Origin of the sequence: Vibrio sp. SCSIO 43155 (assembly GCF_023716605.1) — a bacterium.
GTDB classification, from domain to species: domain Bacteria; phylum Pseudomonadota; class Gammaproteobacteria; order Enterobacterales; family Vibrionaceae; genus Vibrio; species Vibrio harveyi.
On sequence record NZ_CP071852.1, the window covers coordinates 1093063 to 1150733 of the forward strand.

50 protein-coding genes and 1 riboswitch (2 of these 51 only partly in view) are annotated in these 57671 nt (G+C 44.6%); of the genes, 25 read left to right on the forward strand and 25 right to left on the reverse strand.

Annotated features, from left to right (window positions below):
• Positions 1-718, reverse strand: partial view of a DUF3360 family protein gene (locus tag J4N44_RS05045; protein ID WP_005446706.1) — the start only. Its footprint begins 830 nt before the window's first position; the window shows 718 of its 1548 coding nt (coding positions 1-718); it begins with the start codon at positions 716-718; its stop codon lies beyond the left edge, outside the window.
• Positions 719-1175: 457 nt separating this feature from the next.
• Here J4N44_RS05045 and J4N44_RS05050 point away from each other — a divergent pair, with 457 nt between their 5' ends.
• From J4N44_RS05050 to J4N44_RS05070, 5 genes are all read left to right on the forward strand, one after another.
• Positions 1176-2642, forward strand: coding sequence for a hypothetical protein (locus tag J4N44_RS05050; RefSeq protein ID WP_009698307.1), 1467 nt, complete (start codon positions 1176-1178; stop codon positions 2640-2642).
• 238 nt (positions 2643-2880) lie between these two features.
• Complete coding sequence (locus J4N44_RS05055; RefSeq protein WP_005446708.1) at positions 2881-3651, forward strand: ABC transporter ATP-binding protein; 771 nt, start codon at positions 2881-2883, stop codon at positions 3649-3651.
• Between the two features lie 79 nt (positions 3652-3730).
• Positions 3731-4501 carry an L-arginine-binding protein AotJ gene (gene aotJ, locus J4N44_RS05060; RefSeq protein WP_009698306.1) on the forward strand — a complete coding sequence of 257 codons (771 nt, stop codon included), beginning with the start codon at positions 3731-3733 and terminating at the stop codon, positions 4499-4501.
• Between the two features lie 81 nt (positions 4502-4582).
• Complete coding sequence (locus tag J4N44_RS05065) at positions 4583-5323, forward strand: ABC transporter permease (protein WP_017819029.1); 741 nt, start codon at positions 4583-4585, stop codon at positions 5321-5323.
• Positions 5324-5326: 3 nt separating this feature from the next.
• Entirely contained in the window at positions 5327-6004 is a 678-nt protein-coding gene (locus J4N44_RS05070; protein ID WP_005446711.1) for an ABC transporter permease, read from the forward strand.
• Positions 6005-6104: 100 nt separating this feature from the next.
• On the opposite strand, the gene xthA is transcribed toward J4N44_RS05070, so the two are convergent.
• Complete coding sequence (xthA, locus tag J4N44_RS05075; protein ID WP_009698305.1) at positions 6105-6911, reverse strand: exodeoxyribonuclease III; 807 nt, start codon at positions 6909-6911, stop codon at positions 6105-6107.
• Positions 6912-7088: 177 nt separating this feature from the next.
• On the opposite strand from xthA, the gene J4N44_RS05080 reads away from it, so the two are divergent.
• The gene (locus J4N44_RS05080; RefSeq protein WP_252044913.1) at positions 7089-9206 is read left to right on the forward strand and encodes a methyl-accepting chemotaxis protein; all 2118 of its coding nucleotides are present in this window, start codon (positions 7089-7091) and stop codon (positions 9204-9206) included.
• A 74-nt stretch (positions 9207-9280) separates the two neighbouring features.
• Here the strand turns inward: J4N44_RS05080 and rsmS are convergent, their stop codons facing one another.
• Genes rsmS through dinG form a run of 4 tightly spaced genes read right to left on the reverse strand, consistent with a single transcriptional unit; the run spans position 9281 to position 12862 of the window.
• Positions 9281-9445 carry a pleiotropic regulatory protein RsmS gene (gene rsmS / locus J4N44_RS05085; protein ID WP_005449861.1) on the reverse strand — a complete coding sequence of 55 codons (165 nt, stop codon included), beginning with the start codon at positions 9443-9445 and terminating at the stop codon, positions 9281-9283.
• 2 nt (positions 9446-9447) lie between these two features.
• Positions 9448-9990, reverse strand: coding sequence for a primosomal replication protein (locus J4N44_RS05090; RefSeq protein ID WP_047513192.1), 543 nt, complete (start codon positions 9988-9990; stop codon positions 9448-9450).
• On the reverse strand, positions 9987-10772 hold the full coding sequence (locus tag J4N44_RS05095; protein ID WP_005449856.1) for a sulfite exporter TauE/SafE family protein: 786 nt from the start codon (positions 10770-10772) through the stop codon (positions 9987-9989). The genes J4N44_RS05090 and J4N44_RS05095 overlap by 4 nt, the downstream gene beginning before the upstream one ends.
• 14 nt (positions 10773-10786) lie before the next feature.
• Positions 10787-12862: an ATP-dependent DNA helicase DinG gene (gene dinG, locus J4N44_RS05100; RefSeq protein ID WP_252044914.1), complete on the reverse strand. Its 2076-nt coding sequence runs from the start codon at positions 12860-12862 to the stop codon at positions 10787-10789.
• Between the two features lie 514 nt (positions 12863-13376).
• Here dinG and J4N44_RS05105 point away from each other — a divergent pair.
• Complete coding sequence (locus J4N44_RS05105; RefSeq protein WP_005449852.1) at positions 13377-14372, forward strand: porin; 996 nt, start codon at positions 13377-13379, stop codon at positions 14370-14372.
• A 261-nt stretch (positions 14373-14633) separates the two neighbouring features.
• Positions 14634-15299, forward strand: coding sequence for a DUF2057 family protein (locus J4N44_RS05110; RefSeq protein ID WP_252044915.1), 666 nt, complete (start codon positions 14634-14636; stop codon positions 15297-15299).
• A gap of 97 nt (positions 15300-15396) precedes the next feature.
• On the opposite strand, the gene J4N44_RS05115 is transcribed toward J4N44_RS05110, so the two are convergent.
• Complete coding sequence (locus tag J4N44_RS05115; protein WP_252044916.1) at positions 15397-16101, reverse strand: rRNA large subunit pseudouridine synthase E; 705 nt, start codon at positions 16099-16101, stop codon at positions 15397-15399.
• A 371-nt stretch (positions 16102-16472) separates the two neighbouring features.
• On the opposite strand from J4N44_RS05115, the gene J4N44_RS05120 reads away from it, so the two are divergent.
• The gene (locus J4N44_RS05120; RefSeq protein ID WP_005449846.1) at positions 16473-18698 is read left to right on the forward strand and encodes an NADP-dependent isocitrate dehydrogenase; all 2226 of its coding nucleotides are present in this window, start codon (positions 16473-16475) and stop codon (positions 18696-18698) included.
• Between the two features lie 127 nt (positions 18699-18825).
• Here J4N44_RS05120 and cspD read toward each other — a convergent pair whose 3' ends face one another.
• Positions 18826-19044, reverse strand: a complete 219-nt coding sequence (gene cspD, locus J4N44_RS05125; RefSeq protein WP_005427548.1) for a cold shock domain-containing protein CspD — start codon at positions 19042-19044, stop codon at positions 18826-18828.
• Between the two features lie 711 nt (positions 19045-19755).
• On the opposite strand from cspD, the gene clpS reads away from it, so the two are divergent.
• Complete coding sequence (gene clpS / locus J4N44_RS05130) at positions 19756-20076, forward strand: ATP-dependent Clp protease adapter ClpS (protein WP_005427554.1); 321 nt, start codon at positions 19756-19758, stop codon at positions 20074-20076.
• A 48-nt stretch (positions 20077-20124) separates the two neighbouring features.
• Positions 20125-22395, forward strand: a complete 2271-nt coding sequence (clpA, locus tag J4N44_RS05135) for an ATP-dependent Clp protease ATP-binding subunit ClpA (RefSeq protein ID WP_005449844.1) — start codon at positions 20125-20127, stop codon at positions 22393-22395.
• A 346-nt stretch (positions 22396-22741) separates the two neighbouring features.
• Here the strand turns inward: clpA and infA are convergent, their stop codons facing one another.
• The 3 genes from infA to aat form a co-directional block, all read right to left on the reverse strand.
• Positions 22742-22960: a translation initiation factor IF-1 gene (infA, locus tag J4N44_RS05140; RefSeq protein WP_001040192.1), complete on the reverse strand. Its 219-nt coding sequence runs from the start codon at positions 22958-22960 to the stop codon at positions 22742-22744.
• 80 nt (positions 22961-23040) lie between these two features.
• A complete protein-coding gene (locus tag J4N44_RS05145) occupies positions 23041-23742 on the reverse strand; it encodes an arginyltransferase (protein WP_009701172.1) in 702 nt (233 codons plus the stop codon).
• Positions 23739-24449 carry a leucyl/phenylalanyl-tRNA--protein transferase gene (gene aat / locus J4N44_RS05150; RefSeq protein ID WP_005450374.1) on the reverse strand — a complete coding sequence of 237 codons (711 nt, stop codon included), beginning with the start codon at positions 24447-24449 and terminating at the stop codon, positions 23739-23741. The genes J4N44_RS05145 and aat overlap by 4 nt, the downstream gene beginning before the upstream one ends.
• A 41-nt stretch (positions 24450-24490) precedes the next feature.
• Between aat and J4N44_RS05155 the strand changes: the two genes are divergently transcribed.
• Complete coding sequence (locus J4N44_RS05155) at positions 24491-24967, forward strand: outer membrane lipoprotein (RefSeq protein WP_005450372.1); 477 nt, start codon at positions 24491-24493, stop codon at positions 24965-24967.
• A gap of 339 nt (positions 24968-25306) precedes the next feature.
• Positions 25307-26587, forward strand: a complete 1281-nt coding sequence (gene aroA, locus J4N44_RS05160; RefSeq protein WP_005450370.1) for a 3-phosphoshikimate 1-carboxyvinyltransferase — start codon at positions 25307-25309, stop codon at positions 26585-26587.
• Positions 26588-26652: 65 nt separating this feature from the next.
• On the opposite strand, the gene J4N44_RS05165 is transcribed toward aroA, so the two are convergent.
• Positions 26653-26901 (reverse strand): YciN family protein, encoded by a 249-nt coding sequence (locus tag J4N44_RS05165; protein ID WP_005450369.1) that lies wholly within the window; start codon positions 26899-26901, stop codon positions 26653-26655.
• A gap of 479 nt (positions 26902-27380) precedes the next feature.
• Here J4N44_RS05165 and topA point away from each other — a divergent pair, with 479 nt between their 5' ends.
• From topA to J4N44_RS05185, 4 genes are all read left to right on the forward strand, one after another.
• Positions 27381-30011 (forward strand): type I DNA topoisomerase, encoded by a 2631-nt coding sequence (gene topA, locus J4N44_RS05170; RefSeq protein WP_029789004.1) that lies wholly within the window; start codon positions 27381-27383, stop codon positions 30009-30011.
• A 532-nt stretch (positions 30012-30543) separates the two neighbouring features.
• Complete coding sequence (gene glgC, locus J4N44_RS05175) at positions 30544-31761, forward strand: glucose-1-phosphate adenylyltransferase (RefSeq protein WP_005450367.1); 1218 nt, start codon at positions 30544-30546, stop codon at positions 31759-31761.
• Positions 31751-33208 (forward strand): glycogen synthase GlgA, encoded by a 1458-nt coding sequence (gene glgA / locus J4N44_RS05180; RefSeq protein ID WP_026000128.1) that lies wholly within the window; start codon positions 31751-31753, stop codon positions 33206-33208. The genes glgC and glgA overlap by 11 nt, the downstream gene beginning before the upstream one ends.
• A gap of 122 nt (positions 33209-33330) precedes the next feature.
• The gene (locus J4N44_RS05185) at positions 33331-34134 is read left to right on the forward strand and encodes an alpha/beta fold hydrolase (RefSeq protein ID WP_005450365.1); all 804 of its coding nucleotides are present in this window, start codon (positions 33331-33333) and stop codon (positions 34132-34134) included.
• Positions 34135-34166: 32 nt separating this feature from the next.
• Here the strand turns inward: J4N44_RS05185 and J4N44_RS05190 are convergent, their stop codons facing one another.
• The 5 genes from J4N44_RS05190 to torD form a co-directional block, all read right to left on the reverse strand.
• Positions 34167-34484 (reverse strand): putative signal transducing protein, encoded by a 318-nt coding sequence (locus J4N44_RS05190; protein WP_005450364.1) that lies wholly within the window; start codon positions 34482-34484, stop codon positions 34167-34169.
• Complete coding sequence (locus J4N44_RS05195; protein ID WP_005450359.1) at positions 34484-35173, reverse strand: TVP38/TMEM64 family protein; 690 nt, start codon at positions 35171-35173, stop codon at positions 34484-34486. The genes J4N44_RS05190 and J4N44_RS05195 overlap by 1 nt, the downstream gene beginning before the upstream one ends.
• Positions 35174-35294: 121 nt before the next feature.
• Positions 35295-35885 (reverse strand): TfoX/Sxy family DNA transformation protein, encoded by a 591-nt coding sequence (locus J4N44_RS05200; protein ID WP_005450356.1) that lies wholly within the window; start codon positions 35883-35885, stop codon positions 35295-35297.
• 116 nt (positions 35886-36001) lie between these two features.
• A riboswitch (cyclic di-GMP riboswitch) is annotated at positions 36002-36091 on the reverse strand.
• A 279-nt stretch (positions 36092-36370) separates the two neighbouring features.
• Positions 36371-37375 carry an HTH-type transcriptional repressor PurR gene (purR, locus tag J4N44_RS05205; protein ID WP_005450353.1) on the reverse strand — a complete coding sequence of 335 codons (1005 nt, stop codon included), beginning with the start codon at positions 37373-37375 and terminating at the stop codon, positions 36371-36373.
• Between the two features lie 446 nt (positions 37376-37821).
• On the reverse strand, positions 37822-38469 hold the full coding sequence (gene torD / locus J4N44_RS05210; RefSeq protein ID WP_009698288.1) for a molecular chaperone TorD: 648 nt from the start codon (positions 38467-38469) through the stop codon (positions 37822-37824).
• A 233-nt stretch (positions 38470-38702) separates the two neighbouring features.
• On the opposite strand from torD, the gene torR reads away from it, so the two are divergent.
• Positions 38703-39416, forward strand: coding sequence for a two-component system response regulator TorR (gene torR, locus J4N44_RS05215; RefSeq protein WP_005450350.1), 714 nt, complete (start codon positions 38703-38705; stop codon positions 39414-39416).
• An 80-nt stretch (positions 39417-39496) separates the two neighbouring features.
• Here the strand turns inward: torR and elyC are convergent, their stop codons facing one another.
• Positions 39497-40288, reverse strand: a complete 792-nt coding sequence (gene elyC, locus J4N44_RS05220; RefSeq protein ID WP_005450349.1) for an envelope biogenesis factor ElyC — start codon at positions 40286-40288, stop codon at positions 39497-39499.
• Positions 40289-40402: 114 nt separating this feature from the next.
• On the opposite strand from elyC, the gene cmoM reads away from it, so the two are divergent.
• From cmoM to mukB, 4 genes are read left to right on the forward strand one after another with little or no spacing between them, the layout of a single operon-like run.
• Entirely contained in the window at positions 40403-41194 is a 792-nt protein-coding gene (cmoM, locus tag J4N44_RS05225) for a tRNA uridine 5-oxyacetic acid(34) methyltransferase CmoM (RefSeq protein WP_009698287.1), read from the forward strand.
• 2 nt (positions 41195-41196) lie between these two features.
• A complete protein-coding gene (gene mukF / locus J4N44_RS05230; protein WP_252044917.1) occupies positions 41197-42534 on the forward strand; it encodes a chromosome partition protein MukF in 1338 nt (445 codons plus the stop codon).
• Positions 42515-43240, forward strand: a complete 726-nt coding sequence (mukE, locus tag J4N44_RS05235; protein ID WP_005450345.1) for a chromosome partition protein MukE — start codon at positions 42515-42517, stop codon at positions 43238-43240. The genes mukF and mukE overlap by 20 nt, the downstream gene beginning before the upstream one ends.
• Before the next feature lie 2 nt (positions 43241-43242).
• Positions 43243-47706 (forward strand): chromosome partition protein MukB, encoded by a 4464-nt coding sequence (gene mukB, locus J4N44_RS05240; protein ID WP_252045084.1) that lies wholly within the window; start codon positions 43243-43245, stop codon positions 47704-47706.
• A gap of 127 nt (positions 47707-47833) precedes the next feature.
• On the opposite strand, the gene J4N44_RS05245 is transcribed toward mukB, so the two are convergent.
• From J4N44_RS05245 to J4N44_RS05275, 7 genes are all read right to left on the reverse strand, one after another.
• Positions 47834-47986: a hypothetical protein gene (locus J4N44_RS05245; protein ID WP_005450343.1), complete on the reverse strand. Its 153-nt coding sequence runs from the start codon at positions 47984-47986 to the stop codon at positions 47834-47836.
• A gap of 199 nt (positions 47987-48185) precedes the next feature.
• Positions 48186-49154, reverse strand: a complete 969-nt coding sequence (locus tag J4N44_RS05250) for an alpha-L-glutamate ligase-like protein (RefSeq protein ID WP_005450342.1) — start codon at positions 49152-49154, stop codon at positions 48186-48188.
• A gap of 3 nt (positions 49155-49157) precedes the next feature.
• Positions 49158-50663 (reverse strand): inactive transglutaminase family protein, encoded by a 1506-nt coding sequence (locus J4N44_RS05255; RefSeq protein ID WP_005450341.1) that lies wholly within the window; start codon positions 50661-50663, stop codon positions 49158-49160.
• An 11-nt stretch (positions 50664-50674) separates the two neighbouring features.
• On the reverse strand, positions 50675-51421 hold the full coding sequence (locus tag J4N44_RS05260; RefSeq protein ID WP_005450340.1) for an ATP-dependent zinc protease family protein: 747 nt from the start codon (positions 51419-51421) through the stop codon (positions 50675-50677).
• Positions 51422-51642: 221 nt separating this feature from the next.
• A complete protein-coding gene (gene cmoB / locus J4N44_RS05265) occupies positions 51643-52614 on the reverse strand; it encodes a tRNA 5-methoxyuridine(34)/uridine 5-oxyacetic acid(34) synthase CmoB (protein ID WP_005450339.1) in 972 nt (323 codons plus the stop codon).
• A gap of 185 nt (positions 52615-52799) precedes the next feature.
• Positions 52800-53537 carry a carboxy-S-adenosyl-L-methionine synthase CmoA gene (cmoA, locus tag J4N44_RS05270; RefSeq protein WP_005426299.1) on the reverse strand — a complete coding sequence of 246 codons (738 nt, stop codon included), beginning with the start codon at positions 53535-53537 and terminating at the stop codon, positions 52800-52802.
• 104 nt (positions 53538-53641) lie between these two features.
• Positions 53642-54508: a DUF72 domain-containing protein gene (locus J4N44_RS05275; protein ID WP_252044918.1), complete on the reverse strand. Its 867-nt coding sequence runs from the start codon at positions 54506-54508 to the stop codon at positions 53642-53644.
• 272 nt (positions 54509-54780) lie between these two features.
• Here J4N44_RS05275 and aspS point away from each other — a divergent pair, with 272 nt between their 5' ends.
• From aspS to J4N44_RS05290, 3 genes are all read left to right on the forward strand, one after another.
• Complete coding sequence (gene aspS / locus J4N44_RS05280) at positions 54781-56559, forward strand: aspartate--tRNA ligase (RefSeq protein ID WP_252044919.1); 1779 nt, start codon at positions 54781-54783, stop codon at positions 56557-56559.
• Positions 56560-56659: 100 nt separating this feature from the next.
• Entirely contained in the window at positions 56660-57181 is a 522-nt protein-coding gene (ruvC, locus tag J4N44_RS05285; protein WP_005426231.1) for a crossover junction endodeoxyribonuclease RuvC, read from the forward strand.
• Positions 57182-57303: 122 nt separating this feature from the next.
• On the forward strand, positions 57304-57671 hold the start of the coding sequence (locus tag J4N44_RS05290) for a methyl-accepting chemotaxis protein (RefSeq protein WP_252044920.1). It continues 1084 nt past the right edge of the window; the window shows 368 of its 1452 coding nt (coding positions 1-368); its start codon is at positions 57304-57306; its stop codon lies beyond the right edge, outside the window.

Here is a 57671-nt window from a genome sequence, read left to right on the forward strand (position 1 = left end):
CAAGGAATGCGTATAGTGCGATAGTGACTGCCAGTACGATCAGACCAACATAGCCCATGCTACCAGCTTCAACAGTAGAAGATTGCAGACCAACTGCCCATTCTTGAATCGAAGTAATCTGGCTCATGGTACCAGTCAAACCCAAGAAGATAAGCAAGCCACCGGCTGTACCTTCCGAGGTGAGGTTCACCAGTTTGGAGCCGCCTTTTAGAAAACTCAGTAGAAGACCGAACACACCGATTAGAATTGCCAATGCAAGAGGGTGAGCACCAGCAAGAGCGATGGTACCAATAAGAGGGATCATTGGACCGTGGTTACCTGCAAGGTTGGCTTTAGGGTTAATAAAACCAGAAGCAAGTACACAGAAAAGAAGTGCAGGGATAAGCATTTCTACACGTGCAACTTCGATAGCAAAATCTTTGCCCAAGTTGACGTGGTCCCATGCTGCAGTAAGACCTTCAGCCCAAGACATCATTACCGCAGAGTACATTGCGATAATGCCGATAGTACCAGCAAGTGCTGGAACAAGGTCTTCAAGCTCAAAGCGGAAGTCACGACCTGGCAAGTTCAAGCCAAATCGACGTGGCTTCATAATTTGTAGTTCGTGGTCTAGGTAGTCTGAACGGCTTGCGAACTCAGATGATGGACGATGAAGCTCGCGGTAGCTTTTAGTCTCAATATCCGAATCAGAGTGCGCTTTATTAACTGCGTCTGACATAGATTCCTCATATATTTAAAAGTTATGAATTCTAAATTGAATTGTGTTTTTCCGCTTCCTGCGGCACGTCCTATGCTAGCTATTATTAGATTTTGTCACACGAATATTTCGTGCCTAAGCATAGCTAATAACTTGTTGTGTTGAGGCACAAAAAATTCCTCATCATTGGGGCGGAGTCTAACAAGATAGCCCTTTGGGGTGATTGATTTAGATCACTTTAAGAATAGATGTGAAAGAAAACTACAGAAAGTGTCTGGCATGCGAACAACTTGGTTATTTCGTGTGTAATTCGATTACACAAGTTGCATAAAATTAGATGTGGTTTTGCGGAAATAATACTCAACGATATTTATTGATATCATTCATGAGTGATATTAAAAGCTGGCTTTATTCTTGCTTAGTACCGAGCAAAGACGATTTTTTGGCTAACCATTGCCGCTCAGTTTAGGAAGAAGACATGAAACAGCTTAAAGTACTGCCGCTAGTGGCAATCATTTCGGGATTAATGGTCGGTTGCGGCGGCGGCGGCGGTGGCGGCGGTGGCAGTTCTACACCGAGAACTACATTCACTTTTACTTTTGCTGCCCCAAATGTCATCAGTGAAGCAAACGCACAAAAAGATAGTTGTACTGTTTACGAGCGTAGAGTAGATGGCAATGGCATCAATCAAGTATTAACTTATCAACCAGCTGTAAGTGCACAGTTAACAGGGGATAAGGTTGTTGGTTTCTATTCTGACAAGAATGGTGTCCGTCAAGGCGACTTTATCTACCCATCAGGCACTACTTTGAAATTTGTTCTAGAAGACATTCCTGAGGACGGCTACTTTACTTATCAGTTGCTTGATGCTTCTGGAACCGTATTTACGGCAAACAGCTTTAGTCGAGACTTTTTACAGGACAATAACCTCAGAAACTCAACGTTCTCGATGAATCGAGAGGCGGTGTCTGCTTGTAACAAAAATGGTAACTTTAATAAGACTACCCGAACCGATCTTAACTATGTGGCAACAGAAGCTGGTGGCTTAGAGTACAACTTTATATCTCAAGTTGCTAAAGAGTCTAAGCCTGCTTATTCCATTGACTCTTTGGATGTGAGAGCTATTGGTTCGAAGATGGAGTCGACAGTCGTGCTGCAATATGCGGACGCAGCGAAGACAGAACTGCACCAATATGGTATTCGCGATTGGTCAAGTGAATCACCATTGCCGTTGGTTGGCATGACTGGTTCTTCACCAATCTTGAACCCAACATCTTTTAAATATGACACTTTAGACATCAGTGTACTGGTTGGTGATTACAACTACGAAGTTGCAGAGTTACCTATGTCAACGACGAAGTTCTACCACCCGCTTGAACCTAAAACGGAAACTTGGACTTACAGTGTTGCAGCTGAAAAACCGATCAATGGTTGGACAGTTGCGCTGAACCAAAAGATGTACCAGGACGCAAAATGGGATATCTCAATTGATCCAAGCGCTTACTACAACCTAAATGCTCTGCCTGCAGCACATGTGGTGAGAGGTTCAACGATTGATACTGGTTTTGCTTTCAATGACCAAGATAAAGGCTTTAGCCGCCTCGCATATCGTGCAGAGTCTAACTCTGGAACACTACACCGAGTAACACACAAGATATTTACAACTTTAGAGAGTGATGTCGTTGTTCCGGAATTGTACTACTACACATTCGATGACAGTGTGAAGCAAGATTTGAAAGTTTCTTCTACCAGTGATTACTCACAATCTATTGTCGTGGAGTCTGCTGAAGCAAACCTAAATAGCTATGACTTTGTTTCTCTTTTCTCTCATGGTGATGTGACCGATCTTAAAGTGGATCACGATGGTCTTGTGATCAGTGAAGTTGATTCTGAGAAGGTCAATACGAATGCTCAGAAGTCTGACTTTATGGTGTTGATTAAGTAATAATTAACATTTTTACAAAAAAGAGCCCCTCCAGTGAGGGGCTTTTTTACGCCTGATATTCAGCATTAAAAGAATATATTGCTAAAAATTGCATATTCATTTAATTGTTGTATCTATCTATTCGAATTATTTAGGTTAATAATTTGTTGCAACTTGCGATGGGTGGTGATAGTTTGTTCCAATTCAAAGAGGGCGGAGTCCCTTAATTGCAGTGACAAAAACACAGGGAGTAAGGCGCATGAATGATGTACCAGCGCTAGATATAAAAGACCTGCACAAAACGTTTGGACAAAATGAAGTCTTGAAAGGCATTTCACTTGCCGCTCATAAAGGTGATGTTATCTCCATCATCGGCTCTTCCGGTTCAGGTAAGAGTACCTTCCTTAGATGTATTAACCTTCTTGAAACTCCGACCGCCGGTGAAATTTGGGTAAATGGTGAACTTATCCAGATGAAGAACAACCGAGCAGGAGAGTCAGTTCCAGCTAATGAGAAACAAGTTCAGCGCATTCGCTCTCGTTTAGCCATGGTGTTTCAAGGTTTTAATCTTTGGTCACATCTAACCGTTCTAGAAAATGTGATTGAAGCACCAGTTCATGTGCTTGGCGTACCGAAAGCTCAAGCCATCGAAAACGCTGAACTGCTTTTGAAAAAAGTGGGATTGTACGAACGTAAAGATTACTACCCTGGACATCTATCCGGAGGTCAACAACAGCGTGCTGCTATTGCTCGTGCTCTTGCTGTTGATCCAGAAGTGATGTTGTTCGATGAGCCGACCTCAGCACTCGATCCTGAGTTGGTTGGTGAGGTGTTAGGAGTAATGCGAGATTTGGCAGATGAAGGGCGAACGATGTTGGTCGTTACCCATGAAATGGCATTTGCGCGTGACGTATCTAACCATGTGATGTTTTTACATCAAGGCTTAGTGGAAGAACAGGGAGATCCAGCTAAGCTATTTACAAACCCAGATTCAGAACGATTACAGCAATTTATCTCATCTATCTACTAATATTTCTTGGGTGGCAGTCTTTTGCCACTCATAAGCACAACAATCAAAACCAAATAAAAGCAATCACAGGAGTATGGAAATGAAAAAGTGGTTATTAGCAGCAACGCTTGCTGCAACAGCAGTGTCTGGTGTCGCTCAAGCGAAAGAATGGAAAACCGTTCGCTTTGGTATTGAAGGCGCTTACCCTCCGTTTAGCTGGACAGAAACGGACGGCTCTCTAAAAGGCTTCGACGTGGATATGGCGAACGCACTTTGTGAAGAGATGAAAGTGAAGTGTCAGATCGTTGCTCAAGACTGGGATGGAATTATTCCTTCTCTACTTGCTCGTAAATACGATGCGATTATTGCTGCAATGTCGATCACTGAAGAACGTAAGAAGAAAGTCGACTTCACAGGAAAATACGCACTGATTCCAAACAAGTTCATCGCTAAGAAAGGCGCAAACCTCGATTTTGATAACCTTGATGGTCAAAAAATTGCCGTGCAGCGTGCAACGACTCACGACAAATACCTGACAGATAACTATGGCGACAAAGTTGAAATCGTGCGTTACGGATCATTTGACGAAGCGTACCTAGATCTTGCAAACGGTCGTGTTGCGGCAGTGCTTGGTGATGCGTCTGCACTAGAAGAAGGTGTTTTAAACAAAGCTGGTGGCGATGCTTATGAATTTGTTGGTCCTTCACTAACGGATCCTAAGTGGTTTGGTGATGGTTTTGGTATTGCAGTTCGTAAGCAAGACAAGGATCTAACGAAAAAGCTCGATGCAGCTATTTTGTCACTACGTGAAAAAGGTGTTTATCAAGAAATCGCAGGTAAATACTTTAACTACGACGTTTACGGCGAATAAGCTGTAATTAAGCGACCGTTGGCTTGTTCCTAGAAGTAACCAACGGTCGATCTTTTGAGTTTAGGGATTAGGAACTCACCTATGCTGGATCTACAAGGATATGAAGCCTCGATCTTAAAAGGGGCTCTAGTAACCATCGAAGTCGCAATACTTTCTTTACTTTTAGCGGTCATTCTCGGAATGCTGGGTGCATTGGCGAAGTTGGCACCGTACAAGTGGGCAAGAGCAGTTGCGACGCTTTACACCACCATCATTCGTGGCATCCCTGATTTAGTTCTGATGATGCTTATCTTCTTTGGTGGTCAAATTCTACTTAACAATAGCCTTTACTCGATCAATGAAACACTCAATGAATGGTTTACTGCAAGTGACCCAAATCATGAGTGGACTTCGTATTTGCCAGATTACATCGATGTCAGCCCCTTTATTGCTGGCGTTTTAACCATTGGGTTTATCTTCGGTGCATACATGGCAGAGACGTTTCGTGGCGCTATCATGGCGGTAGACAAGGGTGAACTAGAAGCCGCAAAAGCTTATGGCATGAGCCCGATAATGTCGTTCCGAAGAATTCTATTGCCTCAAATGATCCGACATGCTCTACCAGGCTTTGGTAACAACTGGTTGGTTCTACTGAAAACGACCGCGTTAGTATCCATCATTGGTCTGGAAGATATGGTGCGCATTAGCTCGTTGGCTGCGGGTACAACCAAAATGCCATTCACTTTTTACATGGCGGTTGCAATCATCTTCTTGTTCTTTACCAGTGTTTCAACAGGCTTACTTAAGTTGGTTGAACGCAAATTTAGTATTCACGCGAGGTAAACCATGGATTTTTCATTGATAATTGAAAGTTTCCCGGTCTACCTAGATGGATTGTGGACGACGGTATGGCTTGTTGCGTTAGCACTGGTGATTGGGTTAGCCGTATCGATTCCTCTTGCGATTGCACGTAATAGTGCAAACTACGCACTAAGCCTGCCTTCATGGGCGTTTATTTACTTTTTCCGAGGCACTCCTTTGTTGGTGCAGCTGTATCTGATCTACTACGGCATGGACCAGTTTTTTCCGGTAAAAGACACGCTTTGGGAAAACGCATGGTTTTGTGCTCTGGTGGCGTTTGTTCTCAACACGTCCGCTTATACTGCTGAAATTATTCGCGGGGCAATCAATGGCTTGCCGAAGGGAGAGGTAGAGGCAGCTAAGGCATACGGCATGAGTACGTTTATGACTTACCGTCGCATTATTCTTCCAAGTGCTTTGCGGCGCGCGTTACCTGCCTACTCGAATGAGGTTATCTTCATGCTTCATGGCAGTGCGGTCGCCGGCATCATCACCATTATGGATCTGACAGGTGCAGCCCGTTTGGTGAACTCAAGATACTACGCACCATTTGAGTCATTCTTGACAGCGGGACTCTTCTACATGGCGCTGACATTTATTATTTTGTGGTGCTTCAAAGTGGCAGAGAAGCGCTTCTTGGCGTACCTAAGACCATTGAGCTAACAAGATGGCTTGTTAATTCCACTTCATGTAGGACAATACAAACATCAAAAAAGAGCGCTTGTTGGCGCTCTTTTTTATTTTTAGTCGATGTTAGTAAGAACTACTTGAAGGTTGACCAGATTGGCGCGTGATCTGAAGGTTTTTCAATGCCTCGTAACTCATAGTCAATATCGGATTCTATGCATTTTTCTGCGAGTGATGGTGTTGCCAAAATAACATCAATACGAAGACCACGGTTATCATCGAAGCCACGCGAACGGTAATCAAACCACGAGAAGCGGTCATCGACTTCAGGGTGTAAGTTACGGAAAGTATCTTCAAAGCCCCAATCTAGAAGCGTTTGCAACCACTCACGCTCTTCTGGTTGGAAAGAACATTTACCCGTTTTCAGCCAACGTTTACGGTTTGGTTCGCCGATACCGATGTCTGCGTCGATTGGGCTGATATTGATGTCGCCCATGACAATCAGCTGCTCATCGTTAGTGTGGTGATCGTTGAGGTAAGTCATCAAGTCTTTGTAGAACTGACGTTTGTATGGATACTTAGTTTCGTGAGCAACGTTATCGCCTTGCGGGAAATAACCGTTAAGAACCGTCACTTTTTCACCGTTTTCATCTTCAAACGTCGCCATGATCATGCGCTTTTGGTGTTCTTCATTATCGGTTGGAAAACCTTTTTGAACGCTGATAGGCTCTTGTTTACATAGCATTGCCACACCGTAATGGGCTTTTTGACCGTGAAAGTAAACTTTGTATCCCATTGCTTCTACATCGTCGATAGGGAAGGCTTCGTCGTGAACTTTGATTTCCTGCAGACCAATCACGTCAGGTTGGTGCTTGTCGATGAGTGCTTGGAGTTGATGCAGACGCGCACGAAGTCCATTGATGTTAAAGCTAATTACTTTCATTTTTTATCCTTCTCAGAGGGCGTGTTTGAGCATGATGTTACCATTGCAAAGGCAAGCTGAAAATGGTTCTCATGTAAACGGAATAAGTTTAAAGAATTGTTAAATATGTAATTGCTATTGTGCCTGCGTATGGTTTAATGAGTCTCAAAAATGAGTTTGCTTGAATAAGGATGTTGTATGCGAACCATATCTGTGCAGTGGAAAATTACATTACTCTCCGGGCTTTGCCTGCTCGTCACTTCTTTATCTTTAATTGGTTTTTCGGTCTACAACGCGCTCGGTAACCAAAAGTTGTTGCAGCGAGAAACTAGCTCTTCTGTTATCGAAAAATCTGAACAACTCTTACAGACACGAGCGTTATTAAACGCGACGGAAGTGTCTGAGTATCTCAATGAAGCGACTTACCGCGCTGAAATGTTGGCAGCAAATGCGCTGTTTTTTAAAACCAACTCGGAAGAGAATTTTGGCAGTAGTGAAGATCTTCGCTCCGCTCTGAATGAAATGATTCGTCAGGCAGTGTTACGCTTTGACACGATGCAAGCGGCTTATCTGGTGTTTAATCCCGACATGCTCGACAGTGAAGATGCCAACTATCGAAGTGCCGATTACGTCGGTTCTAATGAAGTCGGTCGGTTTGCGACCTATTGGTCCAAAGCGAGCAATGGTGAAAACGTGTTAGCGAGTACGATAAGTGAGCAAGCCTTGAATGAGAACGACAATGCTGAGCGCTTTTACTGTCCGCTCTCGTCTGGTCAAACTTGCATTGCATCGCCGCGGGTTAACACCAACGATGCTGGTTCCTTCTTAACAACATCGATCTCCATTCCACTCATTGTCGAGAGTATGCCGATTGGCTTCTTGGGTATAGAGTTACGATTAGACCAGTTAGCGAGCATTGCGATTAATTCTGATCAAAGCTTGTTCGCTGGGGCTGGAAAGGTATCAATGATCAGTCTCGATGGAACTTTGTTAGCTTCAGATAGTAACACTGATTCCCCTGGACAGCCTTTTTCGAGTTCCACCATTTCTAATGACAATCTCACTGATTTATTGTTTGGCGGTGAAGCCAAGGTTGAATGGGGTGCCTCTGGTGAGTGGATGACGGTCTTTTCGCCTATCCAAATAGCGAATCAAACGTGGGGTGTGATCTTTGAAATGCCTCGTTCTGCAGTGCTTGCTGATGCGGATCAGTTAGACGCTTTGATTACCAATAAGATGCAAGACGGCGTTATTATTGAATTAAGTGTTGGTGTCGCACTTGTCGTTGTTGGACTGATTACAACCGGACTGCTGGCTAAGACCTTAGTGAAGCCGATTCGAGAAGTTGTCGCTCGTTTGGAAGATATTTCGACAGGGGAAGGAGACTTAACTCAGCGTTTGGAAGTTAAAACAGACGATGAAATTGGTCAACTTGCGAGGGCGTTCAATCGATTTCTTGAGCGTTTGCAATTAACGATTAAAGAAGTCGCAGAAACATCTCGACAAATTGCAGATAAGACCGAACATGCAAAACACGTTGTAGCCGTTACTCGAAATAGCAGTGATTCGCAGTTTAAAGAAGTTGATTTAGTCGCGACTGCTGCTGAAGAAATGACGCAAACAGCGGCGTTGGTGGTACAAAATGCCGAAGTTGCGGTAAAGGCGGCTGGTGAGGCGAGTGAATCTGCAGAAAACGGTCAGAAAGTGATCTTGGCGTCTGAAGCTCAGATGCAAAAACTATTATTGACCATGATGAATGCCGTCCCGGTTGTAGAAGAGCTAGCGAAGAACAACGCCAGCATTACCGAAATTCTTTCTATTATTGAAGGCATTTCTGAGCAAACCAACTTGTTAGCTCTCAATGCAGCAATAGAAGCCGCACGAGCTGGTGAACAAGGTCGTGGTTTCGCTGTGGTGGCTGATGAGGTAAGGAGCTTAGCAAGTCGAACTCAAAGTTCGGTGGGTGAAATTCGAGATGTCATTGCTAATGTTCAAAAGGGCACGCAAGCGGTTGTTGAGTCCATTACAGAAGGGAATCAAAGTGCGCAATCCTCTTCTCAACAGGTGAATATGGCGGTAGAGGAATTACAGAAAGTATTTGAGTCAATTGCTGCGATAAGTGATATGAATAATCAGATAGTAAAAGCGGCAGAAGAGCAGCAATCTGTCTCTAATGAGGTGAATCAAAGTGTGGCGAACATTCGCGATCTGAGCAGAGAAATCCTTAATCAAGCGCAAACGTCGGAAAATACAGGTATCGAGATGACCTCACTTTCTGATCAACAGCAAACCTTAATGTCTCAATTCAAAGTATAACGTGGTATCAACGCAAACTCAGCTTAAACAAAGAGGAGCGAAATCGCTCCTCTTTTTTGTCTATTTGTTGTCTATCAGTTTGCGTTGATCTTATTTTCAAGATCGCTTTGTACGATCTTAATCGCTTTTAGCGCTATTTTAGGATCGATTTCATTCGTTTCTAGCAAGTAAATTAAATCGACAGCTAGCTTGATCTCTTCTGGGGCATCATCCAGTGGTGATTTCGATTCTTCAGACATGCTCAATTGTTCTCTCTTTGGATTACTTGCTTTTCTAGCTCGTTTAATGCAGCTTCACAGCGAATCAGTCGTTGTTTTGCCGTTAATACAGCTTTCTGCGCTTCGGTGCGTAAATGAGCTGGAGCAATGGCAACTATTTGTTGTTTTTCTATAACCATCTCGCGCAAGCGACGAGCCCATTCTTTATGCTGCGCGACTTCTTGTTTTAGTGCATCAAGGGACTTGTCTTGTCGAGCGGATTTCTTAGGCTTTGCTTTAGGTATCTCGGCGATAGAAATTTCGCGTTGAATTGCCGTGATTTGGGCAACCAATCGGTCAGTCAGATATTCTGCTCGTTGCGCATTTAACTTACCTTCTTTTTGCTCCTTGATGATGTCGTTTAATGTCGCTCTTGCTTCATTGACACAAGGAACTAACAAACGAGAGCGGCAGCGAAATAGGCGTTCATCAAACAGCATTGCCTCATGGTGACCTCGCTGATGGTCAAGTGAAGCCGCTTTCTCAGACATTTGTTCTAGACCATTGGAAAGCTGTTTGATGTTCATGATAAGCCTACAAACCACGCATCATAAGCGAGTTTAATTGCTAATACGCTGACAACAGAAACAAACACAGGGCGAATAAATTTAGAACCAAAGCGGATTGCAGAGTGAGCACCAACAAATGCGCCTGCCATTAAACATACGCCCATTGTTAATCCTAGCACCCAATTTATATGACCCAAAACAGCAAAAGTGACAAGAGAAGTGAAGTTGCTAGTAAAGTTCATCGCCTTTGCTAAGCCGGAAGCGAGCAAGATGTTCAACCGATAAAGCGCCATTGAGCTTACAGTCCAAAATGCGCCAGTCCCTGGTCCGGCTAGACCATCGTAGAAGCCGATTGAGAATCCTTGCAGATACTGCTTTTTATTCAACATTGGGCATGGTTCGGGTGTCGGGCTCTGGTGAGTCGATTGTGGAGCTTTATGGAACACGGTATACATCGCGGCAGCAAGAATAATGAGAGGTAAAACCTTCTCTAGCCATTCAGTACTGATTGCGTCGACAAACAATGTGCCGAGCGTGGCACCAACAAGAGTCGCCACAAACGCTCGCCCCCAGCATTGTGGTTTAAACAAACGCTTCTTGTAGTATGTGAAAGCGGCAGTAGAAGAGGCAAACGATGCTGCCAGTTTATTTGTGCCCAATGCAATGTGCGGAGGGAGTCCCAACGACAATAAGGCAGGGACGGTGAGCATACCGCCACCGCCTGCAACTGCATCGATAAATCCAGCAACAAAAGCGACGAGCGCCAACACCAACAGCATGGTTGGCTCAATCATTTCCATAAATCGTTATTCTTCTAATATTCTATCTTGCGTTTAAATGGCGGCAACGAGTCAATTAAGGCTTGCCCGTAGCGTTTTGTTATCAAACGTCTATCAAGGATGGTCACTCTACCAGAATCGCGCTCTTTGCGCAGTAAACGACCGACACTTTGAATCAGTTTTTTGCTCGCATCAGGCACAGTAATTTGCATGAATGGGTTGCCCCCTTTCTTTTCTATGTACTCTGAGTGCGCTTGCTCTACGGGTGAGGTAGGGACACCAAAAGGAATCTTAGTAATGACCAAGTTTTCCAATAGCTCTCCTGGTAAATCAAGACCTTCCGAGAAGCTACCCGTGCCAAAGAGAATACTGGTTTTCTGTTGGTCGACGAGCTTTTTATGTTTTTTTAGAATTTCTGCACGTGAACTTTCGCCTTGTACTTGCAGTGCCCAGCCTCGTTTTACAAAATCAGCACTTAGAGCATCTGCGACTTGGTTCATCTGCCAATATGACGAGAATAATACCAAGTTCGCTTTGTTGTCTTCTAAATACTTAGGCAAAATTTCAATAAGATATTCGGTAAACTGTGGCGCTTGAGGTTCATACTTCATCGCAGGGATTAAAAGCTCCGCTTGGTTCTGATAATCAAAAGGTGACGCCAAGGCTAAAAACTGCGTACCTGACTCAGGTTTTGCGTCTACTCCCACTTGATGGCAAAAGTAATGGAATGAATTCAGTGCACGCATCGTAGCAGAGACTAATACCGCACCGATACAACGACTCCAGATTTGTTGATCAAGTTGCCAGCCAATTTCCAAAGGTGAAACGCTCACAATATAGTCACCTTCACGATCTGGGTGCTTCTCAAGCCACCTTGCTAACGGTGCCCCTTTTTCTCGTGTTGGCTCTGCCATCAAGTTCCAAACTTGAGCAAGATTTTCTAAGCGCTGAATGTAGAACCCCAATTCAGCCAGAGCTGGCTCTGCTAACCTTGAAGAAAGTTCCCCGTCTTTTACTCGCTCAGCAATCAAATCCGCAATTTTCGCGACACTTTGGTTTGCTTTTTTACTGAGCTGTTTTAAATCTTTAGATTGATTTTCTAACCAAGTTGGAAGTTCGCCATGTTCAAAGCGATAGATGTTTTCTTCAAATTGGTTTGGGTCAAATTGCTTTGTTAATTGGCTAAGCGTGGGAATGAGTTCTTGTACCGACTCCTGCAAGTCATTGCGAAAGCGTGCGACGCGTTTCTCGTCTGCCAATGATGAGAATTTGCTGGTGGACTGATTGAGTTTCTCTAACCAAGCTGCCGCTCCTTTTAAGCTTGCAGATGCGGAAGCGTGGTCTCGTGCAACGTGCGGAAGATGATGCGCCTCATCAAAGACATAAATAGTATTTTCCGGCTCGGGCAGAATTACGCCACCACCCAGATCGGCGTCTGCCATTACTAATGAATGGTTTGCGATGATGACATCATTTTTATCCAGTTCTGAACGTGCTTTTTGGAAAGGGCAGTTACGATGAGCTGGTAGGCTGTTATTACAGCTGTGCTTGTCACTGACAATCAATTGCCAGATATGGTCATCAATAGGTTTTGGCCAGGAGTCGCGGTCGCCATCCCATTTGCCTTGAGCAAGAGAACGGTACATGGTTTCCAACAAATCAATGTCTTTCTTTTTTGGCTTAGTCTCAAACATGGCAAGTTGTCCGCCATCGACACCACTTGCCGTTGCGAGTTTCTCCGCGCAGCAATAACGTTGTCGCCCTTTTGCCAGAATAAAAGAAAACTCTCGGTCGGTAATACGACGAAATAATGGGAGATCTTTATTCACCAACTGTTCTTGCAACGCGACTGTTGCAGTCGAAATCACGACTTTTCGGTTGTTGTAGACTGCCACGGGAATAACTGCCATCAGATATGACAATGACTTACCGATCCCTGTTCCTGCTTCTGCAACAAGCATTCTATTCGATTTGTGGTATTGCCCGCACAACGTCTTAGCAATCTCTGCGACTAGGTAATTTTGCGCTCTTCGAGGTACAAAGTTATCCAGTTGAGCTTGTAAGTTCTGGTAGCTGGTTCTGATCGATTTTTGGATGTTACTAGTTAGCATAAGTGCCTCAAACGCGTGGGGCGCGCATAGTAGCACACATCACTAGTTGTACTGTAGTTCACAAAACGGAATGCTTTTATGTGGAATGTAGATCTTGTTCACAAAAAAATATTGAACTCAATCTAAATGAAAATAATTTCATTAGGTGAAAAATATAAAGCTTCAAAAATACCATTTGACCAGAATTTTATTCTGAATTGATTCGGTTTTTTGTTGTTTTAAGGTTGTTTATCTCTTTTGTTTATCTTTTGCTAAATTAAGAAAAATCAAGTCGATTGTTTAGAACTTCATCGAATAATTGAAACTTAAATTTCTATGTTGCTGTAAAATAAAGATTTTTTTGTTTTTTGATGTTGTGATTTAGAAAATTTGACAGCCAGAATAATCTTTTGCACTCTAGTGCCCAGATTTTGCAGGTAAAGCATTGTTGCGATTTGATAACAAGCGACCTCAAAAATATAAAAAAGGGAATCGGAAAGGATATCCCAATCTAAGAAAAGGCAGTGGATTAATTATGAAAAAGACTCTAGTAGCTCTTGCAGTAGCAGGCATCTCTACGTCTGCACTAGCAGCAGGCAACATCTACGACAACGGTACAACTTCTTTCAACCTTAAGGGTGAGATCGATACTTACCTAAGTACAAGAGAAGCTAAGCTAGCAGGCAAGCAAATCAAGAAAAACGACCTTGACATTGACCTATGGGCAAAAGTTCAAGTTGATGCTACTCATAAAATCAACGATGACGTTAAAGTGTTTGGCTCATTTGAGCTAGAAAACGGTAACGGTTTCGGTTACGACGCAGACAACAACAAGGTTAGCACAGACGACCTTTACTTTGGTGCTTACTTCGGTGATAACTGGGGTGTTGCTGTTGGTGAAATTGGTGACTTCGGTGACTCTCTAGACGCGATCACAATCGACAACACTAACGAAGGTTACGGTTACGCTGATGACTTCCTAGGTTCTCTTGAAAGTGCTGGTCACGCAGTATCTGTTAAGGGCAGCTTTGACCAGCTTACTGTTATTGCAGATGCATACTTAAATCAAGACGAAAATGTTGATACTGCATTCGGTCTATCTGCACAATACGTAATCAACGACATGTTCACCGTAGGTGCTTCTTACCAAGATCAAGGTAAAGCAGAAGTTAAATTCGCTGATGTTAAAACGACTGTAGACCACAAAATTTTGGGTATCGCAGCTCGCTTCAACATGGATAACTTCTCTACAGCGGTTAACTACATTGCTGAAGAGTGGGACAACGTTGACGTAAACACTTGGTCTGCTGTTGCTGCATACCAAATGAATGAAGCTCGAGTTTACACTTCATTCGGTTTCACTGATATTGATGACTCAGACGCAGATGCTAACTACTACACGTTTGGTGCTGATTACGCAGTGACTAGCAACGTTCTTTCATTCCTAGAATACTCAGTAGCAGAAGCTGACAACGGCACTGCGAAACTTGAAGATACTCTAGTTCTTGCTGGTGTTTACTACACGTTCTAATTACTGAACTTAAGTAGATATAGTAAAAGGTCGCAGTTATTGCGACCTTTTTTCTATAGAGTATATAAGCAAATCCTTCTTGAACTCTGGTTAATGTGAAAGAGTGTGAAACGTCAAGGGTTGAGTGCGTTTACCAATTATCTACAGTCAATGATGTAGAAATGATTGGCTTTTCAGCAATGATTTCCTCAAACTGTGATGAACGGTAAACGAGATTTAACACTGTTGATGTAATTAATTGAATTTTAAGGTTATTAGGATATGAGACTAAAAGCTTGGACTGTAGCATTTGTGCTTGGGTTGTTTGGTACAACAGCGAACGCAGACACAACAAATAAAGCTGATACTTCAGCAACCTTAACTACCGCTCAAGGCGTTCAAGTGCTGTTTATAAATGGCGTTGATGCGGACGATTTGAGTGCACCGTTTCCCCTAGTTGAAGGCTCAAACCAAATTGTAGTTAAAGTTAATAAGGGGATTGGTCGTGGTGAAAAGCGTACCCAAGTTAAATCCTCACCATATATTATCGGCTTGAGTGTGGGTGCAGGAAAGCTATACATTGATGCGCCGTCTTTTAGAGAGCAACGTCAGGCTGAGAAGTTGTTCGAACAAGACAAAATGGACTGGAAAGTAAGTTTCAACGATAAGTCTATTGATTACTCTCAATATAAAATGCCAGGTGAGAAAGGTGCGTTCCCTTACTCAAACCTAGATGAGCAACTAGCGGAATACAATGAAGCTAATGGCGTTTTCTTTGCTAACGGTAAGAGAGTCGAATTGTCTGAGCTACAAGCAGCGACGGCTGTAACGGCAACTAGCAAAAGCGCGCAAAGAGTAAAATCACCGGTAACAAAAGCGAAGATTGCCTACCTAGAAATGACAGACGAAGAACGTCAGGCATTCATGAAGTGGGTTGCTCAACAATAAATATTATTGGTGACGACAAAAATATAAAAAGCAGGTCAAGACCTGCTTTTTATATTTTTTGATGCGAGTGTTTTTTGATGTGCGAGCTTAGACGAGCTTAGAGAGTGACTTCTCGCCATTCTCCCGGCTTCAAGTCGTCAAGCGCAATATCACCCATGGAGTAACGTACTAAACGCAGTGTCGGGAAGCCAATATGTGCTGTCATTCGTCGTACTTGGCGATTTCGACCTTCAATGATCGTAATTGCTAGCCAAGTTGTAGGAATATTAGCTCTAAACCGAACGGGCGGATTTCTATCCCAGATCTTTGGTTCAGGCATCACTTCTACTTTTGCTGGTAATGTCATGCCATCTTTCAATTCAACACCTTTACGAAGTTTTTCCAAGTCCTCTTCATCAGGTGCTCCATCTACTTGTACCCAGTAAGTTTTTGGCGACTTTGATTGAGGTTGTGTCAACTTTGCTTGCAAGATGCCATCATTTGTTAGCACCATCAGACCTTCGCTATCTCTATCTAACCGTCCTGCCGCGTATACATCTTTGACAGGGATGTAATCCGCTAACGTTTTACGACCATCTCCATCGGTAAATTGGCTCAACGTATCATAAGGTTTGTTGAAGATGATCACCTTACGGTCTTCTGGTGCAATGCGTGGTTTTGTTGACTTTGATGAACGGGTAGAGCGCCCTGGTCGATTTTTCGCCTGTCCATTTGAATGGTTTGACTTGCCTGAGCGTTTAAAATGGCTCGGTTTAGAGTGGTTACTACGGCGACCTTTTTCATGACCCGTGCGAGATGACATGTTAACTACCTTGCAAAAATGTAAATGAACTGTGTTTGAAAGTTTTAAGTTTTCTTCTTATCGGCTATCATTTGCGCGCCTAAAACTAACAAAAGCGCACAGAATAATAGACTATTTCGTGTTATTTGTTTAATGATATAGCCAAGTTGCTTTTAGAGAGGTGTTTTTGCAAAAGAACTTCATGAAAGCAAACTTGGCACAAAGTGCACTCATGGATAGAGAGCCATAGAGCTTCAAACTATAAGAAAGAGTGCAAACCGCATGTCACGTTGGTGAGGAGGAATGCACTACTAACGTTAAGCAATGCGTAAATTCAACGAACTCAGTTGCTGAGTTGTTCAGCTTAGTTGAGTAAAAAATAGGGAAATTTCATGCCTACAGAAAAACCTACAATTATCTACACAATCACTGATGAAGCCCCGGCGTTAGCAACCTATTCATTACTACCAATCATTCAATCGTTTACTGCATCGTCTGGCATTAATGTAGATACTCGTGATATTTCGTTAGCAGGTCGTATCATCGCTAACTTCCCAGAGCATTTAAAAGAAGAACAGCGCATCGGTGACGCGCTAGCAGAACTTGGCGAGTTGGCGAAAACGCCAGAAGCAAACATCATCAAACTTCCAAACATTTCTGCATCTATCCCGCAGTTAAAAGCTGCTATCAAAGAGCTGCAAGCAAAAGGCTATGAGCTACCAAACTACCCAGAAGAGCCGAGCACTTACGAAGAAGAAGCGATTAAAGCGACTTACGACAAAATCAAAGGTAGTGCGGTTAACCCGGTTCTACGCGAAGGTAACTCAGACCGTCGTGCGCCACTTTCAGTAAAGAATTACGCGAAGAAGAACCCGCACTCAATGGGTGCATGGTCAGCGGATTCTCAATCTCATGTTTCAAGCATGGCAGACAACGACTTCTTCGGTAGTGAAAAATCGGTAACCGTTTCTGGTGCTACTGACGTAAAAATTGAATTTGTCGCTGCAGATGGTTCGGTGAAAGAACTTAAATCGGCGTTCCCTTTACAAGACAAAGAAGTGATCGATTGTTCGGTAATGAACAAGAAAGCGCTTGTTGAGTTCTTTGAGAAGGAAATTGCAGAAGCAAAACAGCAAGACGTTCTGCTCTCTCTACACATGAAAGCGACCATGATGAAGGTATCGGATCCAGTTATCTTTGGTCATGCTGTTAAGGTTTACTACAAAGACGTGTTTGCGAAATACGGCAAGCTATTCGAAGAGCTAGGCGTTGATGTAAACAATGGTATCGGTGACGTATACGCGAAGATCGACGCGCTACCTGCTGAACAAAAAGCGGAAATCGAAGCGGCGATCCTTGCGGTATACGAAACACAACCAGCACTCGCGATGGTTGACTCAGATCGCGGTATTACCAACCTGCACGTACCAAGTGACATCATCGTTGATGCTTCTATGCCAGCAATGCTGCGTGCATCTGGTCAAATGTGGGGACCAGACGGCAAACAGAAAGATACTAAAGCAATGATTCCAGATCGTAGCTATGCAGGTATTTACCAAGCGGTTATCGATTTCTGTAAAGAACATGGTGCATTTGACCCAACAACTATGGGTAGCGTACCAAACGTAGGTCTAATGGCTCAGAAAGCTGAAGAATACGGTTCACACGATAAGACATTCATTTTAGATGCAGCAGGTACTGTACGTGTTGTAGATGCTTCTGGTGCGGTTCTTCTTGAGCAAGAAGTAGAAGAAGGTGACATCTTCCGTATGTGTCAGGTCAAAGATGCGCCAATCCAAGATTGGGTGAAACTTGCGGTAACTCGCGCTCGTGCTTCGGGTGCGCCGGCTGTGTTCTGGCTTGATGAAGCGCGTGCTCATGATGCAGAACTTATCAAAAAAGTGAATGCCTACCTTCCAGCACACGATACTTCAGGTCTAGAAATTAAGATCCTTGCGCCAATCGATGCATGTAAATTCTCTCTAGAGCGTATCAAAGAAGGTCTAGATACCATTTCTGTAACGGGTAACGTATTGCGTGATTACCTGACCGATTTGTTCCCAATTTTGGAGCTTGGTACTTCAGCGAAGATGCTATCTATCGTTCCGCTAATGAACGGTGGTGGTCTATTTGAAACGGGAGCAGGAGGTTCGGCACCTAAGCACGTTCAGCAAGTTGAAAAAGAAAACCACTTACGTTGGGATTCTCTAGGTGAGTTCCTTGCGCTGGCAGCTTCTCTAGAGCACCTAAGCTCTGTGGCGGGCAATGCGAAGGCTCAAGTTCTTGCTGACGCTCTTGATAAAGCAACAGGCGAGTTCTTAGACGAAAATAAATCACCTTCTCGTAAAGTAGGTGAGTTGGATAACCGTGGTAGCCATTACTACTTAGCATCGTACTGGGCGAAAGCATTGGCTGAGCAAACAGAAGACGCGGATCTTGCAGCAGAGTTTGCCCCTGTCGCAAAAGCGTTGGCAGAGCAAGAGGAAGCGATTGTGTCTGAGCTAAACAACGCGCAGGGTGTAAAAGGCGAGCTAGGTGGTTACTACTCTCTTGATGATTCTCTAGCGTCTACATTGATGCGTCCAAGCGCAACGCTGAACGCTATTATCAATAAATAATCTTGTACACGCTACTTCGGTAGACCTATAGAAACAATAAACCCGCTTTACGCGGGTTTATTTTTCTCTTCATAAAAGCGTGTGCTTCTACGAGAGCAAATGATTTGTCTTTCCGACAGCGCTCTATTTATTTGGCTTGGCCTTCTATTGGAACAACGCTGCTTGCGTGTGAACCTTTTGGACCTTTTTCAATCTCGTATGAGACTTGTTGGCCTGCTTTCAGTGTACGATAACCGTCCATTTGGATAGTTGAGTAGTGGGCGAAAATGTCTCCTTCCTCTTCGTCTGAACAAATAAACCCAAATCCTTTGGCGTTGTTAAACCACTTTACTGTACCTGTAGCCATGCTTTTACATCCCTCATGCATTTTTTACTGATGTTGTTACTTCACCCAAGCCATCCCTTCAGCTTGGTCTCATTGTTAGCCTTGCTATGCTAGTAATTGCTAACACACGTCGAGTGTGCACATCCACATTCATCAAATTGTTAGAAATCCAACAAATTCAGAATGAGGATTTATGCATCAACACTTTCCACTGTAGTCAATGAATCTCGTCAGTCAATAGTGAAAGACAACATTAAGAAACATATTTGAAAACAAATCACTTTTGAGATTAACAATTTTGCAAACTCAATCGAGGTGGTTCGCCGAAGTTTAGATAAAAGGTCTGCAAGGTATTGAAATAGAGCGAAGGCATTCTAAACCAAGTGTGTACATTAGAAGATTCTACTAAATGAATAAAAAGTGATGTTTTCGTGATATTTAGCGACTTTTCCGTTGTAAGTGTGATCTTGGCAGTTTAAGAATGTTTATCGGTTATATGGAAACAGAGCAAAAATTGATAGTTCTAACAGCAAAAAATAAGCGTTCTAAGAGATAAAAATCTTTTATTTGCGCGCCTGCCGGAGGTGCATTAGTCTCTATATGAGGACGCAAATTTTATCTATCAAAATCGAATTAGGTGTCATATCTCACTACACCGCACGGCATGCTTATGGTAGATTGTTTTTATAGGTCGAAAACATCAACCCTTTGATACGATATCTTTGAATTGCCATGAGTAAAAATTTTGAATGGGTGACTCCAGACTCAGATCTTCTGGAGCGAGAAAGTACAAAAGTTCAGCCGCCAAAGCTATACAACGTTGTACTCAATAATGATGACTATACACCTATGGATTTCGTCATAGAGGTGCTTGAGCGATTCTTTTCACATGATATTGATAAAGCAACGCAAATCATGCTCAAGATTCACTATGAAGGAAAGGCAATTTGTGGCACATACAGTGCAGAAATTGCCGAAACAAAAGTAGCGCAAGTGACGATGTACTCAAGGGAAAATGAGCATCCGCTACTATGTACTATGGAGCAAGCGTAATAAGAAGACTTGCTCGAGCAACCAAAGTTGTTCTTTCGGGAGGTACTTATGCTAAATAAAGAACTAGAGTCAAGCCTTAACGGTGCATTCGCTCGTGCACGTGACAAACGCCACGAGTTCATGACTGTCGAACACCTCCTACTTGCATTATTGGAGAATGATGCAGCTAAGGAAGCCCTTCTAGCCTGCAAAGCGGACCTTGATGCTTTGCGTAACGAACTCGATATTTTTATCGACCAAACAACGCCGCTCATCCCAGAAAGCGATGAGACGCGCGAAACCCAGCCGACATTGAGTTTCCAGCGTGTACTTCAACGCGCCGTCTTCCATGTTCAGTCGTCTGGTCGAAGCGAAGTGACCGGGGCAAACGTTCTTGTTGCTATTTTTAGTGAGCAAGAGTCTCACGCCGCTTATCTGCTGAAAAAGAATGATATCTCTCGTTTGGATATCGTTAACTTTATCTCTCATGGTATTACCAAAGCTTCTGGTTCAAGCGAAGACTCTTCTTCGTCCGACTCTTTTGGCTCGGAAGCGCCTGAAGAAACCAACCCAGAAGAACGTTTAGAAAGCTTTGCTACAAATCTAAACCAAGTTGCAAAAGCCGGTAATATCGACCCTCTTATTGGTCGTGATAAAGAGCTAGAGCGTACAATCCAAGTACTTTGTCGCCGCCGCAAAAATAACCCATTACTTGTGGGTGAAGCTGGCGTAGGTAAAACGGCGATTGCCGAAGGTCTCGCTTGGAGAATCGTTGAGGGGCAGGTTCCTGAAGTGATTCAAAACAGTGTGATTTACTCACTGGACATTGGCTCTTTACTCGCTGGTACTAAATACCGTGGTGATTTCGAGAAGCGCTTTAAGTCTGTGTTAAAGCAGCTAGAGAAAGAAGAAGACGCGATCCTGTTTATTGATGAAATTCATACCATCATCGGTGCGGGTGCCGCTTCTGGTGGCCAAGTCGATGCCGCTAACCTGATCAAGCCTCTACTAAGTAGTGGTAAGTTGCGTTGTATCGGTTCAACGACGTACCAAGAGTACAGCAACATCTTTGAGAAAGAGCGTGCATTGTCCCGTCGTTTCCAAAAGATCGATGTGGTAGAGCCTTCTCTGGATGATACAACCAAAATCCTAATTGGTTTGAAACCTAAGTATGAAGCCCACCACGAAGTACGTTATACCAATAAAGCGTTGCGTGCAGCGGTAGAGCTGTCAGCGAAGTACATCAACGAGCGTCACTTGCCAGACAAAGCGATCGACGTTATTGATGAAGCAGGCGCCCGCAGTCGTCTAGCGCCAGCAAGTCGTCGTAAAAAGACCGTTGGTGTTGCAGACATCGAAGCGATGGTCGCTAAGATGGCACGTATTCCAGAGAAATCAGTATCATCTTCAGATAAAGACATTCTGAAGAATCTGGATGACAAGATGAAGATGCTTGTGTTCGGTCAAGATACGGCAATCGATGCACTGTCAGAAGCAATCAAGCTATCTCGTGCTGGTCTTGGAGTGGATAACAAACCCGTTGGCTCATTCCTGTTTGCAGGTCCAACAGGCGTTGGTAAAACAGAAGTTACCGTTCAGCTTTCTAAACTGCTAGGCATTGAGCTACTGCGCTTTGATATGTCTGAATATGGTGAGCGTCACTCGGTCAGTCGCTTGATTGGTGCGCCTCCAGGTTATGTTGGCTACGACCAAGGTGGTCTATTGACGGATGCGGTGATTAAACATCCTCATTCGGTCGTGCTGCTTGATGAGATTGAAAAAGCACACCCGGATATCTTTAATTTGCTACTGCAAGTGATGGATAACGGTACGCTAACGGACAACAACGGTCGCAAAGCGGACTTCCGCAACGTGATCCTTGTAATGACCACGAACGCAGGTGTAGCTGAAACTGAGAAGAAATCGATCGGTCTTATCCAACAAGACAACAGTCATGATGCGATGGCGGAAATCAAAAAGGTATTTACCCCTGAGTTCCGTAACCGTCTAGACAATATCATTTGGTTCAATAGCCTAGATGAAACGGTTATCCATCAAGTGGTTGATAAGTTCATCGTGGAGCTACAAGTGCAACTGGACGCTCGTGGTGTGTCGATGGAAGTATCGCAAGATGCGCGTCATTGGTTGGCTCACAAAGGGTACGACAAAGCGATGGGAGCTCGCCCTATGGGACGTGTTATCCAAGAGCAGCTTAAGAAACCTTTGGCGAATGAACTTCTATTTGGATCACTGGTTGACGGTGGTACAGTGAAAGTTACGTTGGTGAAAGACGAGCTTAAGTTTGAGTACTTAAGTGAGAAAGAAGCTGCGCTTCACTAAGCTTAGGTCTTGTTGAGTTCTAAAAGCGTGCGCTTAGTCGTGCGCTTTTTTATGCCTGCTATATATTCTCAATTAACCTCAATGAGCTTGGTTCAGCGAGAATGACTTGATTTGAAGGCAGGCAACTATTTGAAACGCTGGCTATTTCGCTTCATTGTCTTCCTTGCTTACTTTCGGTAAACAGAGAATCAATGATAACGCTTTGAATCCTGTAACTTGAAGTCACTTGAGTATAGCTTGTAGCGTGAATTGAATTCCCAAAGCCAGACTGGTTTCTAAAACAAATGACAAGCAATAAAAAACGGAGCTACGAGCTCCGTTTTTTATTGTATTCGAAAATCAGAGATTAACGAGCACGGAAGACGATGCGGCCTTTAGATAGGTCGTATGGAGTCATCTCTACAGTTACTTTATCACCAGTAAGGATACGGATGTAGTTCTTACGCATCTTGCCAGAGATATGTGCAGTCACAACGTGACCGTTTTCAAGTTCAACGCGGAACATAGTGTTTGGTAGAGTGTCAAGCACAGTGCCTTGCATCTCAATTACGTCTTCTTTAGCCATTTAATCCTCTTTAGAAATTAGGCGGTATTAGCGGGCTAATTTTGCCGCTAAACAGTAATTATGTAAAGTTGGGGCGTATTCTACCCTTGCCAACGCTGATTTACTAGCCTTTGGTGTCTCTGAAAGCGAGTTTTGTAGTTCATCGCCGGACATTCATCGATTTGATACCCTAGATACAGCCAATGTTTGTTGTGCTGTCGGCAGTATTCTAGCTGGAAAAGCACGCCTAAGGTCCCGAGAGACAAAGGATAATCTGGGTCAAAGAAGGTGTAAAACGCACTCGCACAATGCTCCATAATATCAGTGACAGCAACGGCTACTAGGCGCGCTTCGTCATCATAAACATGAAGAAAGCCAGTCGTTAACCATGTTGTTTGAGCAAATCGCGCGAACTCGTCTTCCCGAGGTGGATACATAGTACCACTTTGGTGCCGTTCGCAAATATAACGGCTGTAGAGTTCAAACCAATTTGAATCGAGCTCAGGTTTCATCTCCCAATGCAGTGCCTTTCCTTTGTTTAGCAAACGTTTCTGGCTTTTGGATGCTACGAAATCCGGTACTGCGATTCGGATTGGTTGACAAGCACTACAGTGCTGACAATGCGGCTTGTAAATGGTGTCTCCACTGCGGCGGAAACCATTAGCCATCAATACTTGATAGCTTTGCTCTGTATGCAAATCAGCATCAAGAGCTACTGCCACACGCTCTTCACGCTCAGGTAAATAGCTGCATGGATGGTTGTTGGTTAACCCAATACGAATATGTTGGAGATCTGTGCTCATGATACCGCGCCCTGCAAAATCTGTGGCTCAAACGTGCCCAAATCGGTTTTCTTATCTCTTAAAGATAGTAGTTTTTGTATGAAATCGTCGCGTTGGAGTTCAAATGCACCAAGCGATGCTAGGTGTGGGTTCATCACCTGACAATCAATCAATTGACCTTGATTTGACGCCAAGTGTTCGCACAGATACCACAATGCGATTTTTGAAGCATTGTCTTTGAGGCTAAACATCGACTCACCACAAAAAAGTCGACCGACGCTAATACCATATAGACCGCCAATTAATTGATCGTCGTGCCATACTTCTACTGAGTGACAATGACCACGCTTTGCAAGCTCGATATAAGAAGCTTGCATCTCGTCATTGAGCCAAGTCTCTTCCGCAGGGCGGGTGGAAGAGCAAAACTGAATGACACGTTCGGTTGCGTTGTTTAACGTTACTTTATACTGTTGTTTACGCTGAAACTTTTTCAAACTCTTGGAAGGCGTAAAGGTCAAAGGATCGAAAACAGCTCGTGGTGATGGACTCCACCAGAGAATTGGCTCTCCGGGACCATACCAAGGGAAAATGCCTTGTTGATAGCCACATAGGATGCGATCGGGGTTAAGGTCGCCACCAAACGCCAATAAACCGTTTGGATCGCTCAGCGCATCATAGGGAGATGGAAAAGAGAGCGAATCATCAAGTTCAGTTAAATAGATAGCCATAAAGAGAAGTTTACCAACATCAGAGCCTATAGGAGCTTATTATGAGCAGAGAAAGACTTAATATAAAACGATGGGCATGGATCATACTGTTTTTGCCATTTTTCGCCAATGCAGCTTATGAAAGAAATGTAGCAAAACCAGTCAATCAAGTGGTGTATGGCAAAGTCGATTCTGTGCGATACATAACTCAACAAGAAGTAAAGCAATCACAAAGTAACGGTTGGGAAACGCTTCTTGGTGCCACAATTGGTGGTCTAGTTGGCAACCAATTTGGTGGTGGCACAGGTAGAGAAGTCGCAACTGCCGTGGGCGCACTCGCGGGGGCCGCAGTCGTTCGAAATCGAAATAACTACGAATACACGGTTGAGTATAAATTGGTTGAGCTGCTAATTAAGGTTGATGGCAACAAACTTATCAACGTCATTCAAGACGTTGATAATAGTATGCTGTTTAACCGTGGTGATGATGTACGCATTCTGTATTTTGATGATGGTGTCAGGGTTGATATTGCGTATTAGATATTTCTAAGTAACCTCGAGATGTTTGGGGTAGCGACAATGGCTTGGTTTGTTAGCGTGGTTAGGATTTGAAGGTTCAGTGGAGCCAAGCCAAAAGTTGGCAACCAATACACTGCGTTGTTTTCTTTGCTCTCGAGTCAATGACAACGGTCTGAACCATGCATCTTGATGTCACTTGGGTATATGTTTGTACTGCAAAAACGAAGTTGACTAATTATTCAAAAATTAGCGTAGATTTGCTCTGGTTTTGTGGTGGCTTTTTCGTTAGTCTGAATTCACGAAGAATTGTTTAGCTCTCAAAAATTGTGAAGTGAGAGCACAAAGGATTAACAACTTTTAATGGAAAGCCTAACGTTACAACCTATCAATAAAATTCAAGGGGAAGTGAATCTTCCTGGATCAAAAAGCGTTTCCAATCGAGCTTTGCTTCTTGCCGCTCTAGCAAAAGGCACGACTCGGTTGACCAACCTTCTCGACAGCGATGATATTCGCCACATGTTGAACGCTCTGACTAAGCTTGGTGTTCAGTATCAGTTGTCTGAAGACAAGACAGAATGTGTTGTAGAGGGGCTTGGTCGTCCATTTTCTGTTTCTGAACCTGTTGAGCTATTTTTGGGTAACGCAGGTACAGCAATGCGCCCATTGGCAGCAGCCTTGTGCTTAGGTGAAGGTGAATACGTTCTTACTGGCGAACCTCGCATGAAAGAACGCCCAATTGGTCACTTAGTGACAGCCTTAAAAGCAGCAGGCGCTGACGTCGAATATCTAGAGAACGAAAACTACCCACCGCTGAAAATCACTGGTACTGGACTTAAGTCTGGCTCTGTATCGATTGATGGTTCAATCTCTAGCCAATTTCTGACAGCGTTTTTAATGTCAGCACCGCTGGCTGATGGTGAGATTCGCATCAATATTGACGGTGAGTTGGTTTCTAAACCATACATCGACATTACACTCCATATTATGAAGCAGTTTGGTGTCAACGTAATCAACAATGATTACCAAGAGTTTGTGATTCCAGCTGGTCAGCAATATATCGCTCCGGGTGATTTTTTGGTGGAAGGTGATGCTTCTTCTGCTTCTTACTTTTTGGCCGCAGCTGCCATCAAGGGTGGTGAAGTAAAAGTAACCGGTATTGGTAAGAACAGCATTCAGGGAGATATCCAATTCGCTGATGCACTTGAAAAAATGGGTGCAGAAATCGAATGGGGTGATGATTACGTCATTTCTCGTGTTGGTCAGTTAAAAGGCATCGATATGGATTATAACCATATCCCTGATGCAGCAATGACTATTGCAACGACAGCGCTTTTTGCTGAAGGTACAACCGCAATTCGCAATGTATACAACTGGCGCGTAAAGGAAACGGATCGTCTTTCAGCGATGGCGACTGAGCTTCGTAAAGTCGGTGCTGAGGTGGAAGAAGGTGAGGACTACATCATCGTGAAGCCAGTCCCTAAGCTTACGCACGCAGCGATTGATACTTACGATGATCACCGCATGGCGATGTGTTTTTCATTAGTGGCACTGAGTGATACTCCAGTGACGATTAACGACCCTAAATGTACGTCAAAGACCTTCCCAGACTACTTCGATAAGTTAAAGGCACTAAGCTGCTAATTCGCCTTATTGAAAGTGAAAAGCCAGAGTAGAGACTCTGGCTTTTTTATTGGAATTTGAAGCGCTTACTTGTTCAATGTGAACTCTTTTGAAAGGTGGTGCGCTAGGTACTTAAACATATTGAAAACCGCAGTAGTGTTGGTTGTCGGCAGACCTTTTTCATCTAAGAAGTACTCACCTTTAAACACCAAAACACCGTCTTTTTCTTCTACACTTGTTGCGCGCATGCCTTCAATGTAGTCATCGTGCTCTTGGATGATTTGGTTCGCAATTAAAAGAAGGTCGAACTCTTCAATGTGTTTTCTATCAGACATACCATTCTCGTCATTCAATGAAACTTTAAGTGGGGGCAGTATACCCACAATTGTGAAGGGTTTGCATACTAAAAACAGTGATTGCGTGTTTTACGAACGTCACACCTTAATATAGAGGGAGTAGCGAAGCGATTCTCATCTGCAAATAGCCGATATTTCACTGGCATAACTTAAGCTTACGTTCTGATCGCGTAAGACAAATTATTTTGTGATGAGAGACAAAATTTATCGAATTCGACTAGCGAGAGGAAACTTTGCCTGCTTAGTATATGCCGCTCAAGACCTTTTGCAGTACCCTGCCTCGTCAAAGTACAAAGGCGATGAATTGTCAACCAATCGGATCTGAATTTCAAAAAAGCAGTTGATCTTCTTTTCATCTCGCACAATAGTAAAAAAAGAAGCAATGAAATAGAACATTATGCGGGTAGCTTCCTTTGGGCTAGTTACCCGCATTATTATGAAGGACGTTAGAGTCAGTTATGGGTAAATCGCTCGTTATAGTGGAGTCACCAGCCAAGGCTAAGACGATAAATAAATACCTTGGTAAAGACTTTATTGTTAAGTCTAGTGTTGGTCACGTGCGTGATCTGCCTACGGCCGGTCAAAGCACTGGTGAGAAAAAAGCCGCAGCCATTTCTACTAAAGGAATGAGCCCGGAAGAAAAAGCGCGTGTCAAAAAAGAAAAAGACCGTAAAGCTCTAATCAAAAAAATGGGGATTAACCCATATCATGACTGGGATGCGAATTACCAAATCCTTCCAGGCAAAGAAAAAGTCGTTAGCGAACTGCAAAAATTAGCCAAAGATGCTGATTACGTTTATCTCGCAACCGATTTAGACCGCGAGGGGGAAGCAATCGCATGGCACCTTCGTGAGATCATCGGTGGCGATGAAGAGCGATACAAACGCGTAGTGTTTAACGAGATCACGAAGAATGCAATCCAGCAAGCTTTCCAGACGCCTGGTGAGCTAAACATGGATGGTGTTAACGCACAGCAAGCACGTCGATTCATGGACCGTGTAGTAGGTTTCATGGTTTCTCCATTGCTATGGAAGAAAGTGGCGCGTGGTCTGTCTGCTGGTCGTGTACAGTCAGTAGCGGTTAAACTACTGGTTGAGCGTGAGCGTGAAATCAACGCTTTCATTCCAGAAGAATTCTGGGATATCAACGCAAATACGCACACAAAAGATAAGACGGCGTTCAAACTGCTTGTTGCGCAGAAAGATGGCGTTGCGTTTAAGCCAGTTAACGAGGCTGAAACCAAGGCGGCGATGTCGGTACTGGAAAACGCAAGCTACGAAGTATGTAAGCGTGAAGACCGCCCAACGAAAAGTAAGCCGTCTGCACCATACATTACGTCTACACTTCAGCAAGCAGCGAGTACTCGTTTAGGCTACGGCGTTAAGAAGACAATGATGCTGGCGCAGCGTCTATACGAAGCGGGTTACATCACCTATATGCGTACCGACTCAACCAACTTGAGCGCGGAAGCAGTAGATGCAGTTCGCGGTTTCATCGGTTCTGAGTTTGGTGACAAATACCTTCCAGCTAAACCGCTAACATACGGTAGCAAAGAAGGCGCACAAGAAGCGCACGAAGCAATTCGTCCTTCCGATGTTGCTGTGAAAGCTGAAGACCTACAAGGTGTTGATGCGGACGCACATAAGCTGTACGCGCTGATTTGGAATCAATTCGTTGCGTGTCAAATGACGCCTGCAGAATACGATTCAACCACCATCAGTGTGAAAGCGGCTGAGTACACGCTAAAAGCGAAAGGTCGTATTCTTAAGTTTGATGGTTGGACTCGCGTTCAACGCCCAATGGGTAAAAACGAAGATACGATTCTTCCTGCTGTTCAACTGGGCGATAAGCTAGATCTTGAATCACTAGATCCTAAACAGCACTTTACCAAGCCACCAGCACGTTTCACAGAAGCGGCACTGGTAAAAGAACTTGAGAAGCGCGGCATTGGTCGTCCTTCTACATACGCTTCAATCATCTCTACGATCCAAGATCGCGGCTACGTAAAAGTAGAACAGCGTCGTTTCTACGCAGAGAAGATGGGCGAGATTGTTACTGACCGTCTGGATGACAGTTTCAACGATCTAATGAACTACGACTTCACTGCGCGTATGGAGCAGAAGCTTGACCAAATCGCTGAAGGCGATGTGATGTGGAAAGATGTTCTAGATAACTTCTTCACAGACTTCACTGGCGATCTAGAGAAAGCGGAGCAAGACGAGAACGAAGGCGGCATGAAGTTGAATCACATTGTGATGACAGATATCGAGTGTCCGACTTGTAGCCGTCCTATGGGTATTCGTACCGCGTCAACAGGCGTATTCCTAGGCTGTTCTGGTTACGCATTGCCACCTAAAGAGCGTTGCAAGACAACCATCAACTTGGGTGACGAAGACGGTATCATCAACGTTCTAGAAGAAGATGTGGAAACAGCAGCTCTGCGTGCTAAGAAGCGTTGTCCTATCTGTGAAACGGCGATGGACGCATACTTGATCGATGATAAACGCAAGATGCACGTTTGTGGTAACAACCCGAACTGTGAAGGCTACATCGTCGAGCATGGCGAATTCAAAGTGAAAGGCTATGATGGTCCAGTTGTTGAGTGTGACAAGTGTGGTTCTGACATGGTGCTTAAGAACGGTCGCTTCGGTAAATACATGGATTGTACAAGTGAAACGTGTAAGAACACTCGTAAGATCCTTAAGAACGGTGAAGTAGCACCGCCGAAAGAAGATCCAGTTCATTTCCCTGAACTTCCATGTGAAAACTCAGATGCGTACTTTGTTTTACGTGATGGTGCTTCTGGTCTGTTTATGGCTGCGAGTAACTTCCCTAAATCACGTGAGACTCGTGCACCATTAGTTTCTGAACTTGCTCGCTTCGAAGAACGTCTTCCTGAGAAGTTTAAGTATCTGACTACCGCGCCAACTGCGGACCCTGATGGTCGCCCTGCTGTTGTTCGCTTTAGCCGCAAGAGCAAAGAGAACTACGTGCGCACTGAAGACAATGGCAAACCAAGTGGTTGGACGGCATTGTTTATCGATGGTAAGTGGGAAATCACGGACAAGCGCAAAAAAGCGAAAGCATAATCCTAGAGATTGAATCGATAAGGCAGCTCATACGCTGCCTTATTTTTTACCTGCTATTTTATAATTCATTCATTTCACCAATCATTTTTCTTCCATTTTTCACCATTCTTGTTTTCATCCAACGGTCATAGTTTCATCGTATCCTGTCGCAAAACTGCACTTGTGTAGTTAATCGGTTTGTAAATTGTTTTCACAATGTAATCGTTTGCGTCCCATTGTGTGATCAAGATACCGTATTGAGTAAGCAACATCTGTACACTACACGGAATGGCATATTTTAAATTGTAATTTAGTTCCAGTTCGATAACTTATTAGACAGATAATGCAACTGTATGCTGTTATTTAGCGCCGAAAATAAAGAATAACTAAGGCGTGTGCGTACGAGGATGTGCAATAGCTTTTTCAGTCCGTATTGTGAGGGTTCATAGAAACTCATCAGTATGGACGTATTAACGTATTCGCTTGACTCCCCGAGTTCTGCTCATATCAAGCGAGTACCAGTTCCAAGCTATAACTATATGGAGAACAACGAATGGCTGGTGTTTTGGGAATGATTCTTGCTGGCGGTGAAGGCTCTCGCTTGAGACCTTTAACGGAATCCCGCAGTAAACCTTCGGTCCCTTTCGGCGGAAGTTACCGACTTATTGATTTCGCTCTGAATAACTTTGTAAATGCGGATTTAATGCGCATTTACGTCCTTACTCAATTCAAATCTCAATCTCTATTCCACCACTTGAAGAAAGGGTGGAACATCAATGGCATCACCGACCGCTTTATCGACCCAATTCCTGCGCAGATGCGTACAGGCAAGCGTTGGTATGAAGGAACGGCAGATGCTATCTACCAAAACCTGCGTTTTATGGAGTTGGCAGAACCTGATCAAGTATGTATCTTTGGTTCCGATCATATCTATAAAATGGACATTAAACAGATGTTGGCTTTCCACCAAGAGAAAGAGGCTTCGCTAACGGTTTCAGCGCTAAGAATGCCGTTATCTGAAGCGTCTCAATTTGGTGTTATCGAAGTAGACAACGAAGGTCGCATGATTGGCTTTGAAGAAAAGCCAGCTAATCCGAAATCTATCCCAGGTGATCCAGAGCACGCACTCGTGTCTATGGGTAACTATATCTTCGAAGCTCAGACACTGTTTGCCGAGCTTATTGAAGATGCTGATAACGAAGCATCAACGCACGACTTTGGTAAAGACATTATTCCTAAAATGTTCCCGCGTGGTGATGTGTTTGTTTATGACTTCAGTACCAACCGCATCACGGGTGAGAAAGAAGAAGTATATTGGCGCGATGTAGGTACGATTGATGCGTACTGGCAAGCTCATATGGATCTTCTTGAGAAAGACGCACCGTTCTCTCTATACAACCGCAAATGGCCACTTCATACTTATTACCCACCATTGCCACCAGCGACATTTACTGACTCTGTTAATGGTCGAGTTCAGATCATCGATAGCTTGGTATGTAACGGTAGCTACGTGCGTGGTTCACGTATTGAAAAATCAGTATTAGGTTTCCGTAGCAACATTGCTTCGGCGTGTGACATCAGCCAGTGTATTTTGCTCGGTGATGTGAAAGTCGGGGAAGGTTGTGTGCTTCGTCGCGTGATTGTAGATAAAGACGCAGATATTGCGCCGGGTACGCAAATTGGTGTAAATCTACAAGAAGATAAGAAACACTACCATGTGTCAGATGATGGCATCGTTGTAATTCCAAAAGGAGCACGTGTTGGCTACTAACAATTTGTCTGTTCTGTTTGTAGCGTCTGAAGTCGAAGGACTAATTAAAAGTGGTGGCTTGGCTGATGTAGCCAAGGCACTGCCGGAAGCCCTTCAAAATCTTCAGCAAGATGTACGAATTTCTATTCCAGCCTATACTGGCATTGAGCAACTATCGGAAGCGGAAACGGTTCTAGAAACAGAGTTAACGAGTTGGCCACATACGGCGTACCGAGTGCTTAAGTTAACGCTTGGAGATAATCCAGTTTACTTAATTGATTGTCCGCCGTATTTCAATCGTCCTTCTATGTACGCCGAAAACAACCAAGCTTATACAGACAATGGTGAACGCTTTGCATTCTTTAGTGCAGCGTGTTTGGACATGTTACCTAAGCTTGGCTTCCAGCCGGACATTGTTCACGCTAATGACTGGCATACAGGATTAGTCCCATTCTTGCTCAAACATCGATACGGCAATGAAGCCTTCTTTGCAAACACTCGCAGCGTTATTTCAATTCACAACGCGGTGTTCAAAGGGGTATTTAGTTACGACGATGTTCAATGCCTTCCAGAGTTCCATAGTCGAAATGTGCCTGATGCAGCCGTCAGTGCCACTCACATCACCATGCTCAAAGCGGGGGTGATGAATGCAGACAAAATCAATGCAGTAAGCCCGACTTACGCAGAAGAGCTTAAGACTGAGCTAGGTAGTCATGGTATGGCGTGGGAGTTTCAACAACGCGCTGACGATTTAGTGGGTATTCTAAATGGTTGTGATTACAGTGCGTGGAATCCAGAAACGGACTCTAGTTTACCGTTGAACTACAAAGCGAACCGACAAAGCATGGTGCGTGGCAAAAACGCTTGTAAGAGAGCCCTACAAGAAAAGCTGGGTCTTGAAGCATCTGATTGCGCTATGTTTGGTATGGTTTGCCGTTTAACGCAACAAAAAGGCGTGCATTATTTGCTACCAGCATTGGCTGACTTCCTCAAACATGATGTTCAAGTTGTCGTCGTGGGGACTGGCGATCCTATCCTTGCTGCCCAACTGAGAGACGTCTCAGCACAGTTCGCTAATAAGTTGGTTTTTGTTGAAGCATACGATAATGAACTCGCACACCTTGTTGAGGCTGGCTCAGATTTCTTCCTGATGCCTTCAGAATTTGAACCTTGTGGTTTAAATCAGATCTACAGTATGGCTTATGGCACGTTGCCGATTGTTCGTGGTGTAGGCGGTTTGAAAGACAGTGTTAATGACTACGACGCAGATCTTGAAGAAGCCACAGGTTTTGTATTCTATGAGCCAACACCACAAGCGTTGTTATTGACGATGCTAAGGGCACTGTTGCTTTACGCACAGAGTCCGAACGAAGTAAGGCGTGTACAGCTTCATGCAATGCAGAAAGACTTTTGTTGGCGCAAAGCTGCGGAAGAATACTTGCAGTTGTATAGAGCCGCGTTAAATTGACGCAAAATCTTTAAAAAGTGTAACGAAAGGCACCGAATAGGGTGCCTTTATTATCTTACCCATAAGGAGTGTGGTAGCATTTATCCATTCCTGTTCACAAAGAATGTTTTTCATACTGATACATGACTCAGCCACTTTTATTCCATAAAACCTATATACACCCTACTAGCAAAGAGTGGGTCGTTTTCGTGCATGGTGCTGGTGGCAGTTCTTCGATATGGTTTAAGCAGATCAAAGCGTATAAGCAGCACTTTAACTTACTGCTGATCGACCTTCGAGGGCATGGAAAATCTAACCAACTGCTTAAAGAATTGATGACAAGTCGCTATACCTTTACGGCGGTGACTCAAGATATTCTAAAAGTTTTGGATCATCTTAAGATTCAGTCTGCGCACTTTGTCGGTATGTCTTTGGGTACTATTATTGTTCGTAATTTGGCTGAGTTAGCCTCTGAGCGAGTACGCTCTATGGTTCTTGGTGGCGCTGTTACGCGTTTAAATACCCGCTCACAAATCCTGGTGAAGTTAGGTAATCTAGGAAAGCACATTCTGCCTTATATGTGGCTGTACAAGTTGTTTGCCTACATTGTTATGCCGCAAAAAAACCAACGAGAATCACGTCACCTATTTATCCGCGAAGCAAAGAAATTGTGCCAGAAAGAATTCAAACGATGGTTCATCTTAGCCGCTGACGTTAATCCTCTGATGAAATACTTTAAAGATCGTGAACTGCCTATCCCAACATTGTATTTAATGGGTGATAGGGATTACATGTTCATCAAGCCAGTTAAAGAGATGGTTGCGGTACATAAGCAAAGTGTTCTACGCGAGATTCCAGACTGTGGTCATGTGTGCAATGTAGAACGACCTGATGACTTCAATCAACACTCTATCGAGTTCATTAAGCAGCAAAGCTTAGCCGCTTAAACTTAAAATGATTGAAAAGAATAGGGGAGCCTTTAAGGCTCCCCTATTTGATATCCGCATTGCCAACAAGCGCCAAATTGACCTTCATTTTGCTCCGAACATTGTGGGCACTGCCAATCTTGGTAAATAAGTTCTGCTTGTTTTCGATAGTCTTCGACGATGGCTGATGCTTTCAACTGTTGCTCCGGATGTAAAAGCCAAACATACGGGTCAGTATCATCGCTAAAAGGCAACTCTCCCTTCAATCCGAACATGCCTTCACCTCGCACTTCGCAGGCTATTTGCTCGGTTTTAAGAAGCTCACAAACGATATGAGCTTCAGCCGGATTTTTAGCGATGTATATTTTCATTAAGCGTTTCCATTCTGTACTTGTGCAGGGCGAACCTTATTCATAACCCATTTAGCGATAATAGGGAACAAACCAAGTAGAGCAAACGATGCTAATACGGTTGGTGACACAATTCCAGAAAGACTATCAATGGTTGCTAGCTGTGTACCTGCATTCAGATAAACCGCAGTGCCAGGCAACATACCAATTTGGCTTGTTAAGTAGAATCGAGCAATAGTCATTGGTGTCAGGCCCATTAACAAGTTGATTAGGAAAAATGGAAAAACAGGGATTAAGCGTAGCGAAAACAGGTAAAATGCGCCGTCTTTTTCTACACCCTGGTTGATCGCACCTAGCTTGTTTCCAAACTTACTCTGTACCCATTCCCTCAATAGGTAGCGGCTGCTTAAAAAGGCGATCGTTGCACCGATTGTGCTGGCAAAAGAAACCAGCAGCAAACTTGTCCAGAAACCAAATAGCGCCGCACCAAGCAAAGTCACCACTGCTGCACCTGGAATCGAAAACGCAGTGATGGCAATGTAAGCAAAGAAATAAGTGGCAGCAGCGAATACGAAGTTTTCGCTAATAAAAGTGTTCAACGCTTCTTGTTGCGCCTTCGCGTTTTCTAGCGTTAGGTATTGACCAAAATTCACGCCTAAAAAGATAATCGTCGCGAGTAGGATCAGTCCTAAAATCAGTTTCTTATTCATATCAATAGCTCCGTTTGGCTTCTTAGATAATAAGACAGAATGGGGCAATAAAAAATTTCAAAAAAAAAACCGCAGTTTGAAAACTGCGGTTTTTACTCAATGTCATGCTGATATAAATGCTTTAGGAAAGAGCACTCATCAATTCTTCTCGACGAGACTGAGGTACGACACTCCAATGTGTGCCTTTGATTGCACCTTCTAACGCCCAGAGCAGTTCAAGGCTTACCGTAGAGGCATGCGTATCTTGGATTGCTTTGTACGCGTTTAGCGCGCCTTCTGCTTCAAGTTGCTCTACAGAGTCAATGCCCGCTTTCTTGAGCATACGCTCAGTCGCTAGACGCAGGTTAGGTAGATCTTTCAATCGATTAGGCTTGGTGCTTGCTTGTTGTTTTTTCTCTTGCTTAGCAGTCTCGAGGGATTGCTTGGCAACTTCAATCAAGCGGTCGGTTGTGTCCCAAAGATCATCAGAAATTGCATAGTATTTCGTAACGACTGGGAAACCACGTTTCTTGTAGACGTACGGTTTTAGTCCTTGAGTCTCGAAGTCAGATGAAGTTTGTTGGTCAGCTCGAATATGAAGTTGATTGTTTACGACAAGCGCAAACATCGTTTCATCGGCGAAGAGCCCAAAACCACCAAACATTGAGCGCGACTTGATATTACCAAGTGCCTCAAACAGCTTCATTGAGTCTTTGAGTATCGGTTTATCCATGGTGTGTTATCTCGGTGTAATTAATATTACGCCACCAAAAATCAGGTCCGAGAGGTTAGCAAATGCATGCAGACACAATGTCATTAAAGGGTAAACTCACTTAATGCATATTTGCCATCGGTAACCCCGCTACCTTCCATCTAATAAGATGGTTCAGGCCGGAGGCTTTGCGTCCCACCCTTTCGGATGGTTTGCCCTGTGCGTGACTCTTTGAGGATACTTCGTATATTGAATTAACATCACGTTTCAAACGTTGAAGTGTGATCTTGGTTCAGTTAATAGTGGTAATTTGATGTGTAAAGTTTCATATGCTGGAATGTATAATTGTAATACAAAAGGTCTATCAAGGATATGTGCTACCTTGAGTTAAAACAGCAACTTATCTTCGTTCTTTAAATTATTTTTCTGATGAAATGTCCAAAAAAAGTTATTTTTAGGCAATAAAAAAGCGCTCCTAGGAGCGCTTTATAAAATCAAGTGAGAGATCAGTTCAATTTCTTAACTGTATTACGCACAACGATCTCTGGTTGCATTTCGAAAACACGCTTCTCATGCTCTTTATCTTTGATGCGCTCAAGTAGGATCTCAAATGCATTTTTACCCACACGACGTTTTGGTTGGTGAATCGTCGTTAGCGGTGGAGAGAAGTACTCAGCAAGTTCGATATTGTCGTAACCGATAACAGAAATATCGTCAGGTACTTTGATACCGTTTTGTTGTAGACGGCTCATCAAGCCAAGTGCCATTGTGTCATTGAAACAGAAAACAGCGGTTGGACGTTTGTCCATAGCACTGATGTTATCTGCAGCTAAGACAGCCGTGTCACACTCAAAGTTGCCTTCAAGAATCCAATCTTCGTTAACGGCTAGATTTGCTTCAGCCATCGCACGACGGTAACCCGCAATACGTTCTTGGCAAGCTGCTTTTTCGAAGTGGCCGCTCAGACAAGCAATATCAGTATGACCATTGTCGATCAGGTATTTTGTTGCGATGTAACCGCCTTCTTCTGAGTTATCGATGATCTTGTCTGCTTGTGAGCTTTCAGGACCCCAATCCATGACAACTTTAGGAATGTCTGAATGACGGTCAAGCATCTCTTTTAGCTCTTCCGTAAGGTCAGAACACATTACTAGAATGCCATCTACACGTTTCTCAGCTAGCATGCGGATGTAGTCACGTTGCTTCTCGTAAATACCGCCCGTGTTACATAGGATCAGAGTGTAACCTTGACGGTAACAGTAGCTCTCAACGCCGTCGATTACTTCAGAGAAGAATAGGTTGGTAGATTGAGTAACTAACATACCGATGGTACGAGTTGAGTTGCATTTTAAACTGCGCGCAACGGCACTTGGTGCGTAATTAAGTTCATCCACTGCTTTCATTACTTTTTCTTGAGTTGCTTCAGCAACAAAGCGAGTTTTATTAATTACGTGCGAAACCGTAGTGGTAGAAACGCCGGCTAAGCGAGCAACGTCTTTAATAGTGGCCATAAATGATGTCCTGTATCGAGCTACTGTAAATACCGTAGTGAAGACAACCATACGCTTAGGGTCTTGCGCAAACCGAGCAACTGCGAATAGGGGCATTGCTGAGATATTTGGCAGCGGTTGTTCCGAAATCGGTATAAAAAGGTTTGTAGCAACATTTATCGCTGAGTCTCATATTCCTTTCTTATATAAGTGAGGAATTGGTCAGCAATCCTGTTAAGAAAACACAAAAACCGCTTTATTTCAGCGGTTTACATATAAATCATATTTAATCGTTTGCGCTCACATTTTAGACTGATGCGAGCAAGCTGGCAATATTCTAGGCAGTTGTTTTGTGCCCCTGAGGTCACATTTTAACGGCTAAATTGATTGTATTTCTCTGTGCCAGATTAAAAACAAACGAATAAAATAGGGAGTCTGAATGACAGACTCCCCAAAATAGGTGGCAATTATTCACCAAGAAGGTAGGTGCTGTCCAGTTTACAAAATGCAATTAATAGTTGCGCAACGCTAATGTAGAAGCCAAATTCGTCGAATTGCTTACATTTAGCAGCAAACTGTGGCAGCCAAGTCATAAGGTGTTGTTGGATGAACTCGTTCTGTTTTCCGAACGCTTCTTCCATATGTTTATCTTGCTCTAGTTCGTTCGAGCGGATAATCATGTTGCCTAGAAAATCTAGCTCGACCGCTAAGTGGTCCGCTGGTTCTTTCAGATTTTCGTCCACTTGCACACCAAAGTCTGCCATCAGTTTTTCCATCTCTTCTGCTGGCTTATCATTTAATAAACCAGATTCGCCGATGTACATTGAAGCATAAGGCAGTGCGCCGTGTTTTTCTGTTTTTAGAAAGAGTTCACAGAAGTCCGCTGCTAATTCTAACTGAGCGTCTTCACGGTCTTGTAAACGGTTGAGTGCATCAACAAGGGTATCAACAGCTGGTTTTAGTGATTCGTTTTCACCAAGACCCGCTAAAAAGCTTCGAATTTCAACACTGTGGTAGGTTTCTAGTTCTTTCTCTGTCAGTTCTTTTGCGAACAGGCTAGAAAACCACCAATAGATTTCTGCGCGTTTCTCGTTAAAAGCTTTCACTTCTTGCATTTTTTTGCTCCTGAATGGTTATCCCTTAAGTGTAAACAATTAAGATGAATAGCAGTAACTATAATTGTTATGCATTATTGGAAAATATGCGTATTTGTGAATGGCTGTAAATAAGCTTGCTTTGAATCAATAAAATCGCAAAATCTTGCTTTTTAATGTATCTATGACTAGAAATGTTACTAGTTATGAATAGAATACGTCTTGGAAAATAAAAAAGACAGAAAGTGGTGTAAATGAGCTATCACGTATTAGTCGTAGAAGATGATGTTGTAACTCGCAGTAAGCTCGCGGGCTATTTCCAAAATGAAGGTTACAAAGTCAGTGAAGCAGAAAGCGGCGCAGAGATGCGCGAAGTGCTTCAAGGCGGTGATGTTGACCTAATCATGCTGGATATTAACCTGCCTGGCGAAGACGGCCTTATGCTTACGCGTGAATTACGCAGCCAATCAGATATCGGCATCATATTAGTGACAGGACGCACGGATAGCATTGACAAAATCGTTGGTCTAGAAATGGGCGCAGACGATTATGTGACAAAGCCTTTTGAACTAAGGGAATTATTGGTTCGCGTGAAGAACTTGCTATGGCGCATCTCTGCGGCACGCAGCGGTTCTCAAAAAGCAGCGAACGACACTAATGAAGAACACATTGTGCGCTTCGGTGAGTGGACGTTTGATATTCAGCGTCGAGCTCTAAGCCGTAATGGTGAGCCAGTGAAACTAACCAAAGCTGAATACGAGTTATTGGTTGCACTGTCCTCGTACCCAAATCAGGTACTAAGCCGCGAGCGTATTTTGAATATGATCAGCCACCGAGTGGATGCGCCAAATGATCGTACGATTGACGTACTGATTCGCCGCATGCGCGCTAAGATGGAGTTTGATCCTAAGAACCCACAAATCTTTGTGACGGTTCACGGTGAAGGCTACATGTTTGCTGGTGATTAAATCATACCTAAAGAAAAAGGAGAGCATTGGCTCTCCTTTTTTGTTTCCGCAATTTGACCACTGAATCGCTTTTAAGTGTTTTATGGTTGTTCTACTTCAACCATTGGTGTTTGACCTACGTTATCACGCAACTTTTGCCACAACCCACCTAAATACTCATGCCAATACAACTCGGTTTGTTCTAAGTAACGAGCTTTCGGAGTGTACTTTTGCCATGGCTGTTCGATGTCATCAATTGCCATAAAGTTAGTTGGCGCAGGGATTGGCTTGATACCTGCAGCATTAAACTCGTACAAAGCACGCTTCATATGGCTTGCTGAGGTTACCAGCACAATGTCTTTTTGCTTCACAAAGGCAGCGGCTTGGCGGGCTTCTTCCCATGTGTCTTTAGCGTCTTCGAGAAGGATGATGTCGGACTTTGCGACACCAAGAGAAAGTGCCACGTTAGCCATCATGCGCGCATGACTGATTTCAGATCCACCTGCGTAACCGGACAAAATTAACTTAGCGCCAGGGTACATACGTAAAATACGGATGCCCTCGGTAAGGCGCATTAGCGCTGTACGGCTTAGTTGAGAAGTTGGTGGGATCTCATCATCGACGACATGACCATTACCAAGCACCATGACATAGTCAATGCTACCTGATACAGGTAAAAACGCTTTGTACTCGCGCTCAAGAGGCATCAGAAGCTTGGTTGAAACAGGTTGGAAGGCAACGAGGAAAATGCCGACAAAAGAGAATAGAACAACAAAGCAGCCAGTTTTACGTTTCGTGGTAAAACTAATGAGAGCAAGACCTAACAAGCCTATGATTAACAATGCCGGAAGCGGCATTAACAAGGCTGACATTACTTTTTTCAGCTCAAACATACATAAATAGTCCGAAAAAACATCAATTGATAATAAAAATGAGGATAACCCTCTTTATTCCTGCTTTCCTTGTGACAGAATAGCGGCACAATCCGTTATGATAACTCAGCAGAAGTGACAGAAGACCGCAATTTCGACGATATCGCCCACAAATTTGCAAAAAATATTTACGGCTCCGATAAAGGGGAGATCCGACAAATCATTGTGTGGGAAGATTTTCTACAGATTCTAAGTGAATTAGACGCCGACCATCAAGCACTACAAGTCCTTGATGCTGGTGGTGGTTTAGCGCAAATGTCGCAAAAGCTTGCTAAGCTCGGACATCATGTCGCTTTGTGTGATCTATCTTCGGAAATGCTGCAACTAGCAAAGCAGGATATTGAAAAAAACGGTTTGCTTGAGCAGTATCGCCTGATTCATTCGCCTGTCCAATCCATTGCTGAACACATGGAAGCGCAGGTGGACCTTGTCATGTTCCATGCCGTTATGGAGTGGTTGGTTGATCCGAAAACCGCACTTGAAACGCTTTTGGAGCAGGTCAAACCGGGGGGCATCGCTTCGGTTATGTTCTATAACCACCACGGCTTGGTCTATAAAAATGTGGTTTGTGGCAACATTCCTCATGTTTTAGACGGCATGCCTCACCGAAAAAGATTTAAACTACAGCCACAAAAAGGGCTAAAACCTGAAGAGGTTTATCAATGGATAGAAGATTCTGGTTTTAGTATTTGTGGTAAATCTGGTATTCGTTCATTCAGTGATTACATAGGTAATATGCAATACATGGGCGATTACGAGTTTGAAGATGTGTTGGCGCTAGAAAAACAACTTTGTCGACAAGAGCCATACCTCTCATTAGGCCGCTATATTCATGTGTGGGCTAAGAAGAACGATAAACAGGAATAACGATGAGTGAGATGACTCTCAATGCTGCAGAGCAACCAATCGATGAGTTGGTTGGCTGGGTAAAGCAGCACGATTTCTCGTTGAACCTGACCACTGAGCGACTGGCATTTTTGATTGCTATCGCTGTATTAAGTAATGAAAGGTTCGATGAAGAATTGGGTGAAGGTGAATTGCACGACGCATTTGCCATCGTCACTCGACTTTTTGATGAGACGGGAGAAGCTTCGGCTTTCCGTGCGAACAATGCCATTAACGAGATGGTTAAGCAGCGTCTTATGAGCCGTTTTGTCAGTGAGATTACTGACGGAGCGAGCATTTACCGCTTGTCGCCATTAGCGATAGGAATTACCGACTACTACGTGCGCCATCGTGAGTTCTCGAAACTGCGCCTTTCTATTCAGTTGTCTATGGTCGCTGATGAAATGGCGAAAGCGATTGAAGCGGCACAAAAAGGCGGCACTCCGGGCCACTGGAAGAAGAACGTGTACGGGATATTGAAATATTCTGTAGGCGAAATCTTCGATCAAATTGATCTCAACCAACGTGTGATGGATGAGCAGCAACAATCTGTGAAACAACAGATTGCTGAGCTGCTTAACAAAGACTGGCGTGAAGCAATCAACAACTGTGAAGCGCTTCTGTCAGAAACATCAAGCACGTTGCGTGAACTTCAAGATACGCTGCAAGCTGCCAGTGATGAACTGCAAACTCAGATCCTAGACATTCAAGAGATTGTCTATGGTGACCCTGAGCTTGAGTTTATCGAGGAAGCCTTGTTTGGTCTTCAGATGAAACTGGACCGAATCACAAGCTGGGGCCAGCAAGCGATCGACCTTTGGATTGGCTACGACCGACACGTACACAAGTTCATCCGTACTGCAATTGATATGGATAAGAACCGTGCGTTTAGCTCGCGTCTGCGCCAGTCCGTTAAAGACTACTTTGATTCGCCTTGGTATCTGACTTATGCAGATGCGGAAAGGCTTTCTGACCTTCGTGATGAAGCCCTAGTACTGCGTGATGACGAGGTAACAGGTCAAGTTCCGATGGAAGTGGAATACGAAGAGTTTCAACAAGTCAATGATGAGTTGGCGGAGCGAATTGGTGACATGCTGAAAGCGCATAAAGACCAAGGCGCACCTATTGACTTGAGCGTGGTACTGCGAGATTACCTTGCACAGCACTCTCATACTCATCACTTTGATTTAGCTCGCATTGTCGTTGATCAGGCGGTACGTCTGGGTTATTCAGAATCCGACTACCAAGCTGTTCAGCCAGACTGGAAAGCAATCAACGAATTTGGGGCAAAGGTACAAGCGAATGTCATCGACCGATACTAATGAATACATGTCAGAGAATCTGGCAAAAGCAATTTCTAACCCTCTGTTCCCAGCGCTAGACAGCATGCTTCGAGCAGGGCGTCATGTTTCAAGTGAAGATCTGGACAACCACGCGTTGTTGTCGGATTTCGAACTTGAGCTTTCTTCTTTCTACCAGCGCTACAACACCGAATTGGTGAAAGCGCCAGAAGGTTTCTTCTACCTTCGTCCACGTTCAACGTCTTTGATTGGTCGTAGCGTTCTTTCTGAGCTGGATATGCTAGTGGGTAAGGTACTGTGTTTCCTTTACCTAAGCCCAGAACGTCTTGCGCACGAAGGCATCTTCACTAACCAAGAATTGTACGACGAGCTACTTGCTCTGGCTGATGAAAACAAGTTGATGAAGCTAGTGACGAACCGTGCGACTGGTTCTGATCTTGATAAAGAAAAGCTATTTGAAAAAGTACGTACGTCACTCCGTCGCCTGCGTCGCCTAGGCATGATCATCAACATCGGTGAAACCGGTAAATTCAGCATTAGTGAAGCGGTATTCCGCTTTGGTGCCGATGTACGTATTGGCGATGACATGCGTGAAGCGCAACTGCGTCTGATCCGTGATGGTGAAGCGGTAGTGCACACCAAAGAACCAAGCCAAGGCAGCCTATTGTCTGAAGAAGATCAAGACGACCAAGCCCAAGAAGAGACAACAGAAGAGGGTGAAGCATGAGCATGATTGAACGCGGTAAATACCAATCGCTGACCATGGTCAACTGGAACGGCTTCTTTGCCCGTACGTTTGACATCGATGGTCTGGTCACCACGCTATCAGGTGGTAACGGTGCAGGTAAATCAACCACAATGGCGGCTTTCATCACCGCATTGATTCCTGACCAAACGCTACTGCACTTCCGTAACACGACAGAAGCGGGCAGCAGCCAGTCGTCTCGCGACAAAGGTTTGTACGGTAAGCTACAGCCGGGCGCGTGTTATGCGGCGCTAGACGTGGTGAACTCACGTAACCAACGCCTATTGTTCGCAGTAAAACTGCAGCAAGTTGCTGGTCGTGATAAGAAAGTAGACATCAAACCGTTTGTTATCCAAGGTCTTCCAAGCCATGTGAAACCAACGGATATCTTGATTGAAAGCGTATCTGCGACTCAAGCTCGTGTACGTCAAATCAATGAAGTAAAAGAATCGATCGCAGAATTTGAAGGCGTTCAATTTAAAGCCTTCTCTTCTATCGTGGATTACCACTCGCAGATGTTCGAATTCGGTGTGATTCCGAAGAAACTGCGTAACTCTGGTGACCGTTCTAAATTCTACCGCCTGATCGAAGCATCGCTTTACGGTGGTATCTCAAGTGCAATCACGCGCTCGCTTCGTGACTACCTTCTGCCACAAAACGGCGGCGTGAAGAAAGCGTTCCAAGATATGGAATCAGCACTGCGTGAAAACCGCATGACGCTAGAAGCGATCAAAACCACGCAAGCAGACCGTGACTTGTTCAAACACTTGATCACAGAGTCAACCAACTACGTGGCTGCGGACTACATGCGTCACGCGAACGATCGTCGTAATAAGCTGGATAAAACGCTGTCATTGCGTTCAGAGCTGTTCGGTTCTCGTGAAACTCTCGTTGAGCAAAACAACCTGCTTAACCGTGTTCAAGAAGAGCTGGAACTGCTGATCGAGTCGGAATCTGCGCTAGAGCAAGATTACCAAGCGGCTTCGGATCACTTGCAACTGGTGCAAAACGCATTACGCCAGCAAGAGAAGATCGAACGCTACCAAGAAGATCTTGAAGAGCTGAGTGAGCGTCTTGAAGAACAGATGATGGTAGTGGAAGAAGCGCAAGAACGTGTGATGATGGTGGAAGAGCAAGCGACCGTTGCGGAAGAAGAGGTGGACAGCCTTAAGACGCAGCTGGCTGACTACCAACAAGCACTCGACGTTCAACAAACTCGCGCCCTTCAATACCAACAAGCGGTTCAAGCGCTGGAAAAAGCGAAGCAACTACTTGGCGATGACAGCCTAACGGCAGAATCGGCACAAGCGCTTGTCTCTGAGCTTAAGAGCAAAGAATCAGAAAGCACCAATGCGTTGCTATCGGTTAAGCACAAACTGGATATGTCTTCTGCAGCAGCAGAGCAATTCGAAACGGCGCTTAAACTGGTACAAAGCATCGTTGGTCAAGTTGAGCGTAAAGACGCGTCTGAACATGCGAAAACCGCAATTGCGAAAGCGCGTGAATCTCAGCAAGTCGCGCAAAACGAACAACAATGGCGTGCACAGCACCGTGACCTTGAGCGTAGCCTTAACCAGCAACGTCAAGCGCGCGAGCTAGTCAACGAATACCAAAAGCAATTCCATGTTGAACTGACTGACGAAATCACGTTTGAACAAGAGCGTGAACGTCATGCGATGCAAATCGACTCGCTAGAAATGACGCAGGAAGACGTGCGTGAGCAACGCAGCGAACAGCGTCGTCTAGAGCAAGATGCAGCAGCGGAAATCAACAAGCTAGAAGCCATTGCTCCAACGTGGATTGCTGCGAACGATGCGCTAGAAAAACTGCGTGAGCAAAGTGGCGCTGAGCTAGAAGATAGCCAGTCAGTCATGAGCCAAATGCAAGTGGTGCTTGAGCAAGAGAAAACCCTTTCTCTGGCAAAAGACAAACTGGCAGAGCGTCGCAGTCAGCTTGATACCGAGATTGAGCGTCTTGCTTCTCCTGGTGGTTCAAACGACCCTCGTCTGAAAGGTTTGGCAGATACTCTAGGCGGCGTATTGCTGTCAGAGATCTATGATGACATCACTATTGATGACGCGCCTTACTTCAGTGCGATGTACGGTCCGGCTCGTCACGCTATCGTTGTTTCTGACCTATCTGGTATCGAAGAGAAACTGGTAGAGCTAGACGACTGTCCAGAAGACTTGTACATCATTGAAGGTGACATCGATGCCTTTGATGACAGCTCATTCGACGCAGAAGAGTTAGAAGGCGCGGTTTGTGTTCGTATGAACGATCGCCAAATGCGTTACTCTCGCTTGCCTGAAATCCCATTGTTTGGTCGTGCAGCACGTGAGCAGCGTTTAGAGCTACTGCGTAACGAACGTGAAGAAGTGGTTGAGAAGCACGCGAAAGCGGCATTCGATTCGCAAAAAATGCAGCGTCTGTACCAAGCGTTCAACCAGTTTGTGGCAAGCCACATTCAAGTAGCATTCGAAGCTGACCCAGAGCAAGTATTGGCAACCATTCGCGACAAGCGTAACCAAATTGCGCGCGTACTGGCTGATCTGGATGCAAAAGAGCAGCAGCAACGTTCTCAACTGCAAACCAGCAAGCAAGCATTGTCTTCTCTAGACAAGCTAGCACCAAACATGACGCTGATTGAAGATGAGTCGCTGCAAGCACGCTTTGATGAGTTGGAAGGGAAAATCGCCCAGCTTTCAGAAGCAAAAGCTTTCCTAAATAACCACGCGAAAGCGGTGGCAGAACTGGAAAAAGTCGCAGTTGCCCTAGATGCTGACCCAGAGCAATTCGATGCGCTAGAAGCAGAATACAAAGCGGCAGACGAACAGCTACAAGATCTTAAGAAGCAAATCTTTGCGCTCTCGGATCTCGTTGAACGTCGCCACTACTTCGCTTATTCAGATTCAGTAGACCTACTGAACAAGAGCAGTGAGCTGAGCGAACAGCTAAAAGCAAAACTGGTTCAAGCTGAACAAATGCGTACTCGCTCTCGTGAAGAGTTGAAACAATCGCAAGGTCAAATGAACCAATACAACCAAGTATTGGCTTCTCTGAAGAGTTCACACCAAGCGAAACTGGAAACGGTTCAAGAGTTCAAACAAGAACTTCAAGAGTTTGGCGTGAACGCTGACGAAGGTGCAGAAGAGCGTGCAATGCGTCGTCGTGATGAACTGCATGAGCGTCTACACACTTCTCGTAGCCGTAAGAGCGAATACGAGCGCACAATCACCTCCACTGAACTAGAGATGAAAGGCTTGGCGAAACGTCTGAAGAAAGTTCAGAAAGAATACGTTGAGCTGCGTACCTTCGTTGTTGCAGCGAAAGCTGGCTGGTGTTCGGTACTTCGTCTAGCGCGTGAGAACGATGTTGAGCGTCGTCTACACAAGCGTGAACTGGCTTACATGTCAGCGGATGAACTGCGTTCAATGTCGGATAAATCATTGGGTGCGCTGCGTCTAGCGGTTGCGAATAATGATGACCTGCGTGATGCGCTGCGTCTATCAGAAGACAATGCACGTCCAGAGCGTAAAGTTCTGTTTTACATCGCGGTTTACCAACATCTTCGTGAACGTATTCGTCAGGATATCATCCGTACTGATGATCCAGTCGAAGCGATCGAAGAGATGGAAGTGGAGCTAGCTCGTCTAACGGAAGAGCTAACGCAACGTGAAAACCGCCTAGCGATCAGCTCTGAGTCAGTAGCGAGCATTATCAAGAAGACGATTCAGCGTGAGCAAAACCGTATTCGTATGTTGAACCAAGGTTTGTCGAACATCTCGTTCGGTCAGGTGAAGGGCGTACGTCTAAACGTGAAGATCCGCGAAAGTCACGAAGTGCTACTTAACGGTCTAGCGACACAACAAGAGCAGCATAAAGATCTGTTTGAATCGACTCGCTTTACCTTCTCTGAAGCAATGGCGAAACTGTTCCAACGCGTGAACCCACATATCGATATGGGTCAACGTTCTCCTCAGGTTCTGGGTGAAGAGCTACTGGATTACCGTAACTACCTAGAGCTAAGTGTGGAGGTGAACCGTGGTTCTGACGGCTGGCTACAAGCTGAATCTGGCGCGCTATCTACGGGTGAGGCGATCGGTACTGGTCAGTCAATCCTACTGATGGTTGTTCAAAGCTGGGAAGAAGAATCACGCCGTTTGCGCAGTAAAGATATCGTGCCATGTCGTCTGTTGTTCCTTGATGAGGCAGCACGTCTGGATGCGAAATCTATCTCAACGCTGTTTGAACTGTGTGACCGTCTGGATATGCAGCTTCTTATCGCGGCGCCAGAAAATATTAGCCCAGAGAAAGGTACGACCTACAAACTGGTGCGTAAGGTGTTTAAAGACCACGAGCATGTACACGTAGTTGGTCTGCGTGGTTTTGGTCAAAACGATAAACCTAAGACTGAAGCACAAGAGATGATTGAAGAGTTTGAGTCCTAAACTCCGAAGCTAATAAAACGCCCGCAAGAAACGCGGGCGTTTTTGTATTTGTAAAACGAAATAAGCCGAGTCTTTAGGGCAACAGGCTCGGCTTTTTTGCAGGCGCTTAAATGTGAAAAGGTAAGTCCTATTCTTCTGAAAAGTCGTTTCCTTTTTCGATCATTTCAGCAAGCTCATCAAGTGCTTGGACAGAGATTTCCGACAAACGTTGTAGGTGTTGGTCAAAGTTCTCTTGTTCAACAAGCGGAGTATCATTGTTATTAGTTTCTTTTGTTAGCATCGCCCAACCTCTCGAGTTGAGTAAGGGGGAGAAAATATAAAATCAAAAATCGGCAGAAAAAAGAAACGATCGATGTGTATTTTGTTAGCTGGATCATCGATTGCAGTGATAAAAACGATGAATTACTTAGGAAGAGAGCGATAGTGCTCAAATATGAAAAGAAAGCTAGCAACCACGAGAATGGCTGCTAGCGATTAGATTAGAACTGAGATTTTACGCCAAATTGCTCTGCTGCGTACGCAACACGCTCTTTTGGTTTTGGATACTCAGCAGGAGTGCCAAGGTTCTCAATGTGTTTCAAGCGAGGTAGGAGACCTGCACCGTTTGCAATTTGGATTGCTAGGCCAGGGCGAGCGTTTAGCTCCAGAACCATTGGACCTTCTTCTTTGTCCAATACCATGTCGGTGCCCATGTAACCTAGACCTGTCATTTCCCAAGCACTGGACGCAAGCTCTAACAAACGCTCCCAATGAGGCACTTGCAGCGTCGACAGGTCTTTCCCCGTATCTGGGTGATGAGTCACTGGTTGGTCAAATTGCACCGCGCGAATGGCTTTGCCAGTAGCAATGTCGATACCGACACCTACCGCGCCTTGGTGAAGGTTAGCCTTACCATCCGATGCTGCTGTAGAGCAACGCATCATCGCCATAACAGGGTAGCCCTTAAATACGATAATACGTACGTCTGGCACACCTTCGTAACTGAAGCCGTCGAAGCAGTCATCAAACTTAATTAAGTTCTCAACCACAGCTACATCGTTCTTACCACCAAGGGAGAAAAGACCCGCGAGTGCGTTACTGATGTGACGCTCAACTTCTTCTTTATTGCAGGTAGCACCCGATGGCTTTGTATATACGCCATCTTTGTGCGAAGTGATAACCAAGATACCTTTACCACCACTGCCTTGAGCTGGCTTGATTACAAAACCGGGCCAGTTCTCAACCATCTTGTGAATCTTTTTCACTTCAGCTTGGCTGGCGATCACGCCAATAAGAGCAGGCACAGTCGCGCCTGCTGCTTCAGCGATAATTTTGGTTTTGAGCTTGTCATCCACCAAAGGGTATTTAGAACGATCATTGTAACGACCAATGTAACTGTGGTTACGCTTGTTCATCCCCATAATGCCTTTATGGCGGAGTTTTGCTGGCGAAGTAAAACGTTCAAACATCGTTTAGTCCTCCGCTAGTGGTTTAAAGCGACGTAGCTCAGTTAGACGGTAACCCGTGTATGTACCTAGTAGTAGAATACCTGCCAGTACAATGAGCTGTAGGCCGATAAAGTTAAACGTTAGGTGCTGGATGTAGGTGTTGGTCATTGCCAAGTAAACCAGTACCGCTGTCAGTAGTGAGCCACCACCTTGAAGGGCAACTTCTTTCGCGCCTTCTTCTTCCCATAGAATCGACATACGCTCGATCGTCCATGACAAGATGATCATTGGGAAGAAGGTAATGGTTAGACCCTCAGTCAGACCAATCTTGAATGCCACAACGGTAAACACAGAGATGATCATGATTACTGTGATGATAACCGCGGATATCCTTGCGACCAGAAGTAAGTTTAGCCTCGATAAGTAACTTCGGATGATCAGACCCGTACCGACAATCAGTAGGAAGCCGACGATACCTGTTACAAGTTGCGTTTGTACAAAGGCAACCGCAATAAGAACTGGCATGAAGGTACCGGATGTCTTAAGACCGATGATAACGCGCAGGAATACAACAATAAGAGCACCAATTGGAATCAGCATGATGGTCTTAAACATCGCCTGCTCTTCAAGAGGTAGGCTGTGGATAGACAGGTTCAATAGACCGTCAGCTTCCACTTTGTTGTTGGTTGCTTCTTGCGGTGTAAGCTCCTGCTTGATCATAGAGAAGTGAACTTGGCTGTTTTTGCCGCCCACTAGGTCAAGTAGCGAAACATTCGATTCATCCCAAACAAGCAGGTTAGGCTGCGCTGCAGCTTGCTCAGAGTTTGGTGAGAAGAGTACCCACTTATCGCCAGACCAAACTTGAACCATAGGTTGAATCGTTTGACGGCGACGTCCATCTTCCAGCTCGATAACGCCAACGGTCTTACTCTGTACGCCAGCGGTAAGCAGAATTTTGTGCAGAGCATCGGTACGATCAAAGTCATTTAGAATCAGTGCTGCGTTTTGGCTATCTGGATCGTTCAGAGTTTTGATCAGCTCACGAGCGAATGTCTCATTGTCTGCTGAACGGCTCATTGCACGCTCAATCAACGCATTTGCTGCCGCTTGTTGAGGTGCTGAAAGGGTTGGTTTGGCAATTTCACCGGTTGGTGGCTGTTCATCCACTTTTGCTTGTGGATCAACCAAGAATTGGGCTTTGTAGTAAATGGTTTGTGCGCCAGTTGCTTGGCGGATAGACCATTCAGCACGACGACCTGAATCAGAGTTTACGTAAGAAACACCATAACCAGGAGATGACGCCGACTCACCGATTAAGGTGTAGCCTTTTTGTGTATGAGGAGCAGCGAGAGAAGCTTTAACTTCACCGCCATTTGCATTGAACTCAATGCGGGCTTCAACATCCCAAACTTGACGCGTTTCACCTGGAGTCCATGGAACGCCGTAATTCTGATGTCTGAAAACACTCAAAGCGATGCCCGCAACCACCAAAAGGATGATTGACAGGTAAAACGGTATTCTTGACGTCATAATCTACCTTATTATTTTTTATCTTCTTCCGTTTGAATATATTTACGACTCACATCGACGAGTGCGATGTCGCGCATAAATTCTCTTCCTAGTAACACAGGATGGTTCATTTGAGAGCGATCTGCCAACGTAAATTGCGCTTTTTCATGAATTTTTCCAACGCGCACCCAAAGTTCAACTACAGCACGACGCTCTAGTTCTTCATTGGTTGCTTGACGGATTTTCACGTAGCGAATAATTGGTGCTTCAATCCAAATATCTTTCTCTTCATCTGACTTGGTATTATCAGCTAGGTGGAAACGCACCCAGTTTTTGCCATTTCTTTCGAATTCTTCGATATCAACAGCGTTCAGTGAAGATGTTGCCGCGCCGGTATCTACGCGAGCGTCGAACGTTTGTTTGATTGAATCGATCGTCACTCGCTCAATTGAGCCAAGGACAATGTCATGGGTAGGAGTTGCTTGAACGGGAGCAGGAGCTTGAACAATGATAGGTTCTTTAGGCTTTCTCACTTCGTCCATTGCTTCTTTACGGAAGGTATTGAGTTCGCCATTTAACTTATCCACTTGGTCTTCCAAACTTTCGATGTAATCCGACTGGTTACTAAGTTGAAGCTCTAAGTTGGTAACGCGAGTATTGAAATTCGTTTCTGAAGCCTGAATAGCAGCTAACGTTTCTTGGTGGTACTGTTCGCCTTTGGTCAAAGTACATCCAGATAGTAAGGCGATGGCAACAACCGGAGTCAATCGTATAAACATTGAAAACCTTGGGATTGGAGTAAGTTGTTTGTTTTTTAAGAGTTTAGCGTTATCGCCAAAGGCTCACAAGCAAGAATCTGCTTCAGACTCTTACAGAATGAGGAATAGTGACGAAAAGCCAAAAAATTAAGGACGCAAGACGCATCCTTAATTAGATTTGAAGAGAGGTTAATGTCTTAATGGAGGGAGTGAGTTAAGACAATGTCAGAAATCTCAGTTAATTATGGCTTGGTTGCGACAAGCACCGCACGGCGAGGTGCAGGGTAGCCTTCAACGGTTTTGCTTGGGTCGTTTGGATCTAGGTAATCCGGCAGTGAATTGTGCGTCATCCAGTCGGTCGTACGCTGCTCATCTACAGACGTTACGTTCTCATCTACAATACGCACATCTTTAAAGCCAACCAGTTCTAGCCATACTTTCAGTGCTTTCGCTGACGGGAAGAAGTACACGTTACGCATTTGCGCGTAGCGAGACGTCGGAACCAATACCGCGTTCTCATCGCCTTCGATAACGAGTGTCTCTAGAACAAGCTCGCCACCTGATACTAACTGGTCTTTTAGCTGCACCAAGTGATCCAGTGGAGAGCGACGGTGGTAAAGCACGCCCATGCTGAATACGGTATCGAACGCTTCCAACTTAGGCAGTTGTTCAATCCCTAAAGGAAGAAGGTGAGCGCGTTGGTCATCGCCCATTAACTTACGAATCGCTTCGAACTGAATTAGGAACAGATGAGATGGGTCGATACCAACCGTTAGGCGTGCTCCTTCACCCAGCATGCGCCACATGTGGTAGCCGTTACCACAACCTACATCGAGCACGCTGCGGTTTTTTAGTGGTGAGATGTGCGGAAGAACGCGATCCCATTTCCAGTCACTGCGCCATTCAGTATCGATATGAATACCGTGCACTGTGTATGGACCTTTACGCCATGGGTGGAATGTACGCAGTAGGCTTTCTAGCTTTTTCAGCTCACCTTCATGGAAAGGCGTATCGTTGCTGATGGTTACTGAGTTTTTGATGTCCACTTGGTTTGGTGCACCTTGTGGGATCTTGTTCAGCGCTTTCAGCCAGCGACCAAAATCACCGTGCTCAGCATTTTGCCAATCTGTTAACTGTTGAGGTAATACGTTTAGCCACGGCTGAAGACGAGTGTCTTGAGCGATTAACTGATAAAAATTAGCAAAATTAAACATAGTTTTTCACTGAGTTTATGGAGTCAGCAGACCCTGGGTAAAAGTTAAATGTGTCATTCCCTACAGTGAGGGACGAACATGATAGGGAATCTCGGTTTTTATCGTTTTTGATAAGAGATCCCCAACTCGCTCGTTCCTCGCTCTTGAGGATGACGTCCTAATGAGAGCGAACTGTGTCGCGAAGCTTATTTAATCGCAAACATCGAGCCGAAGTTAAAGCACTGGAACCAAACGTCGTAGCTTGAGAAACCAATTTCTGCGAAACGCTCTTTATGATCTTTCTTCGAATCAGGGCGCATCACGTTTTCAATTGCGCTGCGCTTTTGGCTGATCTCAAGTTCGCTGTAGCCATTTGCACGTTTAAAGTCGTGGTGAAGGTCAATCAACAACTCGTTAGACACTTCATCTTCAAATACGAACTTTTCAGACAGAATCAAAATGCCGCCCGGACGCAGACCCGCGTAGATTTTCTCTAGTAGAGCATAGCGGTCTTCTGGAGAAAGGAATTGCAGCGTGAAGTTCAATACCACCACAGATGCGTTTTCGATTTCGATATTACGAATATCCGCTTCTACTACATCAACTGGCGTATCACTGCGGTATGCGTTGACGTGAAGCTTACAGCGTTCAACCATCGCAGGAGAGTTGTCCACTGCAATGATTTGGCAACCTTCTTGTTTGATATGACGACGCATAGACAGCGTAGCAGCACCCAAAGAACAACCTAGGTCGTAGATGTTTGAGTGAGGCTTAACAAAACGCTCTGCCAACATACCAATTGCAGAAATGATGTTGCTGTAACCCGGCACCGATCGCTGAATCATGTCAGGGAAAACTTCCGCCACGCGTTCATCGAACGTGAAATCCCCAATTTTATCGATTGGAGCCGAAAAAATAGTATCTGGATTGCTCTTAGGGTTCATAACCAAATCTCTGCATACAAGCCGCCTGAAATGTCAGGCATCAAAAAAGGCGCGTATTTTATGGGAAATTCGCGCCTCTGTCATTTGCTTAATTATAAGCTTGTCTAAAACATTTGTATTTGCGAGTTGCCATCGTTGGCAGGAAATACAGACAAATTTGGCAGTGAGAGCTTAAGTTGTAGCTGCTTATATAGCTTTTCAGCCAGTTCTGGTGCTAAGACGTTATCTGGTGTGTGAATCATCAAGTACGGTTGAATGCCTTGTTCAATCCACATCGGCAGCTTGTTCAACCAAGGTTCGAAAAAGCGCAGGTTGTCGTCCATGTCTGGATGACCGATAAAACGAATCATCGGGTGTTTGGCGGTTGCGATTGCATGAACCGGAACGCGAGGCTTTTTCTGGTGGGCATCGATCACTGCTTCTGTTATCGGCTGCGCGGCGAATACAGGGCGGCTGTCCATAATAATGCGGTCGATGCCGCTCTCTAACAGCCACTGATTCAACGCACGTTCTTCTTCACCTTTGGAGAAAAACGCCATGTGACGAACTTCAACTCCCAGAGGGAAATTCGGCGGAAAGCTGGCACAGAATTTCTTCAATCTATCGAGGTGTTCTGGACCAAATGCAGCAGGGAGCTGAATCGTCCATTGTCCAACACGTTCATGAAGCGGTTCCATTACCTTCATAAAGTCACGTAACTGCTCATCGCAACCTCTGAGCATCTGTTCGTGAGTAATGGCTTTTGGCAACTTAAAGGTGAATTTGAAATCGTTGTGAGTCGCGGCTTTCCAGTTTTGCACCGTGTTGAGCGTCGGTGTGGCGTAAAAGGTGGTGTTGCCTTCTACGGTGTGGAACACCTGCGCGTACTTTTCGAGTCGCTCTGCTGGTTTGGTGCCACTGCCATAAAAGCTTTGTTGCCACTGGTTGTGCGACCACATGGTCAATCCAAGTCGAAGGGGTAAATTATCCATATCTCTGCTTTACGTTTTTTCCTGAGCCCACTTTACGAGAGTTTTGCTGAAATGGGTAATTTCACGCTATAATCCCCACCAATTTTTTCGCTTTGGTGCGCTTTTGAACATTTGTTGTACTAAAAACCACCAATGAATGATAAAACACACTTAATTGTATGTTGAGTAGTCGATTTTCATAGGCTTTCAGCGTATAAATGGATCTTTACTCTGCTCGGCAATGAGGCTGACAGAGCGTAGTTAACAATATTTGAGAGATTGGGAATTTCATTATGCGTACCCATTACTGTGGTCACCTGAACAAGTCCCTTGCAGGACAAACTGTAGAACTTTGCGGCTGGGTTAACCGTCGTCGTGATTTAGGCGGTCTTATTTTTATCGATATGCGAGATCGCGAAGGTATCGTTCAGGTAGTTGTTGATCCAGATATGGCAGATGCGTATGAAGTGGCTAACACACTTCGTAATGAATTCTGTATCAAGCTAACTGGTGAGGTTCGCGTTCGTCCAGAAAGCCAAGTAAACAAAGACATGGCAACAGGTGAAGTTGAGCTCCTTGCTACAGGTCTTGAAATCATCAACCGTTCTGATGTTCTGCCTCTAGACTTCAACCAAAAGAACTCTGAAGAGCAACGTCTGAAATACCGTTACCTAGATCTACGTCGTCCAGAAATGAGCGACCGCATCAAGCTACGTGCTAAAGCGTCTAGCTTTGTTCGTCGTTTCCTAGATGACAACGGCTTCCTAGATATCGAAACACCAGTACTAACAAAAGCGACACCAGAAGGCGCTCGTGACTACCTAGTACCTAGCCGTGTTCACAAAGGCAGCTTCTACGCGCTTCCTCAGTCTCCACAGCTATTCAAACAGCTTCTAATGATGTCTGGTTTTGACCGTTACTACCAAATCGTTAAGTGTTTCCGTGATGAAGACTTGCGTGCTGACCGTCAACCAGAATTCACTCAGATCGATATCGAGACGTCATTCATGACGGCTGATCAAGTTCGTGCAACGACTGAGAAAATGGTTCGTGAAATGTGGCAAGAGCTACTGAACGTTGACCTTGGTGAATTCCCAGTAATGCCATTCAGCGAAGCGATTCGTCGTTTCGGTTCTGACAAGCCAGACCTACGTAACCCACTAGAGCTAGTAGATGTTGCTGACCTAGTAAAAGACGTTGAGTTCAAAGTATTCTCTGGCCCAGCAAACGAGGAGAAAGGTCGCGTTGCAGTTATCCGTGTTCCAGGTGGTGCTGAGCTTACTCGTAAGCAAATCGATGGCTACGCAGAATTCGTAGGTATCTACGGTGCGAAAGGTCTAGCATGGATGAAGGTTAACGACCGTGCAGCAGGCATGGAAGGTATCCAATCTCCTGTAGCTAAATTCCTAAACGAAGACGTGATCAACGGCATTCTAGATCGCACTCAAGCGGAATCTGGCGACATCATCCTATTTGGTGCAGACAAAGCTAACATCGTTGCTGAAGCACTGGGTGCACTTCGTCTTAAACTTGGTAAAGACCTAGGTCTAACTAAAGAAGGCACTTGGGCTCCGCTATGGGTTGTTGACTTCCCAATGTTCGAAGAAGACGACGAAGGCAACCTACACGCAATGCACCACCCATTCACATCACCTCTAGGTGTGACTGCGGAAGAGCTAAAAGCGAACCCAGCAGTAGCGAACTCAAACGCATACGACATGGTTCTAAACGGCTACGAAGTAGGCGGTGGTTCTGTACGTATCCACAACGCAGAAATGCAAGCAGCGGTATTCGATATCCTAGGTATCGATGCAGAAGAGCAACAACTGAAATTCGGCTTCCTACTGGACGCGCTAAAATTCGGTACGCCTCCACACGCAGGTCTTGCATTCGGTCTAGACCGTTTAGTGATGCTGCTATGTGGTACAGAGAACATCCGTGACGTTATCGCGTTCCCTAAAACAACTGCGGCGGCGTGTCTACTAACAGACGCTCCAAGCCTTGCAAACCCAGCGGCTCTAGAAGAGCTAGCGATTGCAGTGACAGTTGCGAAAGAAAAAGACGCAGAATAAGCGCACAACAATTAAAGAAAAAACTCCCGCACCTGCGGGAGTTTTTGTTTTAATGGCATATATTCTAATAAATTTAGTGAGTTATTGATTAGGACTCTTCATGTCAATTATTTTGGGTATTGACCCAGGCTCTCGTATTACCGGTTATGGCGTGATTCGCCAGCAAGGTCGTCATTTGCAATATCTAGGCAGCGGCTGTATTCGCACTTCTGAAAAAGAGTTGCCAGGTCGTCTCAAGCAAATCTACGCAGGCGTGACGGAAATCATCACCCAGTTTCAACCAGATGTATTTGCTATCGAACAAGTGTTTATGGCGAAGAACGCTGATTCTGCATTAAAGCTAGGACAGGCGCGTGGTAGTGCAATTGTGGCGGCTGTGAATGCGGATCTTCCGGTGCATGAGTACGCGGCTCGTCTCATTAAACAAGCGGTAACAGGCACTGGTGGCGCAGACAAAGTTCAGGTTCAACATATGGTTCAACACATGCTTAAATTGCCAGCCAAGCCTCAAGCCGATGCCGCCGATGCGTTGGGTGTTGCCATTTGTCACGCTAACACCAATAAGACACTAGTGGCGCTCGCAGGCAAAGCAACCAGTGCAAGAAAAGGTCGTTACCGTTAGGCGTATTCTCGTATTAAAAATGAGACATCTCAGACAGATTTATGGATTGGATTTGTTGAGAAAATGTTACAAAACTATAGTGGTCAGAGGTCTAACAAGGAATCAATCAAGGAAGATTGAACATGAATCCAGCCACGCTGTGGCGCAGTGCATTTATGCCGCGCCAAACTCAATGGACAAGAACACAACAACGTCAAGCAGACATCCTCTCTCTATTTACCTTCATCGCTTTCCTCGTCGGTATCTACAGCCTGATCAAATGGTCCAAACATGGACATGAAAGCCTAATTTTCACCTCAGTACTCTTAATCGCACTCGAACTAATATCCGCCTTTAGCCTGAGGTGGTTCAAACAACCAGCATTGTCGCTCAATCTTGGTTTTGTTGGCATGTCAGTGCATGCACTCAACATCATCTATCAAAGTGGTGGCGTGGTCGATTCTACCCAAACTTACTGGGTGCCTTTGTTAGTCGTCGCTTTCTTTTTATC

What these genes read in the sequence shown, in the direction of transcription:
- J4N44_RS05050 (WP_009698307.1), top strand. Translation starts at nt 1,176, where the DNA reads ATGAAACAGCTTAAAGTACTGCCGCTAGTGGCAATCATTTCGGGATTA.
- J4N44_RS05055 (WP_005446708.1), top strand. Translation starts at nt 2,881, where the DNA reads ATGAATGATGTACCAGCGCTAGATATAAAAGACCTGCACAAAACGTTT.
- aotJ (WP_009698306.1), top strand. Translation starts at nt 3,731, where the DNA reads ATGAAAAAGTGGTTATTAGCAGCAACGCTTGCTGCAACAGCAGTGTCT.
- J4N44_RS05065 (WP_017819029.1), top strand. Translation starts at nt 4,583, where the DNA reads ATGCTGGATCTACAAGGATATGAAGCCTCGATCTTAAAAGGGGCTCTA.
- J4N44_RS05070 (WP_005446711.1), top strand. Translation starts at nt 5,327, where the DNA reads ATGGATTTTTCATTGATAATTGAAAGTTTCCCGGTCTACCTAGATGGA.
- xthA (WP_009698305.1), bottom strand. Translation starts at nt 6,911, where the DNA reads ATGAAAGTAATTAGCTTTAACATCAATGGACTTCGTGCGCGTCTGCAT.
- J4N44_RS05080 (WP_252044913.1), top strand. Translation starts at nt 7,089, where the DNA reads ATGCGAACCATATCTGTGCAGTGGAAAATTACATTACTCTCCGGGCTT.
- rsmS (WP_005449861.1), bottom strand. Translation starts at nt 9,445, where the DNA reads ATGTCTGAAGAATCGAAATCACCACTGGATGATGCCCCAGAAGAGATC.
- J4N44_RS05090 (WP_047513192.1), bottom strand. Translation starts at nt 9,990, where the DNA reads ATGAACATCAAACAGCTTTCCAATGGTCTAGAACAAATGTCTGAGAAA.
- J4N44_RS05095 (WP_005449856.1), bottom strand. Translation starts at nt 10,772, where the DNA reads ATGGAAATGATTGAGCCAACCATGCTGTTGGTGTTGGCGCTCGTCGCT.
- dinG (WP_252044914.1), bottom strand. Translation starts at nt 12,862, where the DNA reads ATGCTAACTAGTAACATCCAAAAATCGATCAGAACCAGCTACCAGAAC.
- J4N44_RS05105 (WP_005449852.1), top strand. Translation starts at nt 13,377, where the DNA reads ATGAAAAAGACTCTAGTAGCTCTTGCAGTAGCAGGCATCTCTACGTCT.
- J4N44_RS05110 (WP_252044915.1), top strand. Translation starts at nt 14,634, where the DNA reads ATGAGACTAAAAGCTTGGACTGTAGCATTTGTGCTTGGGTTGTTTGGT.
- J4N44_RS05115 (WP_252044916.1), bottom strand. Translation starts at nt 16,101, where the DNA reads ATGTCATCTCGCACGGGTCATGAAAAAGGTCGCCGTAGTAACCACTCT.
- J4N44_RS05120 (WP_005449846.1), top strand. Translation starts at nt 16,473, where the DNA reads ATGCCTACAGAAAAACCTACAATTATCTACACAATCACTGATGAAGCC.
- cspD (WP_005427548.1), bottom strand. Translation starts at nt 19,044, where the DNA reads ATGGCTACAGGTACAGTAAAGTGGTTTAACAACGCCAAAGGATTTGGG.
- clpS (WP_005427554.1), top strand. Translation starts at nt 19,756, where the DNA reads ATGAGTAAAAATTTTGAATGGGTGACTCCAGACTCAGATCTTCTGGAG.
- clpA (WP_005449844.1), top strand. Translation starts at nt 20,125, where the DNA reads ATGCTAAATAAAGAACTAGAGTCAAGCCTTAACGGTGCATTCGCTCGT.
- infA (WP_001040192.1), bottom strand. Translation starts at nt 22,960, where the DNA reads ATGGCTAAAGAAGACGTAATTGAGATGCAAGGCACTGTGCTTGACACT.
- J4N44_RS05145 (WP_009701172.1), bottom strand. Translation starts at nt 23,742, where the DNA reads ATGAGCACAGATCTCCAACATATTCGTATTGGGTTAACCAACAACCAT.
- aat (WP_005450374.1), bottom strand. Translation starts at nt 24,449, where the DNA reads ATGGCTATCTATTTAACTGAACTTGATGATTCGCTCTCTTTTCCATCT.
- J4N44_RS05155 (WP_005450372.1), top strand. Translation starts at nt 24,491, where the DNA reads ATGAGCAGAGAAAGACTTAATATAAAACGATGGGCATGGATCATACTG.
- aroA (WP_005450370.1), top strand. Translation starts at nt 25,307, where the DNA reads ATGGAAAGCCTAACGTTACAACCTATCAATAAAATTCAAGGGGAAGTG.
- J4N44_RS05165 (WP_005450369.1), bottom strand. Translation starts at nt 26,901, where the DNA reads ATGTCTGATAGAAAACACATTGAAGAGTTCGACCTTCTTTTAATTGCG.
- topA (WP_029789004.1), top strand. Translation starts at nt 27,381, where the DNA reads ATGGGTAAATCGCTCGTTATAGTGGAGTCACCAGCCAAGGCTAAGACG.
- glgC (WP_005450367.1), top strand. Translation starts at nt 30,544, where the DNA reads ATGGCTGGTGTTTTGGGAATGATTCTTGCTGGCGGTGAAGGCTCTCGC.
- J4N44_RS05185 (WP_005450365.1), top strand. Translation starts at nt 33,331, where the DNA reads ATGACTCAGCCACTTTTATTCCATAAAACCTATATACACCCTACTAGC.
- J4N44_RS05190 (WP_005450364.1), bottom strand. Translation starts at nt 34,484, where the DNA reads ATGAAAATATACATCGCTAAAAATCCGGCTGAAGCTCATATCGTTTGT.
- J4N44_RS05195 (WP_005450359.1), bottom strand. Translation starts at nt 35,173, where the DNA reads ATGAATAAGAAACTGATTTTAGGACTGATCCTACTCGCGACGATTATC.
- J4N44_RS05200 (WP_005450356.1), bottom strand. Translation starts at nt 35,885, where the DNA reads ATGGATAAACCGATACTCAAAGACTCAATGAAGCTGTTTGAGGCACTT.
- purR (WP_005450353.1), bottom strand. Translation starts at nt 37,375, where the DNA reads ATGGCCACTATTAAAGACGTTGCTCGCTTAGCCGGCGTTTCTACCACT.
- torD (WP_009698288.1), bottom strand. Translation starts at nt 38,469, where the DNA reads ATGCAAGAAGTGAAAGCTTTTAACGAGAAACGCGCAGAAATCTATTGG.
- torR (WP_005450350.1), top strand. Translation starts at nt 38,703, where the DNA reads ATGAGCTATCACGTATTAGTCGTAGAAGATGATGTTGTAACTCGCAGT.
- elyC (WP_005450349.1), bottom strand. Translation starts at nt 40,288, where the DNA reads ATGTTTGAGCTGAAAAAAGTAATGTCAGCCTTGTTAATGCCGCTTCCG.
- mukF (WP_252044917.1), top strand. Translation starts at nt 41,197, where the DNA reads ATGAGTGAGATGACTCTCAATGCTGCAGAGCAACCAATCGATGAGTTG.
- mukE (WP_005450345.1), top strand. Translation starts at nt 42,515, where the DNA reads ATGTCATCGACCGATACTAATGAATACATGTCAGAGAATCTGGCAAAA.
- mukB (WP_252045084.1), top strand. Translation starts at nt 43,243, where the DNA reads ATGATTGAACGCGGTAAATACCAATCGCTGACCATGGTCAACTGGAAC.
- J4N44_RS05245 (WP_005450343.1), bottom strand. Translation starts at nt 47,986, where the DNA reads ATGCTAACAAAAGAAACTAATAACAATGATACTCCGCTTGTTGAACAA.
- J4N44_RS05250 (WP_005450342.1), bottom strand. Translation starts at nt 49,154, where the DNA reads ATGTTTGAACGTTTTACTTCGCCAGCAAAACTCCGCCATAAAGGCATT.
- J4N44_RS05255 (WP_005450341.1), bottom strand. Translation starts at nt 50,663, where the DNA reads ATGACGTCAAGAATACCGTTTTACCTGTCAATCATCCTTTTGGTGGTT.
- J4N44_RS05260 (WP_005450340.1), bottom strand. Translation starts at nt 51,421, where the DNA reads ATGTTTATACGATTGACTCCGGTTGTTGCCATCGCCTTACTATCTGGA.
- cmoB (WP_005450339.1), bottom strand. Translation starts at nt 52,614, where the DNA reads ATGTTTAATTTTGCTAATTTTTATCAGTTAATCGCTCAAGACACTCGT.
- cmoA (WP_005426299.1), bottom strand. Translation starts at nt 53,537, where the DNA reads ATGAACCCTAAGAGCAATCCAGATACTATTTTTTCGGCTCCAATCGAT.
- J4N44_RS05275 (WP_252044918.1), bottom strand. Translation starts at nt 54,508, where the DNA reads ATGGATAATTTACCCCTTCGACTTGGATTGACCATGTGGTCGCACAAC.
- aspS (WP_252044919.1), top strand. Translation starts at nt 54,781, where the DNA reads ATGCGTACCCATTACTGTGGTCACCTGAACAAGTCCCTTGCAGGACAA.
- ruvC (WP_005426231.1), top strand. Translation starts at nt 56,660, where the DNA reads ATGTCAATTATTTTGGGTATTGACCCAGGCTCTCGTATTACCGGTTAT.